The sequence below is a fragment of the Rothia nasimurium genome (assembly GCF_042660305.1).
GTDB classification, from domain to species: Bacteria; Actinomycetota; Actinomycetes; order Actinomycetales; family Micrococcaceae; genus Rothia; species Rothia nasimurium.
The window spans coordinates 115,343-171,452 of record NZ_JBHSTW010000010.1; the positions used below are offsets into that span (position 1 = coordinate 115,343).

Consider the following 56,110-nt stretch of genomic DNA (forward strand, 5'->3'; position numbering starts at 1 on the left):
CAGGGGCGGGAAGATGAGGGCGAAGATTTTTCCGCCGCGGGCCGCCAAATCTTGCAGGTCGCGGCCGGTGACGGCGAGCGCGATAACGGCCAAGATGGGCATGAGGACGCCGGTCACCAGGAAGCCTGTGATGGCAGGGGTGAAGTTTTCACCGGCTTCTGCACCGAGCATGGCGGGGAAGATGAGGTTGCCTGCTCCGAAGAACATGGAGAACAGCATGAGGGCTGTGACCACGATGCTGATGAGCGGTGATGATTTGGTGGGTGCTGAGTTCATAAGTGTGGGGGTAGTTCTCTATTCGTACGAAAGGGTTTAGTTTACTCCTCTTTATTGGGCAGGTTGCGGGCGCGCGGGGCCCACGGGTGGCGGTGGGTCGGTAGACTGGTAAGGATATTCGCGCGTTTTGAACCTGAGGCGAAAGGGGGTCACGTTGCGCATTTCACGTATTTATAACAACAATGTGGCTCTGGCTCAGGCCTATACGGGCGAGCAGATGGTGGTTATCGGTCGCGGCTTAGCGTTTGGTAAGCGTAAGGGCGACATGGTTGACCCCACCCTCATTGAGCAGACCTTCGTGCCGGAGCACGGCACCCCCGATGAGCATTTGGCGGGGTCGCTGGCGAAGATTCCGTCTGAGATTCTGGGCTTGGCGACCGAGCTTGAGTTTCTGGTCAAGGCCGAGGGTATTACCATTTCTCATTCCTTTATTGTGCCGGTGGCGGACCATATTAGTTATGCGGTGGTTCGGGCCCGCGAGGGGCTGGCGGTGGATTATCCGCTGGCTCTTGAGGTATCTCAGCTCTACCCGCAGGAGGTTCGGTTTGGCCACCGGGCCCTGGAGCTGGTCAAGGAGCGGCTGGGGGTTGAGCTGCCTGAGATTGAGGCGATCCCCCTGGCTATGCACCTGGTGAATTCGCAGTTTGCCTCGGAAGATATGGGCGGTACCTACCGCATGACCGAGGTTTTTGCCCAGATTTTTGAGGTGATTGGGGCCGGCTTTGGCGGCCCGGTAGACCGGTCACTGATGAGCGCTGCCCGTTTCGTCACGCACCTGCGCTATCTCTTTGTGCGCGCGGGCGCTGCCCAGACCGCGGACGCGGGCACGAGCGTCCCTCTACTCCTTGAGAGTTTGAAGGACGCCCACCCCCGCGCCTTTGTGGCGGCGGTGAAGGTGAAGCTGGTGCTTGAGATGCACCTGGAGCAGAACCTGACGGACGACGAGCTGACCTACCTGACCATTCATATTGCCCGCCTGGCCCGCGACCAGTACGGCATCTCCTAGCGCCGTCCACCCTATTCTTTTTCTCTTCACCCCGAGATAATCTCTAGGGTCATGAGAGAAAGAATAGGGTCATTGGCTGGCTATCCGGACGCCAAGGTGACGCAACCTTGAGATCAACAGTTCCGGGCGCTGCGCCAGATCACCCCAGGTGGCGCGAATAACCGTCCACCCCGCCAGTTCTAGTTCCCGCTGCCTCAGCGCATCATTGCGTAACTGCTCATCGGTTGCCCGGTAGGCTCCGTAATACTTATGCAGACCATCCACCTCAAGAAGCAGCTTGAGGTGAGGCCAGGCAAAATCAGCACGGTACAGGCGCCCGGATGGGGTAATAATTTCAAACTGCTGAACAGGCTGTTCGACACCTCCCTGATAGAGGCGAAGTCTGGCAAAAGATTCAAGAGGTGATTCGCTCAGCGGGCTCATCAGGGCAGCCACAACACGTAATTTCTGGGAACCTCGTCCCGTAATCTGTTCAATCTCTTCCCGTGCAGTATCGAGTTCAAGATTCCCGTGTTTTAAAAAGAAATCTGCTATAGCTAGCGACTCTTGCAGGGGCATAGTTTTTCCGCAGTCTACGACGGTCGTTAGCGGATCCGTGACTTTGACTCCACCTAAATCAGTGGCCAGGGAACATTCTTTTACCTTATGGCTATGCAAGATTGTTTGCGGGTGCCCCGACTTATTGATACCCAAGAGGGAGAGGTGCACTTTGGAAGGTAGGGTCATCAGCGGCGCACCCCACAGCAGAGCGGCTGACTGGTGACTTACTACGGCTGTGGGGCGGGTTTTCTGCAGGGCTACCGTCACAGCTTTAGCTCGATCGCTATCTGTGCAGTGTCGTGCGATATCGCCTTTGAGATAGACCCCGCGCGTCAGACGTATAAGCTCACCTCTACGGTGTTTTGCGCTGATGAGATTATTGCTCATGCCTGAGTCTTTGAGATCGCGGTGAGTGTGCATCGCTGAACAGATGTGTGAGAGGGTGAGTTCCATGCCGCTACTGTGGCAAAAAGGCGCGGGCGCTTCAAGTGACCCTATTTGCGCCTGTGGATAACCCTTATTTTCGCTCGTCAGATGCCTGTGGACAAGAAGACACGAGACGGCCTCTGCGTCGTCACAAAGAACGCCCTAGTCTTTCTCTCTTCACCCCGAGATAACCTCTAGGGTCAAGAGAGAAAGACTAGGGCACTCAGTACTGGTCAGATTAGAGTTCGGTAGCCTGCTCCCCATCGCGGGCGTATAGAGCCACCCCGTCTAGGGGCAGGGAGCCTGCGCGGTAGCGGACGGCGTCCGCCCCAGCTCCCGTTGCGCGGACGGCGGTGGCAGCAAAAGCCTTGACGGAGCCGGCAGACTCAATGGCAGGTACATTGTCGCCGCTGGTTGAGATTTCACCGCCGACCTCGATGGAGTCGAGCTCGCCGCCGTCCTTGATGGACAGGGCGATGGCCTGCAGGGTGACCTGGACGCCGCGTACCAGGCTCAAACCCTCGCCGCCGACGGTGGTGAGGTCGCGCTTGACGGTCAATGACGGTAGGGGCTTAGAGACCTGAATGCCGATGGATCCGTCGCCGGTGGTAGCGATGGAGTCGAAAATTGCTTGCTTGAGATAACCGTCGTAGAGGTTGAAGCCGCGAGCGCCCTTGCCTGTGGTAAGGATGGGCTGGCGGATATCGAGGGTGTCGATACCACCGAAGTTGACGAAGCCGATGCCGGAAGGCCCATGGGAGGTGACTCGTCCCTCCGAGATCCATTCGGTGGCTTGGCCCCAGTTATCGAGCACCATGTCGTTCTGCCCGTAGGTGGTGGTGGAACCCCGATTGACGACCTTCTCAGCGATACCGCCGTAGATGAGGAAGACACCACCAGAGATCAGGTCGGGGGTGCCGGGGGCGATGCCGCCGTCGGTGTAGATGTCACCGGTGGTCAGCTCTGAGATAACGAGGGTGCCTCCTGCCGGGGTGCCGTCCTCGGTGCCTTGACCACCTGCAAACACGCCGGAACCGCGGACGGGGGTATCTTCGGTTCCCGCGGAGATGTTCAGCAGTTCTGCGGTGATAACGACATCCTCGTCCTTTTGCAGGTTCCAGGCGGTGAAGCCGCCCTGTAGGGCATCGACGCCGTAGGCATGGGGGCGCAGGGTGCGTCCGCGCAGGTCAGCGGCGATGATGTGCACGCCGTCAGCTTCGAAGCGGCCTGCCCGGTTAGAGCCAGCGGCGGTGAGGAAGACCTGCCCTACCGTGCTTACATCTTCTAGGCGTAGGGTTCCGAAGTCTTCCACGTCGTCAGAGTTGAAGATGGCGAGTTCTTGAACCGAGGTTGAGATTTTGAGGTGGGAGACGGTGTTGTTAGCGGTGAGTTGAAGCCCCTTGGCACCGAAAGCCAGCTCGGCGTCGTCGGTGACGCCGCGCAGGGTGACTCCCTCGGGAAGTTTAAGGGAGGGCATGCCGGTGATACGGCCGGAGATATTAAGGACGCTGGTGCCGGACGAGAGGGCGTCGGTTAGTTGCTGGGCGGTTGAGATGGTAGCCATGACTAAACCCTTCACATAATTCATTAATGTACTTCTTACACCCCTCACGCTACTCTCTTTTACACAAAATACAAGCCAGAATAATTTATATAGAAAATTTTTTACACCCCCACCCGCGCAACACACCGACCGCAAGTTACTTTACAAGGAAAGTTTTTAGGGGTAGATTAAAACCATCAAAACAACACATCACCTCGAAAGGTAACCACCATGCAGTTCGGTATTTTCTCCGTCGGCGATGTCACCATGGACCCCACCACCGGCAAGACCCCCAGCGAATACGAGCACCAAAAGGCCATCGTTGAAATCGCCAAGAAGGCTGACGAGGTTGGCCTGGATGTCTTTGCCGTCGGCCAGCACCACAACCCGCCCTTTATTGCGTCCTCACCGACCACCACCCTGGCCTACATCGCAGCTCAGACCAAGAACATCCTGCTCTCCACTTCCACCACCCTGATCACCACTACCGACCCCGTGCGCATCGCCGAAGACTACGGCACCCTGCAGCACCTGACCGACGGCCGTATGGACCTCATGCTGGGCCGCGGCAACACCGGCCCCGTCTACCCCTGGTTCGGTAAGGACATCCGCCAGGGTGTCAACCTTGCCATCGAAAACTACGCTCTGCTGCGTAAGCTCTGGAGCGAACAGGTGGTCAACTGGTCCGGCAACTTCCGCACCCCGCTCAACTCCTTCACCGTCACCCCGCAGCCCCTAGACGGCACCGCACCCTTCGTCTGGCACGGCTCTATCCGCACCCCCGAAATCGCAGAGCAGGCAGCCTACTACGGGGACGGCTTCTTCCACAACAACATCTTCTGGAACAAGGAGCACACCCAGCAGATGATCAACCTCTACCGTGAGCGCTACGAGCACTACGGCCACGGCACCGCCGAGCAGGCCATCGTGGGCCTGGGCGGGCAGGTCTTTATGAGCAAGAATTCCCAGGATGCCGTTGCTAAGTTCCGCCCCTACTTCGATAACGCCCCGGTCTACGGCGGCGGCCCTTCTCTGGAAGATTTTGCTGACCAGACCCCGCTGACCGTGGGTTCACCCCAGCAGGTCATTGAGAAGACCCTGTCCTTCCGCGACTACGCTGGTGACTACCAGCGTCAGCTCTTCCTGGTGGACCATGCAGGCCTGCCCCTCAAGGAAGTTCTGAACCAGATTGATATGCTGGGTGAGCAGGTTGTGCCCGTGTTGCGCGAGGAGTTCGCTAAGCTGCGCCCTGCCGGTGTACCCGAGGCCCCCGTCCACCCCCGCTACGCTGCCCACCTGGCTGAGCAGGGCAAGTAGGGAGTAAGACCCATGAGCACTCCTTCTATCGTTGTTGTCACGGCGGGTTTGGGCGAGCCGTCCACCACTGCCCTGCTGGGTGAGAACCTGAGCGAGGCCACCGGGCAAGCCCTGGGTCGAGCCGGAGTTGAGGCGAACTTCACCCATATCTCCCTGCGCTCTTTAGCCAAGGACATCACCAACCACTACCTCACCGGCTTCCCCCTGGGGGCACTGGCTACCGCCCTGGATCAGGTGCGCGATGCCGATGCCCTGATTGTGGTCACCCCGGTCTTCAAGGCCAGCTATTCGGGGCTCTTCAAGAGCTTCTGGGACCTCGTCGAGGACGGCTCCCTGGCAGGTAAGCCCGTGCTGATTGCCGCCATCGGCGGCACCGCCCGCCACTCCCTCATGCTGGAGACGGCCATGCGTCCGCTCTTTAGCTACCTCAAGGCAACAGTCGCCCCCTCGGGCGTCTTTGCCGCTACCGACGATTTTGGCTCCGATGCCAACCTGGCTCCGCGAGTTGCCAAGGCAGCAGCCGAGTTCGCCCAGCTGGTCCTCTGGACGCTCGGGGCAGCACCTGCCGGGCAGGGTTCGCAGCTGGCGCCCCAGCAGGCCCTCGAAAGCGGGGCAGACGAGGCCAAGCAGCAGGCAGTTCAGGACGCCAACGCCGGCTCCTTCTTCGGGATTCTTGAGGAAGAGCGGGGCGGGAAGGCACCTGCGCCAGCCTACAAGGCCCCTGGCTTAGAGGCTTTAACCGTGACCCCTTTCGAGGAATTACTTAAAAGGAATATGCCGGGTTCCTAGGCCTAGCTATAGGTACACCGAACGGGCGGGAGGACACACGCCCTCCCGCCCGTTCTTTAAGATGTCTAAATTGTCACCCTCTTTGCCGCGCAATCAAAAGGGAGTCCTACCTGGTGAATGCCAACAAACCCGTTAACCCGTCTTAATATTTCCCACATATATTCCATACAGGTGACACTGCGCGTTAGGCTAGCACCGAATAGAGATTTTCTGAGTAAAGTCTCCTGAACCACACCTACCCACCCGGCAGAGAGGAGAGGAGGTTCTATGGGAACAGCCCCCACCCCGGCTCGCTTCACCAAAGAACAGGAAAATCTGTGGAAGATCTATACCAACACATTAGAAACCCTCAACCTGCATCTCGATAGATGCCTCAAAGAAGAGGTGAAGATTAAGCTGGCAGACTACAGGATTCTGGCAGCAATTTTAGATTCCCCACAGACAGATTCCACCAACAAAGATTGCGTAGTGCGCATGCGCGATTTAGCTCGCGCCACCAATGTCTCACCCTCGCGGCTGACCTACCAAATTGACGTGTTAGAGAAACACGGCTGGGTCACCAAGGTCTCCGTGCCCAATGACAAGAGAGGCAAGGGCGTGCGAATCACCCCGCAGGGGCAGCGGGTCTATATAGAGGCCACCCCGGTTTACGCCCGCGAAGTCCAGCGCACGGTCTTTGAGGGCCTAGACCCCGACATCGCACGGGCTCTAGCCCACTTTTCGCGCGGGGTTCTCGGCAAGGTTACCCACCCCGAACGCAAGCGCGTGAGAGCCTAGATAGCATACAAGAGGGGCGGACGTTTATCAGCGTCCGCCCCTTCTTGCGTACTCTGCTGGCAAGCAGAGAAAAAGTTTTAGATTTTTACTGCTAGTCGGCCGAACCCTGCTTTTTAGCCTTGGGAATAACCCCAACCCGCTGGGCCTTGTAGAGCTGCTCGCGGTTAGCCAGCACCACCAGAGCCAGGGCGTTGAGAGCCAGGCCGATAATGAAAATAATCCAGCCAATCACCATCAGGGCTGTGCCGCTGAGGATTGCACCAACAATCAGGGCAGCAACCGACACCAGATAAGCGGGAGAAAGAAGAAAACGGGTATCCATGGGGGCCTCTTCTGTGGTTCTAGCGGACGTGCGGGCGCGGGGTGCGGGAGCGGAAGATACGATCATCGCTAGCGACATCACCGGTACTAGCAGCGGGCGCTGCGGCAGCTACCAGGGGCTGGGACTCGGTAATGGCCTCGGGCTCATAGAGGTAGGTATCGCCGGGCACCTCTTCTTCCTCATACTCTACCTGGGCATCTGTGTCCGCACCGGCAATCATAGCGGGCAGAGGCCCACCTTTGAGGCGCTGTATCATCACCAGGGTGGCAAAGATGTTCAGGCCTAGACCCGTCAGCAGTACGACCCAGCCCAGCACCGAAACCCAGGTGGAACTCGCACCCACCATTAAAGCGCCTGCAAAAAGGGCTGCCAGGGAGGTGAAGTATGCCGGGGAGAGGTCTTTGGTGTCCATTGATCCTGATTCTGTGAGAAAAATTTATATTCTTTATTGAGAATATATTGCCGAGTGTTGTGCCCTTCTTTTTGCCCTCCATCACCAGGGCATTAAGCCAGAGGCCCTATAGGCCTACAGCGGAATAAGCACTTACCCATAGTAGGTGATGATTCTGCAAATTTCTTGAGTATCACCTAGTCGGTGCCCGGAATCACTCCCGCTCGCAGACGTCCGCACCCTCAACGACAGGCAGCTGACGGGTCGCCACCCGCAGGGCTTCATCGTCCAGCTCCTTTTGGGCCGAGATAATGCGCATCTCGGTAGTCTTGAACATCTGCTCTGCCTTCTCGCGATCCAGCTTGTGCTCGCCGTTGATGAAGGACTTAGGCAGTGACATGGTGAGCGCCCCGGGGCCCTGGTCCATGGCATCCTGGGCCTGCACCTGCACGTCAATCTGGTAGAGCACGTTGCTCACCACTTCGTAGTCGTACTTGTTACGCACATCGAGCACCGCAGCCTGGGCGGCCAGCACCGATTTTTGCCGCACCAGGTTCATAAACTCGCGCTGACGCTGGCGTTCAGCCCAGCGCTCCTGGAAGTCACCGGTCTTCTGGCCCTCCTCGATGCGGTCCATCATGCTGGTGACCACGTGCTTGAGCTGCTCGAAGGACTGCAGATCCCCGCTCTCAGCAACGGTTTTATACATAGACTTCCACATAGCCTTCTGGGCGATCTGCAAGAGCTCCTGCTCCTCGTGGTCGTCCTTTTCAGCCGTGGCGCTCACGCCCAGCACCCGCACCAGCCAGGGCAGGGTCAGACCGGGGAAGACCATGGTGAAGAAGAGGACGGTCAGCACGATAAAGACAGCCTCGGTGCGCAGGCCGTCGGCCATCTCGGGCAGGCTCAGCGCCAGGGCGAGGGTAACCAGGCCGCGCATACCGGCCCAGGTCATCACCAGTACCTCGGCAAAGGAGCGCGGGGTGGTGCGGCGGGAGCCCCGCCAGCGGCCCCACAGCCACATACCGGTCAGCCAGGCCAGGCGCGTACCGATAGCAACGGCCGAAATGAGCACACCGTGCCAAATCATGGTCAGCACGTTGCTGTCTGCACTGTAGAGCAGCTCACCGGCCTGCAGGCCGATCAGGCCAAAGGCTAGGCCGGTCGCAAGCATTTCAAGCACGTTCCAGAAGGCGGTGTTAGCCAGGCGCTCTTCGGCGGTGAGGTCGGCGCTGTAGCTGGCCATCTGAATTGCCGCAATCACCACGGCGACCACACCCGAGGCATGCAGCTCCTCGGCGATGATGTAAACACCGAAAGGAATGACCAGGGTTAGCGCACTGCGGGCCACGGTGTCGGAAAGGTTGCGGCGCAGCAGGCTACCGCCCCAGCCCAGGGCTAGCCCCAGGGCCACAGCAACGAGAGCACTATAGGCGAAACTGCCGAGGGCAGACAGGGGCTGGGGATCGGTGCCAGCCGTCAGGGCAGCGAGGGCGATTTGAAAGAGCACCAGAGATACGGCGTCATTGAAGATACCCTCGGTCTGCAGATTCGAGATGACGCGGCGGGGAATGCCTACCGGCTCAGCCACAGCTTCTACTGCCACGGGGTCGGGCGGGGCGACGGCCGCGCCGATAGCCAGCGCCAAGGCGATGCTGATACCGGGCACAATCATCCAGGTAGCCCACCCCACCACCAGGGCAGAGACAGCGGTCAGGGCAATGGAGTAAATCAGGACGCTGCGCCAGCTTCTGCGCAGCATGCCCCACGAGACGCGCTGGCCAATAGCCCACAGCAGGGGCGGCAGGAAGATGGGCAGAATAATCTCGGGCTCAATGTGCAGGCTGGGCATCTGCGGAATCACGATGACCACGGCGGTCACCAGCGTCAGCAGCACAGGCCAGGGCAGATTCAGCCTATCCCCCACACTTACCAGCACCACCGTTGCCAGCAACAGCACCACAATCACAATGAGGACTTCCACGCCCACCCCTTCGTCACCGACCTGATGTACCAGCTTTTAACTCTAGTACCTCAATCTAGGGGGACCCTGTGCCTCATGTGTGGTTTTGAGATGCCCTTTCCCCGGGGCTAGAAGTTGGGGGCGGTGTCCGTCCCTACTCCGCGGCGGCGGATTTCGGGTATAAGAACATCAGGAGCCCCCTGGTCAGCGGGGCGGACGGCCGTGCCCATCTCTTCTGCTGGCGCGTGAGTCCCGCAGGCCCCAGAACTACACCCACCGCAACCACCGGACGCCCCGCAGGGCGCGGGCGCGACAGCAGTTTCTTGGGCGAGGTCTACACCGTGGGCGCGCAGGTAGTCTTCGTGTTCGGCGACCAGGTCACGGTCTTCGGCGCCGAGGACGACAAACCCGCCATCCCGAATCATCTTAAGGTCCTCAAGGGCTGACTGGCCGGTCGAGGTCAGGTAGTCACCCAGGAAGAGGGAGTTAACCACGTGCAGGGCTAGGGGTTGCAGGGTGCGCAGGTGCATTTCGCGTCCGCCCGCCATGCGGAGCTCCTTATCAGGGGCTACCAGGCGCACGGTTGCCAGGATACGCAGGCAGCGCATGGGGGTGAGCTCCCAGGTTCCTGCCAGCGGGGTGCCTTCAAAGGGCATGAGGAAGTTGACGGGAATGGAGTCGCCACCCAGGTCGCGCAGGGCAAAGATTGCATCGACTAGCTGCTCGTCGGTTTCCTTCATACCCACAATCAGGCCGGAGCAGGCTGAGAGCCCGGCACTCTGGGCCTTATCGACGGTAGCGAGGCGGTCGGCGTAGGTGTGGGTGGTGCAGATCTCGGCGTAGTGGTCTTCGCTGGTGTTGAGGTTGTGGTTGTAGGCGTCCACCCCGGCCTGCTTGAGACGGTCGGCTTGGCCGTCCTTGAGAATGCCCAGGCAGGCGCAGACTTCCACCTGGGGGTGCTCTTCTTTAAGCCCCTCGACCATGGTGGCAACGCGCTCGACGTCGCGGTCGGTAGGCCCCTTGCCAGAAGCAACCATGCAGACACGGGAGGCCCCGCCCGCGATACCGTAGCCGGACTGTTTGACGGCCTCGTCGGTCTTGATCCAGGAGTATTTGAGCACTTCAGCTTCGGATCCGAGGCGCTGGGAACAGTAGGTGCAGTCTTCGGGGCAGAGGCCGGATTTGAGGTTGACCAGGTAGTTTACCTTGACGGTGTTTCCGAAGTAGTGGCGGCGCAGGCAGGAGGCGGCGTCGACGAGGGCGAAGGTTTCGGCGTCACTGGCGGTCAGGGCGGCAAGCGCTTCGTCGCGGCTTGCGGGCTGCCCGGCCAGGGCGCGGTCGGCGATGGCAGAGAAGTCAATCATGGAACCAGTCAACACCGATTTTGAACAGTGTTCAAATTGTCTAGTTTTATGACATCAACTAGGTACCATCTAAATCAGAAAAACCCACCTAGTTCGTGGGTTTTTCTGATTTAGATGGTACCTTTCGGCAAAACTGGCTAGGCGCCGCAGCCCCCAGAGCCACAGGCACAGTTTCCACCGCAGCCGCCGCCGGACGCCGCACCCTCCAGCGCGACCTGGGCGTAGGCGTCCGCATCCTCCACCCCGGCAGCACGCAGGTGCTCTACATACTCAGCTACCAGGTCGCGGTCACCCGCATCGACAATGGTCAGGCCAGCACCCACGATGAGCTTGAGGTCCTCAAAAATCAGGCGGGGCTGGGCGGGGTCTACGGTCAGCACCAGTGAATCCAGGGCACCCACGGCCAGAGGTTGCAGGGAGCGCAAGGTCATTTCGCGGCTCTCCCCCAGGTGCAGACTCTTGGCCGGTGCGGCCAGACGGGCAGCAGCCAGCACGCGCAGGGCCTCCATGGGGGCGAGCGCTGGGCTGCCCACATAGTCCACGTCAATGCGCTCAATGGAAGGGTCATCCGCCAGGTCTGCCAGGTTGGCGGCCAGGGCGTCGGCATCGAGCGGGGCGGTCACTTCCAGGCGGACGGACGCCACCTGCGGCGCGGGTGCACCCAGCAGGTTGGTGGCGGTGACGGTTGAACCGTGGTGGGCGACGCGGAGTTCTGTGGCCAGATCCATGAGGGCGAAGGTGGCGGCAGGGCTAGCGGTGAGCACGTCGTGAAGGTCAGCCGGTGAGGCTGTTTCTCCGGCTCGCAGGCGGGCGGCAAGATCTGAAAAGTTGAGGGTCATGGGTTCAAATCTACTCCTCTTCTTACCTACCCCGCCTGCTCTCAGCTGTTGCCGGGAGCGAAAGTAGGTCACAATGAGGGGGTGGCTTTATCCCGCGAGAAGATTCTTGACACCGCTTTTGATGTGCTGCGCCAGTTTGGCTTGGCCGACCTTTCGATGCGTCGGCTGGCTACCGAACTGGGTGTGGCTCCCGGCGCTCTCTACTATCACGTGAAGAATAAGCAGGAACTCCTAGCCTCTCTCGCCTCCCGCATGCTGGCCACTGTGGAGCATCCCGGCACACCGGCAGACCGCAGTAGCCTGGTCACCACCGGGGAAAATACCTACCGGCAACTTATTCCAGTTAAGGAATGTTCCGAAGTCATCCGCCTTGCCCTAGCTCTTCACCCCGCCACCCTCACCCCCGACCGGCTCATCTTAATGGATGCCCTGGAAACTGATTTTGCCCTGGCCACCGGCACTCCGCAACCGGCTCTGGCTGCTGAAATCTTCATGCATACCTGCCTGAGCCTCATTGAGCAGGAGCAGACCCGAGCCCTACTCGCAGGCAGCACCCCGCCAGCTGAACCATCGGCGTCCTACACCGCCGCACTCACAGCCCTTATTAAGGGCTTTACCGCCTAAGCCCCCCCCGACATCCAACCGACCGAAAAGAAGAAAAACCGTGACCCTCCGCGTTGAGCCCGCCTGGGCTACCCTGCCAGACCACCGCGCCGAAGTTGAGGCAGCCCGCGCTGCTTTTGTTGAAAAGTACGGGGTGGAGCCCGACGGGGTGTGGTCAGCGCCCGGGCGTCTCAACCTGCTGGGTGAGTACATCGACTTTCTCGGTGGCTCCTGCATGCCCATGCCCCTGCCCTACCGCACCTATGTAGCGGGTAGGTTGCGTACCGACGGGGTGCTGCGGGCGGCGTCCTTGCAGATGCCGGGGGACGACCGCACAGTCGTAATTCGCGAGATCACCCCGGGCACCTTTAAGGGCTGGTTCACCTATGTAGCGGGCGTAGCCTGGGCCATGAACCGGGAGGGCGGCAAAGATATCGCCCTACCCCATAATTTTGGGGCTGACCTGCTGATTACCTCCCAGGTGCCGGTGGGCGGGGGCCTGTCGTCCTCTGCTGCCCTGGAGTGCTCCACAGCCCTGGCCCTGCTGGATCTTTCCTGCCCTCTGCGCCAGGGGTGCGACTGCACTGAGGCTCTACCCTCTGACCTCTCCCCCGCTAACGACGCCCTGCGTGCCCGCCTGGCCCAGGTCTGTATTCGCGCCGAGAACGAGGTGGCTGGGGCTCGGACCGGCGGTCTTGATCAGACCGCTGCGCTGCGCTCGTCACCGGGCAAGGCTCTGGTGGTGGACTTCCGCGATTTTTCTATCAACCCGCTAACCGTTGATGTGGCCAGCGCTGATTTGGGCTGGCTGGTCATCAATACGAATACCCCGCACGAGCTGGCAGGGGGTGAGTTTGCGGCACGGCGTGAGGCCAATGAGGCGGTTACTGAGGCCATGGGTCTGGACTACCTGCGCAATGCCCTGCCCGAGGATCTTACCTGCGCTGGCATGAGCGGGCGTGAGGCCAAGCAGTGCCGCCTAGATTTGGTGGATCAGACCGTCAACCGCGCCTTAAACGCCCTGGAGGAAAGCGGCCAGCCCCGCACCTTTCCGCGTGGCTGGGTGCGCCATACCCTGCACGATATGACTCTGGTGGAGCGGGCTGCCTATCTTCTGGGCCGTAAGGACGCCGGTGGGCAGGTTGACTGGGAGGAGCTGGGCAGGCTCTTTACCGAGAGCTTCGTGTCGATGCGCGATGAACTGCGCGTTTCCCGTCCCGAAATTAATCTGGCGGTTGATACCTGCCTGGCAGCTGGCGCTTTGGGAGCCCGTATTGTGGGTGGCGGTTTTGGCGGGGCTGTGATGGCTCTGTTGCCGCTGCACCTGGTGGAATCGGCGGCCGAGCAGGTGGCCCTGGCCTATACCCAGCACGGTTATGCCGACCCCGAGTTCCTGCCAATGGTAGCTGGTTTCCCAGCAGATCGGGATATCTAGACTTATCTTTCTCTTCTGGCTAGTTCAGGGCTAGTCGTCAGAATTTTCTCAGCTTACTGGGTTCCCTTTTATAGGACTAGTGCGTAAACTTATCAATAAGGGAAGTCTACGAACTATCCCTGTATTCCAGGCTCGCACAGGCGAGAGATGAAAGGAGCCACCATGGCTGCAGAAGACAAGATTGAAAACGGCCTCGACAACCTGGCTGGCAAGGCCAAGGAAGCCGGCGGCAAGCTGACCGGCGACGACCGCCTCGAAGCTGAGGGCAAGGCCGACCAGGTTCAGGCCCAGGCTAAGGACAAGGTCGATGAGGCTAAGCAGACCATCTCAGACGGTGTCGACAAGGCCAAGGACGCCATCAGCGGCATCAAGGATTCCCTGAAGAAGGACTAGCCCCACCCCATTGAGGCACTACATCGCCGGGTTCTCACGATAATCGTGGGGCCCGGCGATACTTGTATCTAGGCCAGGGCGTGAGCGCCCCGCCCAAGTAGCCACAGCGGGAATATCTGCCCTTGTAGTGCGTTATATCGGGCACTAGGCCATATTTTTTAAAAAGGAGCATTGCATGCCGAGCACATCTTCCACCCACGCTGCCGCCGAAACCTTTGTCGCCGAAGGCGGTGTCGCAATCTATTGGCGCCCTGGTTGCCCTTTCTGCCAGCGCCTGGACGCTGGTCTTGGCGAGGTGGGCGAGCGAGCCCTCTGGGTGAATATTTGGGAGGACGCGGACGCCGAGGCCTATGTAAAGAGCGTCAATGACGGTAACGCTGTGGTGCCGACCGTCCGCACCGCGGAGCGGTCTTTTGTTGCTTCAGCGGCAAGTGCCCCGCAGACCGTAGCTGAGCTGATTGAGGCTTCAGGCAAGTAGCGGCTTAAGCCTCGTTTAATCTTGGTTTCATGTGGGCCTGAAAGAATGAGCGCATGATGTTTTCTATGAAAAAGACTGTTTTTACTTCTTCAGCGGCAGTAGTGGCACTGGCACTTACGGCCTGTGGGTCAGCAGGGAGCGCCGAGACCAGCGCCCCGAGAATCTCTACATCAACCGCCGATGCAGCTACCTCAAGTAGCCATGCAGCTACGTCCGCCAGCCCCTCCCCTACCATTGAGGGCCCTGCCGAAACGGGGGCCCTGCTCGCCGCCATTGAGCAGGGCTTAGCTGCCCGCCCGGGTGGCACCGTGGTGCAGGTGGATGAAGAGGATGAAACCCAAGATAGTTTCGACCTTGCTATAGTGGTTGACGGAATCAAGCATGAGTTCACCCTCTTTGCAGATGGGTCTGTTGCTGATGAGAAAACCAGCGAGGATGCCGAGGATGTAGCGCGTGCTGCTACTGCCCAGGTTCTGGCGGCGGACGCCGTCCGCACCGCCGCTGAGGGGCGCGGCGGGCAGGTTGCCACCGACCTTGATCTTGATGACCAGAACGGTGCCCTGGTGTGGGAGGTTGATTTTGAGGACGCCCGCGGCAACGACCTGGGGTCGGTCAAAGTCGATGCCCTCACGGGTGACGTAGTGCCTGCCGAGTAATTTTTTGGAATTACAGGTTTTCTACACCCTGCGGATAGGAGTTATCCACAGGTGGGGATAAAACTGGGGAAATCTCTTACACCGGTGTAATTACAGGCGGCAGTTAAAGCTTTTTGGTGCTGTACACAGGTTTTTAACATCTGTGGAATTACACCCCTGTAGTTATTAACAGCTGTGGATAAGTCCTGTGGACAAAGAGTGAGGGCCCACCGTAATGGTGGACCCTCACTCTTTTTGTGCTGTTTTTACGGCCTACGCGGGTGACTCGGCAGCCGGTCAAGAACAGCAGCGACCAGGGCACCGGTCACCAAGCCACCGAGGTGAGCTTCCCAGGAGATACCCGGCATGAGGAAGCCGAAAGCGAAGTTGATCGCCACCAGGATCACGATACTACTAGTGCTCTGCTGGCGGGCCCGGGAGAGGGCGAAGAAGGCTCCAAAGAGGCCAAAGACGCCGCCGGAGGCCCCCAGGGTGCTCACGCCCATACCGCCCAGCACCGAGGCCAGCAGGTGCACGGCCGCTGACCCGCCAATGATTGAGAGCAGGTAGGTTGCGAGGAACTTCCCCTTCCCCATCAAGGGTTCTAGGGCCTGGCCGAAGAGGTAGAGGGTGAACATGTTGAGCAGCAGGTGGCTGATGTTATCGGGGGAATGCAAGAAGCCCGAGGTCAGCATGCGGTACCACTGCCCCGTGTACTCAACGTAGAGGGGGTTATAGATACCGAATACTGTGACCTGCGGGAAGATAAACTGCAGAATCCACACCACAACATTTATACCGATAAGGGCATATGTAATAGTGGGGCGGGTTTTAGCGTAGCGAATCCGCGGGGCTGAACGCTGCGCTTCTGCCAAGCAGTCCACGCACATCATTCCTACCTCAAGCGGTACCTGGCACTGCCCGCAGGCTAGCCGCCCGCAGCGTCCGCACCGCATATAGGTCACCTGGTCAGGGTGGCGGGGGCACACCGGAGTCTCATCACTGGAATAGCCGTACCTGCCGACCTGCTCGCTCACGCGCTCGTCCTTTCAACTGCGGAGTTAGCCGCTCAAAAAAAATTTTCTAGGGTAGAGCAAAGGCCCACCCAGGAAAGGGCGGGCCTTGCACTAACCTGTGGAAGGTTTAGAGTTCTTCGATGTCGATGGATGAGATAACGACGTCCTCGACGGGGCGGTCCATAGCGCCGGTTGCTACACCTTCAATGGCGTCAACGACCTTCTTGGAGTCCTCATCTACAACCTCACCGAAGATGGTGTGGCGGCCGTTGAGCCAGGGGGTCTCAACGGTGGTGATGAAGAACTGAGAGCCGTTGGTACCGGGGCCTGCGTTGGCCATAGCCAGCAGGTAGGGCTTGTTGAAGCTCAGTTCGGGGTGGATTTCGTCCTTGAACTGGTAGCCGGGGCCGCCGATACCCTGACCGAGGGGGTCGCCACCCTGGATCATGAAGTCGCGGATGATGCGGTGGAAGATGACGTCCTCGTAGAGGGGGCCTTCCTGTACTTCACCGGTGCGGGGGTGGCGCCATTCCTGGGTGCCATCAGACAGACCGATGAAGTTCTTGACGGTCAGCGGTGCGTGGTTACCGAAGAGGTTAACGACGATGTCACCGTGGTTGGTGTGAATAGTTGCTTTTGCAGTTGCAGTCATGCCCCTATTCTCGCACGGGCAGGTGGGCAGCCGCTAGATATGACCTGAGCTTTTGCGGTGAGTGAAAGGGGCGGACGCCGGCGGGCGGCCTATACCTGCTCCGCCTGTCTCAGCACGAAGTCCTGCATTCCCGGCACCGTAAAGGCCAGCTGGCCTACACCCGGCGAGTACACCAGCCCTTTTTCGATGAGGGATTTACGCACCACGCTGGTTCCGTTAGCTGTCTTACCCAGGGTCTCTGCGATTTCTCCGGTGCGGGCGGCCTGACCTTTCATCACGCGGGCCATAGCAACCAGGTAGTCCTGTTCTGCATCGGTAGTCCGCTGCCAGCGGGTGAGGTAAAAACCGCTATCTAGTTCGCTTCGCCCTACGGCAAGGCCAGCAAGCACATCGTCGTCGGTGATGGTCTGTTGGGCGGCAGAGTTCCAGATAGCCTGCCCGTACTGCTGAATGAAGTAGGGGTAGCCCTGCGAGGCTACGGTTGCTTTTTCGAGGGCGCTTGCTACGATGTGGCCGCCGGGCTTGCGGATGGGTTCGATGAAAGCCCGCCGGGTCGCATCCGGGGTAAGAGCACCTATTTCGCGGTAGCTGAAGAGGCGTTCAGCGCAGGTTTTGATTTCCCCTAGACGGGTGGGCACTGAGGGTAGACCAGCCCCGATGATGTAAAAAGGTAGTTCCCGTTGTCCCGCCTCATGCTGGGTTGTCAGAAGCATATCGAGCAGTTCGCTGTCGAGGTCTTGGATTTCGTCAATGAAAAAACCGATAGCTTTAGGCTGGGGAAGTTCTTTGAGGGCTTCTGCCAGGTTCAAGATTGCTTCGGGGAAGTCTATATCGAGGACGCCGGTGGTGAAGGCAGGTTCGTCAGTCTTAGGTTTGAGCACTAGGCGGGCTTGGGCAAAGCCCAGCGTCAGTGATAGTTCGGCAATAGAGGCGATTGCTCGCTGTATTGCACTTCCAGTGTGCCCTTGGGTGGCTACCCTGGTCTGCTGTGCAAGATCTCGTGCGAGTTTGATACGAAGCTGTTTTTGGGCAGAGGAAGTAAGGCTCCCTTCGAGTCTGAGGGTGAGCCAGCCGGAGCGTTCTGCGTGGGTTTCTAGTCTGCGAAGCAGGACGGTTTTACCGACTCCGCGTAAACCGTAGAGCATAAGCCCTCTATCGGTCAGGCGCATTTTACTGCGGGCTACGAGCCTGTCGAAGTCGATGATTTCTTGGTCTCGACCTGTGAGTTCAGGCGGTGTGAGCCCTGCTCCGGGGGTGAAGGGATTGAGGTCTTGATTCATCGTTCGCTGCTTTCTAAATCTTTCTAAGGCATTCTAAAAAATATTTTAGAACGCCTTAGAAAGATTTAGAACAGGGTAGCCCTACAGCCATAGCCTTCTAGCTAGGTCGGCCGCGAAACAGCGCTTATCCCACATTCAGCTCACGTAATATCTTGTATGCCATATTTCCGCTGGCTACTATCAAAACATGCTTTCCTCCGACGAAAACCATTGGACTAAGTACAATCAGGCGCAAGCAGGCCGTCCTGTCCGCCCTCTCCTTATACAGGCGCTGAGCTACTGCCATTCACCAGGCAAGGGTAGGGCTCTAGATCTGGGTGCTGGCGCAGGAGTAGAAACTGCCAAACTTCTCTCTCACGGATTTGAGGTTCATTCTGTAGAGCCTGACGCGCACAGTGAGAACCTCATTCAGAGCACCATCATGCAGGCAGACCCCGACTATCTAAAACGCTGGTCGCATTCTGTAGCAACTGCCCAAGATTTTGTCTTTGATAAGCACAGCTTTGATCTCATTTACTCCGGTTTCGCACTTCCCTTTTGCCCACCAGAGCATTTTCCTGCTGCGTGGTCACGCATACTCAATGCTGTAGCTCCCGGCGGTATCCTCGCAGTCGACCTTCTTGGTCCGCGTGATTCGTGGGCCGAGCAACCGCTTATCTCCACGGTAGAGCGTAGCTGGGTTGAGGACTCATTAGAAGATTTCACCGTGTTGCATTTCGATGAAAAAGCCCACCATGGAAAAACTTTCACTGGTGAGAAGTTTTGGCATATCTTTACTCTTATCGCACAACGTTAGCCCTAAAGACGAAGCCCGCTCGGGAATTCACGTCGCATTCGCGCAGGCACGCACCAGCGTCCGCCCACCCTTCAGGAACCCTTAACTTTAGCGGGCAGAGAAACACGAGGGTTTTTGCGCCGCCGCAAAACACTTTTAAGGTTTTAGAAAGTAAGCTGATACTAAATGTAAGTTGCTGGCCACCGCGCTCTACTCAAACTCACGAGTTAGATTAGGGGGCAGCCCCACACATGGAGGAAACAACCATGGCACTGTGCAAGAAGAGCAAGGCTAAGAAAGCTCAGAAGCAGGCAGAGAAGTTCTTCTCAAAGGCCGCTAAGAACACCGGCAAGAAGGCTGACAAGCTGACCGCCCTGGCCGAGAAGAAGGCCGCTCGCGCCGAGAAGCTCACCGGCAAGAAGGTTTCAGCCCTGCAGAAGGCCGCTGAGAAGCAGGGTAAGAGCATCTCCAAGGCAACCCAGGCTGCCGCTAAGGACAGCTCCAAGAAGCTGGAGAAGGTTCAGTCCACCCTGGCCGATAAGATTCAGCACACCATCGACGACGTCACCCCCGCCGTTGAAAACGCTGTAGCTACCGCCCGCGTCAAGGCTGCCGACGTTGCAAGCACCGTTGCAGACAAGCTCTCTGACGCTGAGGTTCCCACCCAGGTTGAGACCGTTGCCGCTAAGGTTACCGGCGACAAGAAGGCCCTGAAGAAGGCTCAGAAGGCCGCCGTTAAGGCTGCTAAGGGCTACGCCAAGGAGCAGAAGAAGGCCGCTAAGGGCGGCAACAAGGGCCTGCTGGTCTTCGGTCTACTCGTTGCTGGCGCTGTCGCTGGGGCGGCTGCTTTCAAGGCTTCTCGCCCCGTTGAGGACCCCTGGAAGACCCCCGCCGCCTAGTCCTCACAAACCGCTAGCCCGCGTCCTTAGCTCGCTCACCGCGAGCGCGGACGCCCGGCCCCGGCTCCCCCTTCAGGGAGGCCGGGGCCTTTGCTGTATAGGGGCTCATTCTGAGGTTCCTGATGCGTAGACGCCCCACCGGCCCTCGAAGTAGTAGGCCGAGGTGGTGGCGTCCATCAGGTCAAGGGTAAAGGCGCTGCCAATCGCCGTTCCCTGCACGCCCTCGACCATGGCCTGGCGGGCGGCGTCCGTATCTCCCGTGTAGCTCTCAAAGCGGGCGGTCACAAAGTAGTCGGTGGAGTCCCGGTATTTGTTGATGCTCACGACTTCTAGACCCTCGGTGTGCGCCGCGAATGCCTGGGCAATTGGGGCAGCAGAGTGTGACCAGACCTGCGTCTCGCTCAACGGGCCGAAGACGAAAACCTGTATCGTCTCGGTATCAATCTGGGTTTCCTCCACGTACGAGACGCTCTCAAGGTCTGGCCAGTTCAGGGGCTCCCAGCTGGCCATATCTGCAAGGAGGGCCTGCTGGTCTGAGCCCTTATCCCCGTAGAGGTAGTATGTGACCTCGACCCAAGGCGCCTCGGTTTCGTATTCGTCAGCCCCGCGTGCGGAAACGCGCACCGACCCCATACGCTCGTCGGACGCCCGCGTGAGGATTTCCTGCCAGGTCTCGGCTGAGAGGGTGATGGGGATTTCCTCGTGGCTGTCGATACTGATAGAGCCACCGCTCGGCAGGTGAATATAGGTGGAGTGGGTGGATTCCCGCTGGAAGATTCCGCTGGTGCCGCCGAGCTGCGGCACTACCTGGGTGAGGTGCTCGGCGAGCGCCCCCGACTCTATGCTGCCGGTATCGGCAACGCTGAGCCAGGTGGCGTCTGAGTTTGATGAGCCGTCATCGGTCAGCAGCGACGAGTCCCAGATGCTCCCGCCTCCCAGCGTCATGTGGCTGCGGGATCCCGCGAAATAGGCCACGAGCGCCAGAACCAGCACCGTAGGAACAGCCAGCACGCCCAGCAGAATCAGAATATTACGCCGGGTGTAGGACCTGTTGTCGATTTCGAGGTTGCGAGCACCGGGCACTGTGGCAGGCACGGCTTCAGACGGCGGAGGCGGGGCGGACGCGGTTTCCCCAGGTGGGGTGCTCAAAGGCTGTTCTGGGCATGGGTGGGTCATGATGGTTTCAGCCTAGCAGAGCCTTAGTGAGCAGTCAGGGCGAGGTGTAGAGTCAGAAACTGAAAGGTAAACCCGATCAAGGAGGATTCAGTGAACACCATCGATACCCACGCCCATCTCTACCCAGCCCGCTACCTTGATTTCTTAGAGGAGCACGGGGTAGCCCCCTCCACCACCCAGATTGCCCGGAACATGCGGGCTAGCGATGAGCCCGAAGAGATGGCTGCCCGTCTGAAGCAGATGGATGATGCCGGAGTCGCCGAGCAGATTCTCTCGGTGACTCCGCAGGTTCCCATGCTTGCAGATGCGAAGGACGCGCTGGCGGCAGCCCGTCTGGTCAATGACATCTACGAAGAGACCATGCAGAGCTACCCGGGACGGTTCCGCTCCTACCTGGCACTCCCCGTCCCCCACGTGGCGGAGTCCCTGACCATACTCGATGAATACTTTGACCGCGAGGGCTTCATCGGAGTCGGCCTTCCCACCGTCATTCAGGGTACGCTATCCATCGCTGACGACTCGCTACTCCCCCTCTATGAACGTCTCAACGAGTTAGGCGCTAGGGTCTACATCCATGCCACCGGCGGCGGAGTCAGCTCTGACCTTCTGACCGAGCACGGCCTGGTCTGGGTCAACGGTGCACCCGTTGAGGACGCGGTGGCGGTGCTCCACCTGCTCAAAGCAGATATCCCGGCCCGCTTCCCAAAGATTCGTTTCCACATCGCCCACCTAGCGGGCGACCTGCCCTTCTTGGCTCAGCGCATCGAAGATAACTACACCGACTGGGATGCCTTCAACCACTCCCCAGCTAAGACGCTGCGCAGCATGTGGTTCGATACCGCGAACTTCCACGGCCCATCCCTGCTACTGGCAGCCGATGCCTACGGAGTGAGCCAGCTGATGATGGGCTCGGACTACCCCTACTTCCAAGACACCCAATACACTCGCGCGGTGGAATACGTGCAGGGCGCTAGCCTACACCTGGGAGATCGGGCTATAGCCCTCTCCCCCGAAGACACTGACGCCGTCCTCACCACCAACGCCCAAAAGTTCTTCTCCTAAAGGACGCCCGCCCCACCGCCGCCTACCCCAGCGGGGCCAGGCGGGCGGGGCACCCGGGCCGCGCCTAAGCGTCCTTAGCCTTGACCTGCTGCATCTGCTGGGTGTGGCGCTCGCGGTCCTTCATCTCTTTGGGGCGCAGGAAGATGAGTCCCACCGCGATGGAGATAATGAAGATGGCGAGCATGACGAAGAAGAGGGGCCAGATCCCGGTCAGATAAATGACGGGGACGGCCAGGGCGGTCACCAGGCCACCGCCGAAGAAGGGTTCGAAGACCAGCTGCTTGTAGCCGAAGGCTTCGAAGGCCGGGGATTCACCCTTGGGGTCAACCACGCGCATCAGGATCAGGCCGGTGGCGGTGACGCCCATAGACTGGCCAAAGTCGCCGATGCCGCGTTCGAACCAGTAGCGGCCGATCAGGCGCGGGGCCAGCCAGAGGAACATAGCCACGTTGAAGCCGATACCGGCCACCGCCAAAATGGCGAAGACAGCAAGGTTCTCGCCCACAGCCTGTAGGGACAGGTTGGCGATTGCGGCGACGATGAGGAAGTCCAGGGCCCAGCCCTGAATACGCAGCATCATCTGGTGGTCGATGATAGAAGCAGCTCCTACCGCCTTAGCTGCCATCTGTACGATGACGCCGCCCAGCAGGGCCATGGGGAAGAGCGGCACATAGGCGAAGATTTCAAGCGGGGTGTTCTCGTCCAGCATGATAGAGGCGTAGGTCTGCTGCTCAATCCAGCGCAGGCCCTCCAGAATCAGCCAGCCCACCAGCACCGCCAGCGCCATAATGGCCATGTGCAGGGAGAGCGGTTCAACGGACGCCGGGCGGGAGGTCATTGTGCCGGCCGAGTAGTGCTCGTCCTCGCGGAAGAGACCTTTCTGCTCGGCAATCGACATCTTGGCGTCACCCTTGAGAATTTCGGTCTTGCCGGTGCGCACGCCCCAGTTGATGAGGGCAATACCGATGACGATACCGCCCACGATACCGACGGTTGCCAGACCAACTGCCAGGTCGGCACCTTCACTGAAGCCCAGGTCTTCCATGACGCCGCGCATACCGGCAGCGGTACCGTGCCCACCTTCAAAGGCAATTTCGATCAGGGCACCGGTCATGGGGGATGCTGCGAACATCGGCACGAGCACCAGGGCCGCAAGCAGCAGACCCACCACATACTGGCCAGAGCCCAGCGCTACGCCCAGGGAGAGCTGGGGCCCGGCCAGTTGCACTGCTCGCTTGGGGGTGGGCAGTTCCTGGCCCAGGAACATGGTGGCAAAAATGACGCTAATCAGCAGCCCGGGGAGGGCTCCCCAGGTGGTGAGCATAGCGTCGGTGAAGAGGCCGTTTTCACCCCAGGGGCCGGAGAAGCGGCCAAGAACCTGCGGGCCGAGCAGGAGTAGCAGGACGCCCGCCACGATAGAGCTGGGCAAAAAGAGGGTTTGCACCCAGCCCACTTTGACTCGAATAATCTTGCCGATGAGAAGGGCTACGCCGAGGATGAGGAGGGCGAAGCCAACTGCTTGTGGTGACATGGTTTTGCCTTTGTTCTCGCTGGTGCGTCCTTGCACCTGCAATCACAGAGATTGCAACACTACTTACTTTTGAAGTGTTTAGTTTACCTACACAGGGTTGCCTCTGGCTATTTATGACAGAGACGGGCGGACGCGAGCGGTGGGCGGACGCGAGCGTGCGCCATATCGCTGAGCGTGCACCCGCCCTGCGCACGCTCAGCGATATCATGCACGCTCGCCAAAAGAACTGCGCATACAAAAAGGAACCCCAGTCTTTCGACTGGGGTTCCTTACCAAATTTAATTCGGCGATGACCTACTCTCCCACACCGTCGCCAGTGCAGTACCATCGGCGCTAAGAGCCTTAACTTCCGGGTTCGGGATGGGACCGGGTGTTTCCCTCTTGCTATAATCACCGAAGAGTGGAGGCGAGGGGACTCGAACCCCTAACCCCCTGCTTGCAAAGCAGGTGCGCTACCAATTGCGCCACGCCCCCGTGGTGTTATGCTTCTACCTTACTACAGGTTTTTTGCACGCGCAAACCAATTCTACCAAATATGCGGTTAGCTCCGCCACAGGTTGAGGGTGAAAGTCTGAAAAATAGGCGATATACCCCGGTTTATCCAAGGTGGTGCAGGTACATGTCGGGGTCATCGAGCATATTGCGCCAGTGGGTGGTCATATCGAGCTCAGCCCAGGCCAGTTTCTGGATCCCCCACTCCCCTATTTCCCACACCAGTTCATTGCGGCGTGCAGCGAGCGCAGCAAGGAGCGGGCTGTGGGTGCAGAGCACTACTTGCCCGCCTCGCTCAAGAAAGGCAAGGACGCGGGCGCACAGTTCAAGCTGCCCCGAGAAAGATAGGCCTGATTCGGGTTCATCAAGGATCCAGAGGCCGTAATCATCGAAGGATTCTTCAAGTAAACACTGGGTACCCTCCCCATGGGAGAGGCGCAGAATATCGACTGCCTGCTGTGATTTGAGGCTGGCCATATGTTCCAGATGAGCCAGCATTCCCTCAGCTCGCAGGAAGAGCCCTGCCCGGCGTCCGGCGACCCCGCGTATAACCTGTAGGTCAGCGCCGAAGGCGGAGGCTTGCTCATAGGTAGGCCGGGCAACCCGGTTATCCCCGCCCCCGAGAGGCAGGCCGTAGGCTTCTGCGATGGATTCCACGAGGGAGGATTTACCGGCCCCGTTTTCTCCCACAATGATGGTGAGTTGCCCAAAGGTGAGCCCTGCGAGCGCCGCCCGGGTGACCGCAAGATTATAGGGCCAGGTATGGGCGCGGACACCGGTGAGCGGCTCGAAATCGCTACGGGCGGTGATACTGCGTAAGGGAAGGTCGTTGAGCACCATACTTCGCACCCTACCTGCGCCTCCCCTCACAAAACAAGACACCAGCCCACCGGCGTCCGCCCCTTAAAACCAGCGGGGGCTGGTGGTTACAAACCACCAGCCCCCGCCGTCTATATACAGAACCCTTTTAGCCTGCAGCTCCCAGGAAGTTGAAGCCGGTGTAGGCGTAGATGAAGTCCTTGGCGATCCAGAGAATACCGCTCACAACAGCCAGAGCCAGCACCGCAAACAGCACGTAGGCGGCAGCGCGGGCCACAGGGGCAGGCTCAGTGTAGACAGTGCCCTCAGGGGCCTCTACAGCGGTGCCGCTCATCAGGCGCACACCCAGGGCGTAGAGAATCGGCAGGCCAGCACCAAAGCCCAGACCGGCCAGGAAGACGGGGTAAATCTTGTGGAAGATATCAACAATCAACATTTAGGAACCAGCCTTCACGGTGGGAATCGACTCGGTGTGCACCTCACGGGCGGTGACAGCCTCACCCGAGTGCATATCGATGTGGCTGACGGCGCTCTTGCGGGAGTGGGCCCACATCCAGAAGCAGAAGCCAACCAGAATGAGGAAGACGGTTGCCTCGCCCATCCAGGCGCTACCGGTCATAGAGTTGATGCCGTTACCCACGAACCAGGTCAGCGCACCGACGGAGCCAGCGGCGGGCAGGGTGATAATCCATGCGATGACCATACGGCGGGCGGTTGACCAGCTCACCTTGGCGCGACGGCCGACGCCGGAGCCGATGATGGAGCCGGTTGCCACGTGAGTGGTAGACAGGGCCATACCGAAGTGAGAGGAGGTCAGGATGATAGCTGCCGAGGAGCCGTCCGCTGCGAAGCCCTGGGGGCCTTCAATATCGACGATACCCTTACCCATGGTCTTGATGATGCGCCAGCCACCCAGGTAGGTACCCAGGGCAATAGCCAGGGCGCAGACCAGGCGAACCCAGAAGGGGATATCTGCTTCGGGGTTGATTTCGTTGGCAGCAACCAGGGCCAGGAAGATAACGCCCATGGTCTTCTGCGCATCGTTCGTGCCGTGCGCCAGGGACATCAGGGAAGCAGCAGAAATCTGACCGAAGCGGAAGTTCTTCTTTTTCTGGTCGCCGGGCACGCTCTTGGTCAGCGCGTAGATGATGGCAGCGCCGATGCCGGCAACAACGCCCGCGATGAGCGGGGCCATCAGGGCGGGGACGATGATCTTCATCAGCACACCGTTCCAGAGCACACCGCTTGTGCCCAGCGATGCCAGGGTTGCACCGATCAGGCCGCCAAAGAGGGCGTGAGAGGAGCTGGAGGGCAGGCCCAGCAGCCAGGTGAAGACGTTCCAGAGGATTGCGCCTACCAGGCCGGTAAAGACAATCAGCATGAGGCTGGGGCCACCGCCGGCAGTTTCAAGGTCAATGAGGCCGGAGCCAACGGTCTTAGCTACCTCAATGGAGAGGAATGCGCCGATGAGATTAAGGACGGCTGAGAGAGCGACAGCCGCCTTGGGCTTGAGGGCGCCGGTGGCGATAGATGAGGCCATGGCGTTGGCGGTGTCGTGGAAGCCGTTGGTGAAGTCGAAGGCTAGTGCGGTCAGCACTACGATCACCAGAATGATGAGTTCTGTAGTCACGGTTTCTATTCTTGTGGGCAAGGCAGGTTTTGGGAAACATCAGGCAACTGAGGGGTTAGATAGGGGTGAAATGTTGCTTAAGTTTCACAAAACCCACAAGAGGCATATTTTTGGCAAGGACGCTCGCCGCGGCAAGGGTAGAAATACTTTCGTTTTACCTGGTTAGGGGGCATTCCCTGCGAGGCTCCCCCTTAAAAGAATGTGGTTTTATATGGCTTTCCCCGAGTGGGCAGGGCCTCTCGTCACGAGAATCCCACACGCGGGGCGATGTTGTTTACCATTTGTTCATCTTAAGACCCCGTGGGGTTGCTCATAAACTGCCATAAAAGTTCAAGGTTTACTTGAACCCTATTTTCACACCCCCCACCCGCCCCAGAGCGGAGGCACCTACACAAAAAAGGAACCCCAGTCTTTCGACTGGGGTTCCTTACCAAATTTAATTCGGCGATGACCTACTCTCCCACACCGTCGCCAGTGCAGTACCATCGGCGCTAAGAGCCTTAACTTCCGGGTTCGGGATGGGACCGGGTGTTTCCCTCTTGCTATAATCACCGAAGAGTGGAGGCGAGGGGACTCGAACCCCTAACCCCCTGCTTGCAAAGCAGGTGCGCTACCAATTGCGCCACGCCCCCATCGGGTGCTACCTATGAAATTTTATCTGTAGCTTCTTCCCAAGTTTTTTTATTCTCCTGAGAATCCTTGGCTTTCTTTGCCGCTATCGCCGTTGCTAATGCAGCGAGCGTGATTGCCATAAATTTCTTCATGTCAACCTTTCAACCAAGGTGAGTGGGCGTACCAGGAATTGAACCTGGGACCTCTACATTATCAGTGTAGCGCTCTAACCGTCTGAGCTATACGCCCTTGGTGTTCATCAGAACGAGATATAACTTTACACAGGTTTTAGCACCTTGCCAAATCGAAAGAGAGTGTTCTGAGACACAATACTTCGAAGGGGTTCAAAAAGCCCCGTGGCTCCCTGAAAAACAGGGTGCCACGGGGCTAGATGAGAGTTTTACTCGGTGTTTATTCGTCGGTGAGGGTCACACCCACGCCGCCGACTAGCTTGGCTGCCACGTTGTAGAGCATGGCTGCAAGAGTGCCGAGCAGGGTAAAGAGCACGACGTTCACTACGGAGATGATGGTGCTGTAGAGAGCTACCTGGCCCAGTGAGAGGTACTGGGAGATGTCTACGGCGTCACCGGTGGTACCGAGCAGGGTCAGCAGGTCATTGAGGCTCTGGAAGGCACCGGTGGCCTGCATGACGAGCCAGAGAATAACGGCTGCAACCACGGTAGCGATACCGATGGCGACCGAGAGCAGGAAGACGAGTTTGGCGACCGAGAAGGTATCTACCTTGGCAACGACCAGGCGAGCGCGACGGATCTTGGAGCGGGGGGCGGGGCGCACCAGCGGCTTGCGCTGGGCACCTGCGGACGCCGCACTCTGGGGGCGTGCCTTACCTTGGGCAGCGCGCGGGGTGCCGGCTCGCGGCGCTGGCCGCGGTGCGGTTCCGGTGCTTTTAGTGCTCACTCTTACCTCCAAGTGCGTCTGCGGTGTCGGCTACTGCCGGGGTGGTGTTGTTTTCTAAAGGTACTTCATCTGCCGGCTTTTCGGGGCTTTCGGCGCCGTTTTCGTCGGTGTCGTCTGCCTCATCGATGTTGCGCTCGTAGTTGCGGGCAACTTCGAGAATCTCGTCATTCTTGCCGGGCTTGGCGAAAATGACGCCCATGGTGTCGCGGCCCTTGGCCGGTACTTCTGAGACCGAGGTACGCACGACCTTGCCGGACTGCATGACGACCATGACCTCGTCCTCTTCGCCCACAATCAGGCCACCGACGAGCTCGCCGCGGTCTTCTGCCAGCTTGGCGACCTTGATGCCAAGACCGCCTCGACCCTGTACGCGGTACTGGTCGACCTGGGTGCGCTTGGCGTAGCCGCCAGCGGTGACCACGAAGACGAAGGAGTCGTCGGTGACGACGTTGGCTGAGAGCAGTTCGTCGCCGTCGCGGAACTTCATGCCGGTCACGCCGGAGGTTGCGCGGCCCATGGGGCGCAGGGCCTCGTCAGAGGCGGTGAAGCGCAGGGACTGGCCCTGGCGGGAGATCAGCAGCAGGTCGTCCTCGGCGCTGGCCAGCTGAGCTGAGACCAGCTCGTCGCCGTCACGCAGGTTGATGGCGATGACGCCGGCGGCACGGTTGGTGTCGTAGTCCGACAGGGCGGTTTTCTTCACCAGACCGTTCTTGGTGGCCAGAATCAGGTAGGGGGCGTCCTCGTAGGACTTGAGCTCCATAACCTTGGCGATGGTCTCATCGGGCTGGAAGGCCAGCAGGTTAGCTACATGCTGCCCCTTGGCGTCGCGGCCGGCTTCCATGAGCTCGTAGGCCTTGGTGCGGTAGACGCGGCCCAGGTTGGTGAAGAAGAGAATCCAGGAGTGAGTTGAAGTGACGAAGAAGTGCTGAACCACGTCGTCCCCGCGCAGTGAGGCACCCTTGATGCCCTTGCCACCGCGGTGCTGGGAGCGGTACTGGTCGCTGCGGGTGCGCTTGACGTAGCCGCCGCGGGTGATGGTGACGACCATTTCTTCCTCGGGGATGAGGTCTTCCATGGACATGTCACCGTCGTAGCCCATGAGGATCTTGGTGCGGCGCTCATCGCCGAAGCGGGCGACGATTTCGGCCAGCTCTTCAGAGATGATGGCGCGCTGGCGGTCCTCAGAGGCAATAATCGCGTTGTACTCGTCGATCATGCGCATGAGTTCGTCGTGACGGTCCTGAATCTTCTGGCGCTCCAGGGCGGCCAGGCGACGCAGCTGCATGTTCAGAATCGCCTGGGCCTGGGCCTCGTCGATGTCGAGGAAGTCCATCAGGCCGGTGCGGGCGTCATCGGCAGTGGGGGAGCGGCGAATCAGGGCGATGACCTCATCGAGGGCATCGAGGGCCTTGAGCAGGCCGCGCAGGATATGCGCTTCTTCTTCGGCCTGACGCAGACGGTAACGGGTGCGGCGCACGATAACTTCGAGCTGGTGGTTGACCCAGTGACGGATGAAGGCATCCAGGGAGAGGGTGCGGGGTACACCGTCCACAATCGCCAGCATGTTAGCTGAGAAGTTTTCCTGCAGCTGGGTGTGCTTGTAGAGGTTGTTCAGCACAACCTTGGGCACGGCGTCGCGTTTGAGGACGATGACCAGGCGCTGGCCGGTACGGCCGGAGGTTTCGTCGCGCAGATCAGCGATGCCGGTGATCTTGCCGTCCTTGACCAGTTCGGCAATCTTGATGGCCAGGTTATCGGGGTTGGCCTGGTAGGGCAGTTCGGTGACGACCAGGCAGGTGCGGCCCTGGATTTCTTCGACGTTGACCACAGCGCGCATGGTGATGGAGCCGCGGCCGGTGCGGTAGGCCTGCTCGATTCCCTTGTGGCCCAGGATGGTAGCACCGGTGGGGAAGTCGGGGCCCTTGATGCGGGCAATGAGGGCTTCGAGCAGCTCTTCATTGGAGGCTTCGGGGTTCTGCAGGAACCACTGCACACCGTCGGCTACCTCGCGCAGGTTGTGCGGCGGGATGTTGGTGGCCATACCGACCGCGATGCCCGATGAGCCGTTGACCAGCAGGTTGGGGATGCGGGAGGGCAGGACGACCGGCTCCTGGTTTTTGCCGTCGTAGTTGGGCTGGAAGTCGACGGCGTCCTCGGTGATATCTCGTACCATTTCGAGGGCCAGGGGGGCCATCTTGGTTTCGGTGTAACGGGGAGCTGCTGCACCGTCGTTACCGGGGGAGCCGAAGTTACCCTGACCGAGCGCCAGGGGGTAGCGCATGACCCAGTCCTGAATCAGGCGCACCAGGGTGTCGTAGATAGCGGCGTCGCCGTGGGGGTGGTACTGACCCATGACTTCACCAACCACGCGGGCGCACTTGTTGAAGGAGCGCTCGGGGCGGTAGCCGCCGTCGTACATGGCGTAGATGACGCGGCGGTGCACGGGCTTGAGTCCGTCACGCACATCGGGCAGGGCACGGCCGATAATGACGGCCATAGCGTAGTCCAGGTAGGAGCGCTCCATCTCGGAGCGCAGGTCTACAACCTCAACGTTGCCGGCGGCAGGTGCCGGGGTTGCGTCGGTTGCAACGATATCGCCCTCGACGGGCTGGGGTGAGCTGGTGGTGTTCTCGTCGCTCATAAGTTCCTCGTTTTTCGTCCTTGATTTTTATATTCCGTATTGGCTATATAGCGCTTAATTCACACTAAAAAGCCCTAGATATCAAGGAAGCGGATATCCTTTGCATTCTGCTGGATGAATTCTCGGCGGGCCTCGACGTCCTCACCCATCAGCACGGAGAAAATCTGGTCAGCCGCTGCGGCGTCTTCCATCTTGACCTGTAGCAGGGTACGGCGCTCGGGGTCCATGGTGGTATCCCAGAGCTCGGTGTAGTCCATCTCGCCCAGACCCTTGTAGCGCTGGATGCCGTTGTCCTTGGGGATGCGCTGGTTCTTGGCGTAGCCGGCTTCCAGGGCAGCGTCGCGCTCGGCGTCTGAGAAGACGTAGTCGTGCGGGGCGTTGGACCACTTGATGCGGTAGAGCGGGGGCTGGGCTAGGTAGACGTAGCCGGCTTCGATAAGCGGACGCATGTAGCGGAAGAGCAGGGTCAGCAGCAGGGTGGTGATGTGCTGGCCGTCCACGTCCGCGTCCGCCATCAGGACGACCTTGTGGTAGCGGGCCTTCTCGATGTCGAAGTCCTCACCGATACCGGTACCGAAGGCGGTAATCAGTGACTGGATTTCAGCGTTAGACAGGGCGCGGTCGAGGCGAGCGCGCTCGACGTTCAGCACCTTACCGCGCAGGGGCAGAATCGCCTGGGTTTCGGGGTTGCGGCCGCGCACGGCTGAACCGCCCGCGGAGTCACCCTCCACCAGGTAAATCTCTGAAATTGAGGGGTCCTTGGAGGAGCAGTCCTTGAGCTTGCCCGGCATGGAGCCGGTTTCAAGCAGACCCTTGCGGCGGGTGGTTTCGCGGGCCTTGCGGGCAGCCAGGCGGGCCTGGGCTGCGGTGATAGCGCGGCGGACGATTTCCTTACCGGTACCGGGGTTACGTTCCAGCCAGTCGCCCAGCTGGTCCATGGTCTCGCGCTGAACGAAAGCCTTGGCTTCGGAGTTACCCAGCTTGGTCTTGGTCTGACCCTCGAACTGGGGCTCAGAGATCTTGACAGAGACCACGGCGGTCAGACCTTCGCGGACATCCTCACCGGTGAGGTTGTCGTCCTTCTCGCGCAGCAGCTTGTTGTCGCGGGCGAAGCGGTTGATCAGGGTGGTTAGAGCAGTACGGAAGCCCTCTTCGTGGGTGCCGCCCTCGTGGGTGTTGATGGTGTTGGCGTAGGTATGCACCGATTCCTTGTAGGCGGTGGTCCACTGCATGGCCACTTCCAGGCTCATCATGCGGTCGGTATCTTCGCTTTCGAAGGCGATGATGTCATCGTGCACGGTGGTGAGCTTCTTGGAGGTATTCAGGAAGTTCACGTAGTCGAAGAGGCCGTCCTTGTACATGTAGGTGACGGTCTTGTAGCCGTTGGCATCGGCACCCACCTGGTTGAGGGGCAGCTTCTCGGGCTTCTCTTCGCCGGTGACTTCATCCCCCTCGTGCAGCTCGCGTTCGTCGGTGAGCTGGATGGTCAGGCCCTTGTTCAGGAAGGCCATCTGCTGGAAACGGGCGCGCAGGGTCTCGAAATCGAATTCGACGGTTTCGAAGATTTCGGGGTCGGGGTAGAAGGTCTGGGTGGTGCCGGTTTCGTCGGTGGCCTCCCCGCGGGTGAGGGGCTTGACGGTATGGCCGCCGTTGGCGTAGCTGATGTGCCACTTGTAGCCCTGGCGGCGCACCTCGGTTTCGACCTTAGTCGAAAGCGCGTTAACAACGGAGATACCCACACCGTGCAGGCCGCCGGAGACCGCGTAGCCGCCGCCGCCGAACTTACCACCGGCGTGCAGGATGGTCATGACGACCTCGACGGTGGGCTTCTTTTCGGTGGGGTGCTCATCGACGGGAATGCCTCGCCCGTTGTCGGCAACTCGCACTGCGCCGTCCTTCTGAATGACGACCTCGATCAGGTCGGCGTGCCCTGCCAGGGCCTCATCGACGGAGTTATCAACGACTTCGTAGACCAGGTGGTGCAGGCCGCGTTCGCCGGTTGAACCGATGTACATACCGGGGCGCTTGCGCACGGCTTCAAGGCCTTCGAGGACCGTGATGTCGGCGGCGCCGTATTCGTGGGAGGTTTCTTCAGTTGCCACAGGTAGTTAGGCTCCTTGCATGGTCGGTCTCGCACCGGCGGCCGTTCAGCGCGGACGCCCGCGCTCAAGGCGGCGGGGTGGGGCTACTGTACGGGCGGGCAGGCGCGCGTATTCTGCTCTCAATTCTACCGCACAGGGCTATTTTTGAACCTGTTTTGTGATGTTTTAGAGGGGTACTTAGGGCCAGAAGAGCCCTAGCTCGCTGCTAGAGCGACCGGAACCCCGATGCTGTGGGTTCTCACAGGGTCAGGGGGTCAGGGGCGCAGAAACGATTTTTGTAATTTGCACCCTTGGGTTTTCTACCCGTAGGTATCGCGGGGGCCGCGCCCGCCGGGGGCAACCCGCCGTCCTTTTTTCCACGAGGGGGCTGCTGGCCCAAAGGCGCGCACGTCTTTGACGACGTCGTCCCCCAGCTCCCCGTTGAAGCGGCGCATGATGTCGTATTTCATCTGGCGAATCTGCACGGCCCAGGCGGTTGATTCGCAGCGGACGGTCATCACCCCGTCCTCAAAACTCTCGGGGGTAGCTTTCGAGGCGATTTGGGGGCCGACCAGTTTATCCCAGCGGGCCATGACCGAGGAAACCGCTAGGGGAGTGGTCCAGCCCCGCTCCATAATGACGCGGTCGAGCAGGCCACCGAGGCTCTGCGGGTCGCGGGCGCTGGGGCCAGCTCCGGTATAGCCACCGAGCTGGCCGGTTGATTCTGTTGAGGCATAGCGACGCACTTTGGTGCCGGGCTCAGCGTTCATGACGCGGCCGAAGTCCTTGATAATTTTCCGACCGGCAGCGCCCTGCACCCGGTGTTCACCGCGGGCTTCTTTGGCAGCCCGGATGCGGCTGAGCAGGGCGTGGGGGGCGTCTACAGCCTCCGCACCGTATTCCGTTTGAGCTATATCATCCCGCACAGTAATCTATTCCTTTTCTGGAATATTACCTAGTGGTGAAGGCTCTACCCAAGCTTGCCCGGGTTCCACCCGTACCAGGGTGATTTGGCCCAGTTCCTCAGGAATATCGCTGGCGACAGCGCAGGTCACCAGCACCTGTTCAGCACCGGCAACAATAGCGCCCAGCTTATGGCGGCGGCCGGTATCGAGCTCGGCAAAGACGTCATCAAGAATCAAGATGGGGGAGGCACCGGGGGCATCGTTATCTGCCAGGTGCACATACCAGGAGGCCAGCTTCAGAGCCAGGGCATACGACCAGCTTTCCCCGTGGGAGGCAAAGCCCTTGACCGGGATGCCACCGAGTTCCAGGGCAAGATCATCGCGGTGGGGTCCCACCAGGGTCACACCGCGCTCCAGCTCTTCCCGCTGCTTATCGGCAAAACCGCGCAGCATAGCCGCCCGCAGATCATCTACTCCCATCAGGGCTGCGGTCGGCAGAAGGTTAGCTGAAATCGGCGGGAAAACAGTGGAGTCGTACACCAGGCTCACACTCTTGGAGCCGTCCGTGAGCTCGGCATAGGCCCTCTGTAGTTGCGGCAGGAGCAGGGCCAGGGTGCGCAACCGGGCCTGCAGAAGGTGGGCACCGGCGTCCGCTAGCTGCTTATTCCAGACCTCCAGGGTGTAGGAGTCCTCAGCCCCGGTGCTGCGCCGCGAGCGCATGGATTTGAGCAGGGAATTCCGCTGGCGCAAAACCCGCTCGTAGTCCGCCCGGTAGGCGGCAACAGAGGGGCGCAGGGATACCGCCAAATCATCAAGGAAACGGCGTCGCCCGGCGGGGTCCCCCTTCACCAGCTGCAAATCCTCGGGTGAGAAGAGCACGGTGCGGGTGACGCCTAGGGCTTCACGGGCGCGGACGGGCGCCGCCCGGTTGATGCGTACCCGGTTGCTTTTGCCGGGGGCTAGTTCAAACTCAAGGACGGTCTGCTGGTTGCCGCGGACCGTGCGGGTGCGGATGTAGGCGCGGTCAGCGCCCACACGTACCAGCGGGGCGTCCTGACTAACCCGGTGAGAAGCCAGCTGCGCGGTGTAGTCGATGGCTTCAACGATATTGGTTTTGCCCACCCCGTTTGACCCGAGAAAGACGGTGACGCCGGGGGTGAGGGGAAGAGTCAGGAGCTGGTAGGTGCGGTAGTCCATCAACGAAAGGTGGTCGATGTACAGCGCGCCCTCCTTGAGATAGCGGTTTGACCTGCGGCTTTACTGGTTCTGCAGGCGGATAGGCATGAGCAGGTAGCGGTAGTTTTTCTCGTCCTCAGCCTGCCAGTCGTCCTGTTCCGAGAGCACCACGGGCTTGCGGGGGTCGGTGAAGGAGAAGCGCACGAACTTGTTGGCTGCGAAGGTGTGCAGACCTTCGGAGAGGTAGCTGGGGTTGAAGGCTACGGTGATGTCGTCGCCGTGCAGGTGGGCCTGCAGCACCTCGGTTGCCTGGGCGTCCTCGCCGGTACCGGCGTCCAGGGTGACCTGGCCCTGGCTGAAGGCCAGGCGGACGGGGGTGTTGCGCTCAGCGACCAGGGAGACACGGCGGACGGCTTCCATCAGGTCTGAGGTGCGGACGATCGCGTGCACGGGGGTGACTTCGGGGAAGAGGGAGCGAATCTTGGGGTATTCACCGTCGACCAGCAGGCTGGTGGTGCGGCGGGAGTCAGATTCAAAGCCGATGAGCTCATGGGCATCTGACAGGGCGATGGACAGTTCCCCTGCACCACCCAGGGTCTTGGCGACCTCAGAAAGAGTCTTAGCCTTGACCAGCGCAGCGGTTGAGATAGAAGCGTCTGCGGGGTTCCAGGTCAGCTCGCGCATGGCCAGACGGTAGCGGTCGGTTGCGAGCAGGGTGATCTGGTCACCCTCGATTTCCATGCGTACACCGGTCAGAATCGGCAGGGTGTCGTCCTTCGACGCTGCTACCGACACCTGGGTAACAGCCTTGGCGAACTCAGAGCCCTCAACGGTACCTGATACCGCGGGGAGGGCAGGTAGCTCGGGGTAGTCAGCTACAGGCATGGACGACAGGTTGAAGTTAGAAGAACCGCAGGAGAGGTGAACCTTGCCCTCACGCAGTTCAAAGAGCACGTCAGACTTGGGCAGCGAACGGCAGATATCGGCAAGCAGACGGCCAGATACTAGGGCTTCGCCTTCTTCAGCGATATCGGCTGCGATGTTGAGTTTGGCTGAGGTCTCGTAGTCGAAGCTGGCGATAGACACTTCATCGGCTGTTGCCTTGATGAGCAGGCCAGAGAGTACCGGTACAGGCGGACGGGGGGAGAGGGAGCGGGCAGTCCAGCTGACGGCCTCGGCCAAAGTATCGCGTTCGACAGTAAATTTCACTGGAGCACCTTCCAAAGCTTTAAACATGAGAAGCCCTTAAACGGGCACAGTTCAGGTGTCCAGTCTACCGGACTACCGTGGCACTAAAGCTGTTTTTCTGTAATTACAAGCCGTGACCCTTAACCAAAGAGCCCTCACGAAAATCTGTAATTACAAGAGCCCAACCCCGCCCGGCAGCACGAGCACAGATTTTTTGTTATTTGACGTTTTTTCTTTAAGAATCGTAGTGTTAATAACCCTTGTGAAAACTGTGGAAAACCCCGTTTGAGCCCGGAATCTCAACCAAGTGCTTGTGGGGTGCCTGTGCAGAAAACCCGCCTCCACTGTGAATGAATAGTGGATGGATATTTATGCAATCATCGAACTGCACAGGCTTTGCATATTCATGCACTTAACATCCACATTAAAACCCCTTAAGTCTCAAAGTTATCCACAGCCCTATGACTAGGCCTTTTAGGGTTAGGATGCGTCGCGAGACCCCTGCTTAATACGGTTGGTAAGCTCTGTGACCTGGTTAAAGATAGGTCGACGCTCCGCCATGAGGTTACGAATCTTGCGATCTGCGTACATCACGGTGGTATGGTCACGGTCGCCCAGCTCCTGCCCGATACGGGGCAGCGACATATCGGTGAGCTCTCGCAAGAGATACATGGCAATCTGACGCGCGTTCACCAGAGTACGGCTACGGGACTTCGACCGCAGATCATCAATCGTCACGTCAAAGTACTCTGCCGTCGCCTGCAACACCTGCGATGCCGTAATCTCCTGGGCACCGTCGTCCAGCAACAGATCCTTGAGCACCTGCTCCGCCAGCTGCATGTCCACCGGCTGCCCCTGCAAGGAGGCAAAAGCGGTCACACGAATCAGTGCGCCCTCCAGCTCACGAATGTTGGTGGAGATGTGCGAGGCAATATATTCCATCACGTCATCGGGCACATCAAGACCCTCGTTCTGGGCCTTCTTACTCAGAATCGCGATACGGGTTTCGAGCTCCGGCGGCTGAACATCGGTAATCAAGCCCCACTCAAAGCGCGAGCGCATACGCTCTGCAAAACCGGTCAGCTGCTTGGGCGGTAGGTCAGAGGTAATGACCACCTGCTTCTGGTGATTGTGCAGGGCGTTGAAGGTATGGAAGAACTCTTCCTGGGTGCTATCTTTCCCAGCCAAGAACTGAATATCGTCGATCAGGAGCATGTCGACATTGCGGTAAATCTGCTTAAAGGTAATACCGTTGTTGTCGCGAATGGAGTTGATGAAGTCGTTGGTGAACTCCTCAGAGTTCACATAGCGCACCCGCAAACCGGGGTAGAGGCTCTTGGCATAGTGGCCGATGGCGTGCAGCAGGTGGGTTTTGCCCAGACCCGAGCCGCCATAGATAAAGAGGGGGTTGTAGGCAGACGCCGGGGTTTCGGACACCGCGAAGGCAGCCGCATGGGCAAAACGGTTGGACTGGCCAATCACAAAGCTATCGAAGGTGTACTTGGGGTTCAGGCGCGCGGTGGAGTCCCAGGTCTTTACATCCCCCGGCTCTGCGGGGGTCTCGACCAGCTCGCCTGCCTCAACAGGCTCTTCAAGGGGCTCTACCTCGTGGTTGACCTGGGCAAACTCGGGAGCCACCGGGGCCTGCCCAAAGGCGGGGGCGGCGTCCGGACGCTGGTGGGCAGCGTCGTCAAAACCGGCACGGGAAGCCTGCTCCCGCTCAGCGGGCGCAGGGAAAGACGGAGCAGCAGGACGCTCGGTTGCAGGCAGCGCCACCTTCTCGGGAGAATTCTCGAGGCTGGTATCAATAATGAAAGCCTCGGTCACCCCCTGGCCAAAGGTCGCGGTAATAGCCTCCTGCAGGGTCTCCTTCAGCTCGTGCTGAAAAATATCGCGGGTAAACTCGCTCGGCACCGCAATCAGCAGCACATTGCCCATAAAAGCGTGAGGCTGAGCTAGGCCAATATGCGCGCGGTGACGCTGAGCCACCGAGGTATCTGCCCGCAACAGGGTTACCAGGTGCATCCACTTCTTCTGAAGCTCCGGGTCCATATAATCGCCCACTGGCTCTCCTTTAATCTCAGGTCACGCAAAAAACTTACCCACAGCTTAGCCGCAGGGCCCACCGATTTATCACCATGTTATCCACAGGGTGGAAAACTTGTGATTTAACGAGGGGAGTACCTGTTTACAGTATGTGATTAAACCGCGCACCGCTAGCTCAAAGCCGCAGTTTTTGTAACTTACAACTTTCCCCGGTGTGCCTGTGGATAACTCTCGCTAGGGCGAGCGCGCTCGCAAGCTATCCACAGGTGTGGGCAAACTCTCCCACCTACCTGTGATTAAAGACCTACCCCTAGCGGGCTTGACCTTATATCGCAACCTCTTCTAGAGTTGTTTAGTCAAAGTGTGCTAGGACTATGCCTATATCTAAGGCCTGATATCCGCCCCTTACGCGGCGGAGCTAACACACAAGCAAGAAGCGTCAACCTGTTCGAAGAACTGTTGAAAGGTTGGCCCCCGTACCAACCATTTTTGGAGTAACCAAATGAGCAAGCGGACTTTCCAGCCGAATAACCGCCGCCGCGCCAAGAAGCACGGCTTCCGTCTTCGCATGCGCACCCGTGCAGGCCGCGCCATCCTCGCGAACCGTCGTTCAAAGGGCCGCGCAAGCCTCTCAGCATAAGGCTTCACATCTCCTCGCCTCGGCCTAGCCCCTTGTGTAGGCCAGCGTGACCACGCAGCCCGCCGAGAGACGACCGAAAAGACAAAGGAGACTACGTGCTGGCACAACAGCACCGGATGCGAGCTTCGGCTCAATTCTCAGCAACTACACGTTCCGGCGCCCGCTCAGGGCGTCGGAACTTAGTTCTATATACAGCCAAAACAGGCGAAGAACCAACCATCATCGGTTTCATCGTCTCCAAGGCCGTCGGTAACGCCGTTACCCGCAATAAAACCAAGCGACGCCTCCGCGACATCATCGCTCCCTTCGTCGCCGAAAACCCCACCGGCTACCGGGTGGTTGTGCGCGCCCTGCCGCCGGCAGCGTCCGCCACCTACACCGACCTCGAAACAGACCTGACCAGCGCGCTGGCCACCACCCTCAAAAAACTCGGTGCCACCGCCCGAGAGGAGCTCTAACCTATGAGCACCTCCCACCAGCACCCCGCCGGGGCGCCCACGGACGAAGACGTCCTGCTCGATAACGCCCCCCACGAGTTCGTCATCCCCACCACCATCGTTCAGGCAGCTATCACCCTGCCCCAGAACGTCCTCATCGCTTTCATCAAGGTCTACCGCGCCATCGTCTCGCCGCTCTACGGCAACGTCTGCCGGTACTATCCGAGCTGCTCAGCCTACGGGCTCGAAGCACTCACCACCCACGGCGCCATACGCGGCCTCTCACTAACCGTCCGCCGCCTACTGCGCTGCCACCCCTGGGCCACCGGAGGCCTCGACCCGGTTCCATCCGGGCGGCGCACCTTCGCCCCCGGCACCGAACCCAAAATAATACTTCTAAACCACCCGCACCAGCACCTGAACCACTAACAGGTACTGGCTGCAGTCCACCACAACCGGCTCACACACCCGAGCCAGGGAGAGAACTATGTTCGACATCATTCTCTGGCCCTTCAAATGGATCGTCTCGGCGATTCTCTGGGCATTCCACGAACTCTTCACCGCCATCGGTATGGACCCCGCGTCCGGCGTCACCTGGGTACTGGCCATCATCGGCCTGACCCTGGTCATGCGAACCCTCACCATCCCGCTCTTCATGAAGCAGATCAAGGCCATGCGCGGCATGCAGGAACTGCAGCCCGAACTGGCCAAGCTCCAGGCTAAGTACAAGGGCAAGACCGACCAGCTCTCCCGCCAGGCCATGGCCCAGGAGCAGATGGAACTCTACCGCAAGACCGGCTCCAACCCGCTGGCCTCCTGCATGCCTATCCTGGTGCAGATGCCCATCTTCTTCGGCCTCTTCCAGGTGCTCAACGGCGTACCCACCGCAGCGGCTAACAACACCGGCATTCTGGTGCTCGACAACGCCAAGATTGAGCAGTTCAACGACGCCTACATCTTCGGCGCCCCCCTCTTCTCCACCATGATGCGCCCCGGCGACGGTAACCACGCAGCGACCATCATCATCGCCGCCATCATGGTCGTGCTCATGAGCGCCACCCAGTTCTACATCACCAAACAGCTCTCGGCGAAGAACATGTCGGATGCCGCCAAGCAGTCCTCCATATACCGCCAGCAGCAGATTATGCTCTACGTGCTGCCCCTGGTCTTCGCTATCTCGGGTATCAACTTCCCCCTGGGTGTGCTCGTCTACTGGACCGTCTCCAACTTCTGGTCACTGGGCCAGCAGTACTGGGTCATCAAGAACAACCCCACCCCCGGTTCTCAGGCCGAGCGCGAGCTCAACGAGCGCCGCGCCGCCAAGGGGCTGCCCCCCGTTGGTAAGACCAAGGAAGAGCACGAAGCTGAGCTCGAAGCCCAGCGTGAGCGTGCCAACCGCGGCCAGCGTGCCCAGCCTATGAGCAAGAAGCGCCAAAAGCAGCAGAACAAGAAGAAATAGCGGCAGCTACAGGAGGAACCCATGACTGAAGCCTACGAAGAAACCGCCGCAGACAGCGTCCTTGAAGACGCCGTAGAGCAGGGCTTTGAGGACGAAGGCGACATCGCCGCCGACTACCTCGAAGAACTTCTCGACATCGCAGATATCGACGGCGACATCGACATCGAGGTGCGCAACGGCCGCACCTACCTCTCGGTCGTTACCGAGGACGGCAACAACACCGAGCTCACCGCCCTCGTGGGCGAGGACGGCGAAGTGCTGGACGCCCTGCAGGAGCTCGTGCGCCTCTCGGTGCTCGCTGCCACCGGCCAGCGCACCCGCCTGATTCTGGACATCGCTGAGCACCGTGCCGGCCGCCAGAAGGCCCTCGTTGACATGGCAGAGACCGCCATTGCCCGCGTCAAAGAAACCGGCGACGAGGTACACCTGGAGCCCCTGGGCTCCTACGAGCGTAAGCTCGTGCACGACATCGTGGCAGCCCACGGCCTCCACTCCGAGTCAGAAGGCGCTGGCCCCGACCGCCATATCGTCATCATGCCGGCGGAGGACTAAACCATGAGCGAAGAAACCACCGACCTTCCCGAGCTGGCAGGCCCCACCCTGGTGGCTGCCGACCAGATCTTCGGCGACCGCCTGCCTCTGGCTGAGCGCTACGTTGAGCACCTGGCTACCAGCGGTATCGAACGCGGCCTCATTGGCCCCCGTGAGGTGCCCCGCCTCTGGGAGCGCCACGTACTCAACTGCGCCGTCGTTGAAGAATTCATCGAGGACGGCGCTCGCGTGGCTGACGTGGGCTCCGGTGCGGGCCTGCCCGGCCTCTGCCTGGCTATTGCCCGCCCCGACCTGCAGCTGACCCTCATTGAGCCCCTGGAGCGCCGCGTCATCTGGCTAACCGAGGTTGTGGACGACCTCGGGCTGGATAACGTCGAAATCCTCCGCTCGCGCGCCGAGCAGGCCGTGGGGCAGGTCGAGGCTGACTACGTGACCGCCCGTGCCGTCTCAGCCCTCGTTGGCCTGCTGGACATCACCCTGCCGATTCTGCGCGGCACTGGCCAGCTGCTAGCCCTCAAGGGTCGCAGCGCGGCGGACGAGATTACCAAGGCTCAGAAGAAGCTCAACAAGTACGGCGCTCGCGAGACCGAAATTTTGGTTGCCGGTGAGACCCTGCTCGAAGAGCCCACCACCGTGGTGCGAGTTAGCCTCTAGGCTTTAGACCAGGACGGCACAGCCCGGCTTCCCTGTACAGGGAAGCCGGGCTTTTTGTTTGGGACCTATCGGGGGTCTCTTCTGAAAATGAACTCGTAGTCTTGAGTAGAGCCAACCGTGAAGTAGTAGTCACCAACGCGCGCAAAGCCGTAGCGCTGGTAGAGGCGCTGGGCGCCGTAGTTTTCAGACCAGACCCCCAGCCAGAGGGAGCGGTGGGGGTACTCGCCCTCCAGCCACTCCAGGGCTGTCTCTAGCAGTCTAGCGCCCAGCCCTGAGCCCTGCTGATCCGCTAAGACGTAGAGGCGTTTGAGTTCACCGTCCTGGTCGCTGCAATCAGGGTGGGGCAGGCCAGCAGGGCCTGCCATGACGTAGCCCAGTGGGGTGCCGGCGTCCGTATCTTCTGCCAGCCAGATAGCGGTACGGGGGTCTGTGAGATAAGCGAGGTAGTTTTCGGCGGTGTAGGTGGTGGAGAGGTAGTGCTCTAGGTCTTCGGGTGGGTAGTAGTTGAAGGTCTGCGCATATGTGGTGGCAGACAGGGCTGCTAGGGTCTGGGCGTCGTGGGGGAGGGCTCTGCGAATGGTGATCATGGTCAGTGATTATAGGGGTGTGCAAAGTGTTTCACGTGAAACACGGGTTTTTATCTGTAAAACAACTTGATGATGGTGTTTATTTTTCGATGTTTCGAGAGGTGAGGGAGAGCGGGTAACCTTAGATAAGCGAGACCACCACACCTACCGAGGGAGCATAGCCGGTGTCTACCATTTCCAATATCCCCGATTTTGGGCTGCCACCTGAACCCCAGGACGCCCTGGCCAAACCTGACCGAGGCTCACATGTTTCACGTGAAACACGCGAAAAGTTGGAGCGCACTGATGCCGCGGCCGCTCAGAATAACCCCATCACCCAGCAGGCTCGCTCAGCCAAGCAGCAGTTCGAAGAGCTGTCCAGTGAAACCCTCAGCCGCCCCCGAGAAACCCGCATCTTCACCATCTCTAACCAGAAGGGCGGGGTGGGTAAAACATCAACCACAGTGAACCTTGCCGCGGCGCTCGCCCTCAAGGGCATGAACGTGCTGGTCATTGACAACGACCCCCAGGGTAATGCCTCGACCGCATTGGGCATAGAACACGGGGTGGAGGTTTCCTCTACCTACGATGTGCTGATTGACGACAAGCCCCTGGCAGATATTGTGCAGCCCTGCCCCGATATCGAAAACCTCTGGTGCGCTCCAGCCAATATCGATCTTGCGGGAGCCGAGATCGAACTGGTTTCTATGGTGGCTCGAGAGACCCGTTTGAAGACCGCTGTCTCTGATTATGCTGCCGCGCGAGAAGCTGCCGGACTGCCGCGTCTGGACTACATCTTTATCGACTGCCTGCCCTCCCTGGGGCTGCTCACCATCAATGCCTTCTGTGCTGCCCGGGAGGTGCTCATTCCCATTCAGTGTGAATACTACGCCCTAGAGGGTCTGAGCCAGCTGCTCAAAAATATCGGCATGATTCAAAAACACCTCAACTCTGAGCTGCACATCAGCACTATCTTGCTCACCATGTACGACGGCCGCACCAACCTCTCATCCCAGGTGGCTGACGAAGTACGTGAACATTTCCCTGAGCAGGTGCTTGAAACCGCTATCCCCCGCTCTGTGCGCATCTCTGAAGCTCCCAGCTACCAGCAAACAGTGATGAGCTATGACCCCGCGTCACCCGGTGCTGTGGCCTACCTGAAGGCTGCTATGGAGATGGCAAAAAGAGCGTAAACACCTTTTCTACGATGTTTTAATAAATATCTAAAGAAAGGCAAGGCAGGGTCGGCAGCGAGCGTGAGCCTGCGTAGCCTTTCGAAAAAGCTCAGTAAGAATGACGGCGCCTTGTGTTTGAACAGGGCGCCGTTGGTCTATACGGGGGAGCTGACTCCACTAGACTTGGGTGAGGAAAACTTTTGAGTACGGAGGTTAACGTGGCAGAGAAGAAACGCGGTCTAGGTCGTGGCTTAGGAGCTCTCATTCCAGAGAGCGCTAAGCCCCCGGTGGAGCAGAAAAACACCGAGTCAGTAGAGAGTGAACAGCTAGATTTGGATCTAGGTGTAGAGGCCCCTGCTCCCGTCCAGAAGAGCGTTTCACGTGAAACATCAAAGAAGAAGCGGGCAGACATGGGAGCTGCCCTTCGCACCGCAACCGGTTCCCGGCGTCCTGTCGATTTCTTCTTTGGCGATGAGACTGCCGCCGCAGGCGATGGTTTGGTACCTGTGCCCGGTGCTGATTTCGCTACCCTCAACGTCACCGATATTCACCCTAACCGTAAGCAGCCCCGTACCGACTTTGACGAGCACGATATGCAGGAGCTGGTGCATTCCATCAAGGAAATCGGCGTACTGCAGCCGATTGTCGTGCGCCCCAGCCGGGAGAGTGGCGCTGAAAAGTACGAGCTTATTATGGGTGAGCGTCGCTGGCGCGCTACCCAGCGCGCGGGCCTGACCACTATTCCGGCAATTATTCGTGAGACCCAGGACGAAGATCTGCTGCGGGACGCCCTGCTAGAGAACCTGCACCGGTCGCAGCTTAATCCCATTGAAGAAGCTGCCGCCTACCAGCAGCTTTTGGAAGAGTTTGGAACCACCCAGGAGCAGCTGGCCCAGCGTATCGGCCGTTCTCGCCCGCAGATTTCAAATACTATCCGCCTGCTGAAGCTGCCTGCCCTGGTTCAGCGTCGGGTTGCTGCCGGTACCATTTCTTCGGGCCATGCCCGTGCCCTGCTGGGGTTGAAAAAGGCCGCTGATATTGAGACTCTAGCCCAGAAAATCGTCAATGAGGGTCTGTCTGTGCGTGCCGTTGAAGAGCTCGTAGCTGCAGGATCTTCGGCTGAGCCCGAACGAACCAAGAAGGGTGCCAAGGTTCAGGATCACTCTGAACGACTGGACTATCTGGCAGATGCCCTCGCAGACAAGCTGGATACCAACGTCAAAATTAATCTGGGAGCCCGTAAGGGCAAGATGACCATTGAGTTCGCCTCGGTGGATGACCTCAACCGAATTCTTGACATCATTGATCCCAAGCTCAAGAAAAAATAGGGGAGCGGTCAGCCTGAGCTGGCTGGCCTGCCCGTGAGGCCTGGAAGCGGTACCTGTTCGAAGCGCAGGTACCGCTTCTTTATGTTTCACGTGAAACATGACGTATATGGGTGCCCCTGAGCGGAAATCTAGGTTTTTTGGGCTTGTGGGGAGGTGAAAAAGCGCTGTACGGCCGCCTGAGGGCCTTAAAGAGGGTGTAACTTACTTGGATGCCGGTTAAGTCGCATTAGGCGCTGAGAGTGGCTTCTAGAGCTCCAATTTTTTGCGGTAGGGACCAAAATTCTCCCGATTTCCTTGATGTGTACGCATACAAGCGGGGCCAATCTGGTCCCTTCTCGTGGGGAGACTCTGATTTCTCTAACTCGCAGTAAATATTGAGGCTTATTCATAAGGGGTTCCACAGGCTCGCACCTTCTCAAGCTCAGGTGATTCCGTTCGCTCTTGAGTGCTGACGCACCCGCTTCACTTCATCTGCCGACCCTCTCGCATGGTTCGCTAGCTGGCTCGCAAGCTCGCCAGATTCGCACCGAGATTTATTTTCCTCGCGCGCTCGGAATCTCGGTGCTCATCACTAGCGATTCACGCCCCGCCTAACGGCGGATTCCGTTCGCTCATGTGTGCTGCCGCACCCGCTCACTTCATCCGAGCCAGCAGCTTCGCTGCGAGCCTGCTCCACCTGCCCTAATGAATAAGCCTCATTGTGTGAGGTTTGGGTGAGGGGCTGTTCTATACTGGGGATATCACGAGGAGGTGATAATGGTGAATTTTTTCTATGAATTTATTTCCTGGTTTGGTGTTTTCATTATTTATGGTTTGATGTTCCTTGCCTTTATTGTCATTGTGCGTCGTGTGATTATTAAAGAAAATCCTAAAGCTGGAAAATCTAAAAATAAACCTGCCGCTAGTAAGGGTGATATATCATCCGGTAGTAAATCGACGTTGGGTGATAGTTTAGCCCAGCCTATGGAATTATATGGTTCTTCTTTTGCTCCCGGGCGGTCGGCCAGATTTGAAGCGCCCCAGAAAAGCGGCAGGGATAGCTCGTCAATTCATGACCCTGGCAAAGACCCTCTAGAATCTTAAAAGCACCTCTCCAGGGTTGAATTATTGTAAATTCTGAGATTTTTGCCGTTTCACGTGAAACATTACCCGATTTTTAAGGCACCCTTTGCTGAATATATATCGTGTGTGGAGGTTGATGATATGTCTAAAAAATTATTTTTTATAGCCCTCTCCCTGTGGGTGTTCGTTGCATTTATTGAAGTATTTGTATTTTCTCGTATGTTTACTTCGTGCCCAACAAATCTAGATTCAATCTATGGAGATGCCGGAGTTTCTCTTATTCCGCTGGGATATACCTGCACTTGGGATTCTTTTCCCCAGGGTGTAGTGGTGAAAAGTTACCCGCCTCTATCGACCCTGTTGACACCGTTGGTGCTTTTATTATGGGGATTTAGTCTTCTTGAAAAGAAAAAGAAGTGAGATTCTTGTAAACGAAGGGATTAATGTTTCAAAATATCTGTTGCGTGCATGCACCATCTGTTGCACGTATGCAACAGATGTTTTAGGTGGGGCATGTGGATATACCTGAACTCATCCGTGAAGTAGCCAAACAGTCTACCCCACCCTGCCAGAAAACCTGCCTCAAACTCGTCCTGAAGTAGCCCAGTGGTTAGCTCGCTATGAACGGTGGGGAACTACACCTACCACCCCAGAAGATCCCCTCCGCGCCGCATACGTTGGGGCAACGACGAGGAGCAAATTTTTGCCTACTTTTGCTCTGCAGTGCAATCTTAGTTCTATTTTGATGGAAACAGCGGTCAATCTGCTGAGTTTCACGTGGAACATTCCGGCCCTCTTCTGCTGTCTCTGGCAGCCTTCTGCGGCCACAAACAAGCCCCTCAGCAGGAAGCTGAAGGGCTTGTCAGGGGTGTCTAGAGAAGCAGCAAAGCCTACTTGAGGAACTCCGCAAACTCCTGCTCCAGGGCAGCCTTGGGCTTAGCGCCGACGGTCTGCTTGGCAACCTCGCCGTCCTTGAAAACGTAGATGGCGGGGATAGAAGTGATGCCGTACTTCATTGCGGTGGCGGGGTTGTTCTCAACATCGAGCTTGAGCACCTTGACCTTATCGCCGTACTCTTCACCGAGCTGGTCGATGATGGGGCCGACCATGCGGCAGGGGCCGCACCATTCAGCCCAGAAATCGACGATGACGGGCTTATCTGACTTCAGAACCTCGTCAGCAAAAGTAGCGTCAGTAACCTGCTGTGCCATGATAAATAACCTTTCGTAGAGGGGCTAGGGGAGGCCTAGAGAGCCTCAAGATAGTGCTGGGCATCCAGGGCCGCAACGCAGCCTGAACCGGCTGCGGTGATGGCCTGGCGGTAGGTGGGGTCGATGACGTCACCCGCGGCAAAGACACCGGGAATAGAGGTGCGTGAAGAGCGGCCCTCTACGGCGATGGTGCCGGCCTCGGTCAGCTCCAGCTGGCCCTGCACCAGGGAGGTGCGGGGGTCTGAGCCGATAGCAACGAAGACGCCCTCAACATCCAGGGTGGTTTCCTCACCGGTCTTTACATTCGACAGGGTCAGGCCAGAAACCTTCTCGTCGCCGTCAATGGTCTTGACAACCGAATCCCAGATAACCTCAATCTTCTCGTGGGCCAGGGCGCGCTGGGCCATGATCTCAGAAGCGCGGAAAGAATCGCGGCGGTGGACCAGGTAGACCTTAGACGCAAAAGCGGTCAGGAACAGGGCTTCTTCGAGGGCGGAGTCGCCGCCACCGATAACAGCCAGTGCCTTCTCCTTGAAGAAGAAACCGTCGCAGGTAGCGCACCAGGAGACGCCGTGGCCGGAGAGCCGGGATTCGCCGTCCACACCCAGCTTGCGGTACTCAGAACCGGTGGAAATAATGACGGTCTTCGCCAGGTGAACTGACCCGTCGGTCAGAATAACCTTCTTAACGTCACCCTCGAGCTCAACCTCGGCGACGTCCTCATAACGAATATCTGCGCCGAAACGCTCTGCCTGGGCGCCGATGTTGGTCATCAGCTCGGGGCCCTGAATGCCGTTGATGAAGCCGGGGAAGTTCTCAACCTCGGTGGTGGTCATCAGGTCGCCGCCGGGGGAGATGGATGAGGCAAAGAGGACGGGCTTGAGGTTGGCGCGGGCGGTGTAGATAGCGGCAGTGTAGCCGGAGGGGCCTGAGCCAACAATGATGACGTTGTGAACGGTCTGGTCGTCGTTCTGGGCGGTGGCGTCGGGGGCGGTAGTGGTGGCTGAGCCTGCCAGGTTGAGGCCGGCAGCGGCGCCGCCGAAGAGGCCGCCGAGTGCGTTGTCGGTCATTGTTCTCCTTGGTGTTGATTTGGTGCGCTATGGGTATGGAACGGCGGGTGGGTGGGGTTTATTCCCAACCCACCCGCCGGCGGTAGATGTGCTGTTACTTGACGGAAATTTCTGCCAGTCGCAGGCCGTAGACGTAGCCCGGTACGATGGGCTGGCTTAGCTGCGGTGCGCTGGTGAACTGGACGATGATGTATTCGGTTTTGCCGTCCTGGGCGTCCTTGTTGAGCTGGACGGTGGTGTCGCCGGTGGCTGCGAAGCTACCGGAGCCGATTTCGGTGGCTCCCTCGATGGAGGCTGAGTCGTTGGCGTAGATGGTGAAAGCGCCGCCTACACCCGATACCTGGTTGATGGTGATGCTGTTGACGGTGGTTGCCTCGTCGAGCTTGGCTGAGAGGTAGAAGGAGTCGGTGAGGCCGCCGAAGTTAGCAGAACCGAAAGCTAGGGAGAGCCAGGTGGTAGAGGCGTTACCGTCGGTCAGGTTGCCCAGCAGGGAGTCACTTTCTGCCATGAGGGTGGGAGCGGACGGCACCGTGCGGGTGAAGGTGCCCTCAATCTTGGGGGTGGGCAGGGCAGTTTCACTGGGGGTTGCTGAGGCGGACGCGCTCGCTGAGGCGCTTGCCGAGGCACTGGCTGACGCGGTGGCTACGGCGGTACCGTTAGCGTCGAGTACCTGCTTTGAGGTGTCGGAATCCACCATGTTGCCGAGACTTGCGAAGACGGCTCCTGCGCCGATAACCAGCAACAGGACAGCAGCGATGCCGACTACCCACATGCCACCGTTACCTTCGGTGGATTCTTCGCTCTCGTAGTAGCCCTCTTCTTCGGCGTCGTATTCTTCGAACTCGTCGGCGGGCTCTTCTTCAACGGTGGAGAGATTGCGGGTGGCTGAGATGGAGGTGGCACCCGCTGCCGCTACTGCACCTACCGCGGCGGTGGCGTCCTGACCCTGCCCGGAGGGCTTGCCCTTTGCCACCACGTAGGTGTTGGGGGCAGCCATGGAACCGGTATCACCAAAGATCTCTTCGCCGAACTCTTCGGCAGAGTTGCTCTCGCCCTCGGTCAGTAGTACATCGAGTAGGATGTCGGGGCGGGAATGAGAGGTGACCAGGTAGGTGCGCTCGCTGTGGTTGCCTAAATCGAGTACCTGCACCGCAGAACGGGAAAGTGCGCTTGAGTTGCGGGCGTTGGTGACCAGAAGACGGCTGTGGTCGGGGGCGGCCACAACAATGGAGACCTTGCGGCCGAGGACCGTGTCAAGGCCGTCGAGCACGGCGTCGCCTTTGGCTGTATCAAGCAGGTGTGCGGTGACTTTGTAGCGATCTCCCAGCAGGGTGTTGAGGAGAATCTGCTGTGTCAAGTGGGGCCTCCCGTTGCGAATGGGTGAGTGATTGGTTAGGTTACTGAGTTTACCCTCTGTGGCGGGCAGTGGGGCGACGCATACCAATTTTCGCCATAATCGGGTTAATGAGGGTGTCGATCTCACGTACGCGGAAGAGCATGAGCATGGCGTAGTAGGCCAGGCCCATGACGATTCCGCCGACGAGGACGGTGATGAAGGCGCTGCCACGTGAGGCCCAGGCGAAGCCGTCGAAGGTGTAGCCACCTAGCAGATAGAGGGCGGCGGCACCTGCTAGACCTGCGCCGATGGAGGCAAAGGAGACGCGGGCGTGGGTTGAGACGAGTTCACGCACCCCGTAGTTGCCCAGGCGGCGGGCCAGGACGCGGTGGCTCAGGTAGACCGCCAGGACGTTCTGCAGGGCGTAGGTAAGGGCCAGGCCGTAGATAATGTGCTGGGGTGCTAGGCGGGAGGCGATGAAGCCCATGGCCACGATAACCACAGCCGAGAAGAGCTGGATGTAGAAGGGGGTTTTGGCGTCTTCTTGGGAGTAGAAGACGCGGCCCATCATAAAGGCGATGGTGAGGAAGGGCCCGCCCAGGGCGATAAGGGCAATGGTCTGGCCGATGACTGCCCCTGCCTGCTGGGAGCCGCCACCGAAAATCATGCCGATGGGGCCGGCGAAGACAATGAGGGCTACTGCGCAGAAGATGGTGGCGATGGAGGCAGTGCGCAGACCGGACGAGAGCGCGGTTGCTACCGAGGTATGGTCGTCGTCTTGGGAGGCGGCAGACATGCGGTTGAAGAGCACTGTGGCGATGGAGAGGCCGATGACGCCGTGGGGCAGGGAGTAGAGCATGGAGGAGTAGTTCAGGGCCTGCACACCGGGAATCTGCACGCCCATGGCCAGGAAGTCTTCGCGGGCGCCGACCACACCGGCTGCAACCTTAGCCAGGTAGAGGAAGGCCAGGTTGGAGATCACACCGGTGGCCAGCGTCCACCCCGCCAGGTTAGCTGCGGTGCCCAGGCCGATGCCACGCCAGCCAAAAAGGGGCTTGAGCTTAAGCCCCACCTTACGCAGGGGGATAAAGAGAATGAGGGCCTGCAGGGCTACACCCAGGGTCGCTGAACCTGCCAGTACTAGGGTCTGGGCAGACGTCCAGCTCTCTAGGTTATGGAAGGGCGGGTTGGTGGTGACGTCCTGGGGACCGAAGGCAACGATGAAGACAACCAGGGCGGCAATAGCTACCACATTGTTGAGGACGGGAGCCCACATGTACCAACCGAAGGCACCGCGGGCGTTGAGCACCTGGCCTAGGACCGTGTAGAGGCCGTAGAAGAAAATCTGGGGCAGGCACCAGAGGGCGAAAATCCAGCCCAAATGCTGTTGCTCGGGCGTCCACTTGCTGCCCATCACCGCAATAATGGGCCGGGAGAAGAGCAGGACGACCGCGGTTACTGCCGCGATACCGCTGACCGCCAACGTCACCAGACGCGAGACGTAGCCAGAGCCGCCGTCATCGTGCTTGGCAGCCTTAATGATCTGCGGCACCAGGACGGCGTTAAAAATACCGCCAGCTACCAGCACATAAATCAGGTTGGGCAGGGTGTTAGCGGTTTCAAAAATATCGCCCACGGTAGTGGTGGCACCGAGAGCAACAGTAATCAGGAAGGTTTTGACGAAGCCCAGAACCCTCGAAACGAGCGTACCAGCGGCCATAATTGCGCTGGATAAAGCACCGGAACGTGCCACGGGAATCCTTATCTACTCAGTCAGCTAGGAGAGCTGGTGAATGATGTACTCACGGGCAATCTCAGCGATGCGCCGCTCATTGGGGAAGGAGAGTTTACGCCCCAAATCATCGATGTTGACCCAGGCGACATCAACCGCCTCATGGTCGGGGTCGTTCTCGGTGGTTAGCTGGCCACCGGTTGCAGAGAACAAGAAATGGTGAACCGTCTTGTGCACGCGGTGCCCTGAAACGTTGAACCAGTAGTCAATGGACCCCAGTGAGGTAATCACATCGCCAGAGATGCCGGTTTCTTCTTCAATTTCGCGGGCCGCAGCTGCCGCCTTGGACTCGTCCCCCTCGGGGTGACCCTTGGGCAGACACCATTCCAGACGCCCGCCACGGTTGATGCGGGCGATGATGGCAACGGGCAGGTTGCGGTCGTCAAAGTTGACGATGACGCCGCCTGCAGAGACCTCCTCAACCGTGGGCATGGCAGCAACGGGCGTGAAAGCCCGCTTCTTTGGTGCCCGGGGAATGGGAAAAGTCATGTCTCTACCTTAACCGATAGAGAGGGGTGATGTTTTAAAAGTTGAGGGTGTAAGTGGTAACTTATGCGGTTTGCTGGCACGATTGAAGGGTTATGGCGCATGTTTTTGATACTTCCCTCATTCACCCGGTAGCACTTGAGGCGGGCGAGTTGTTTGCCCGCGCTGGCTTCGAGCTGGCCCTGGTGGGCGGGCCCGTCCGTGACCTGTTTTTGGGGGAAACCTCGGTAGATTTGGACTTCACTACCAACGCCACACCCGATGAAACCCTGGCTGTGGTGGACGGCTGGGCCGACGCTACCTGGGAGATCGGCAAGGAGTACGGCACCATCGGCATCCGCAAGGGCAATGAGATGGTTGAAATCACCACCTACCGTGCTGAAAAGTACGACCCTGATTCCCGTAAGCCGGTTGTTGCCTTCGGTACAGACTTGAAGGAAGACCTCTTCCGCCGCGACTTCACCATCAACTCTATGGCCCTGCGTCTGCCCTCCCTTGAACTGGTTGACCCCTTTGGGGGGCAGGAGGACCTGCAGAAGGGTATTATTCGCACCCCCGGCACCCCGCAGGCGTCCTTCTCTGACGACCCTCTGCGTATGATGCGTGCCGCCCGCTTCGCCTCCCGCCTGGATATTGACCTGGCCCCCGAGGTTTTTGAGGCCATGGTCGATATGGCCGACCGTATTCAGATTATTTCGGCTGAGCGCGTGCGCGATGAGCTGGTCAAGCTCATCTGCGGTGCCGCCCCCCGCCGCGGCGTTGACCTGCTCGTGGAGTCGGGGCTGGCGTCCTTTGTTCTGCCCGAAATCCCGGCGCTCAAGCTGGAGGTCGACGAGCACCACCGCCACAAGGACGTCTACCAGCACTCCCTGACCGTCATGGAGCAGGCTGCCGCCCTCGAAACCGGTGCGGACGGCGCCGTGCCCGGCCCCGACTTCATCCTGCGCTTTGCCGCCCTCATGCACGATATTGGCAAGCCCGCCACCCGCAAGTTCGAGAGCAACGGGGCTGTGAGCTTCCTGCACCACGACGTGGTGGGGGCTAAGCTCACCAAGAAGCGCATGCGCGAGCTGCGCTTCGACAATGACACCATCAAGGCCGTTGCCCGCCTGGTAGAGCTTCACATGCGCTTCTACGGTTACGGGGACGCCGGCTGGTCGGACTCTGCGGTGCGCCGCTACGTACGCGACGCAGGGGACCTACTGGAGCGCCTGCACCGGCTGACCCGGGCGGACGTCACCACCCGCAACAAGCGCAAGGCCAACCGCATCGCGTCCGCCTACGACGACCTGGAGCGCCGCATTGCAGAGCTGGCTGAACAGGAGGAACTGGACGCCATTCGCCCCGATTTGGACGGCGAAGAAATCATGGCGATTCTGGGTATCAAACCCGGCCCTCAGGTAGGGCAGGCATACAAGTTCCTGCTCAACCTGCGCCTGGACGAAGGCGCCCTGGGCAAGGAAGAAGCAACGGCCCGCCTGCTGGAGTGGAGCAAAAAGTAAGACCAGAAACTTGGGCATAAGCATATAGCCTTATATATGAATATATAAGGCTATATGCTTATCTTATGTTTGTTTTGACTGTTGACCAGGTGGGCTCATCCGGTGATAAGGATCGAATCCCAGACCTCTTTACCCTTGTCGATGGGCTAGAGAGCGGTGGTGCCCCAGTCCGTCCATTCCAGCGCACCGCAGGCGACGAAGCCCAAGCGGTGTTCGACGACCCAGCTGCTGCGCTTGTAACCGCTCTTGCTCTGGTGCGTACCGGTCACTGGTACGTGGGTATAGGGGAGGGCCCGGTAAACGTCCCGCTACCTGCAGAAACTCGGGCAGGGGCAGGGCCCGCCTTTGAGTACGCCCGTAGGGCGGTTGAGCGGGCTAAAAAAACAAAAGGACGCTGCTGCTTCGCTGGGTCTGTAGCGTCAGCTCAGCTGGTTGATAGAGCCCTGAGCCTGCTCGCCCGTCTTGAAATAGACCGGCAAGAAACCCGCCAACAGGCAGGAGAAATGGCTCGTCAGGGGTTGTCTCAGAAGCAGATAGCTGAAAAACTTGGGATAAGTCAGTCTGCCGTGAGCCAGCGGCTCAGTGAGGGCTACTGGTCTGAAACACGAGCCCTGATAGACGAACTGGTAGAGATCCTGCGGTAGTGAAACTCAACGATGAGGGAGCTGTATGAGCGTCTTTTTAGCCTGTGCCTTAGCGGCCGTGGGTCTAGCGGGTATTCTGCCTAGCTTGCGACCTGCTCTCAAAAGAATGCCAGGAGCGGGCTTCCTGCTTATTCTTCAAACAGCACTCATGGTCACCGTACTCGTGGTAAGCCTCTATGGGTATATAAATTCTTATCAGGAAATTGGGGTGCTGACCGTGTGCGCTGTTTGGGCCGCAGCTTGTGGCGGAAGTCTTCCTCTAGCAACTTTGCTAAACCGTATCGCACACCGTGAACCTGAACTCTCCACTGGCTCTGGCGATTCGAAACAACTGCATGGGGCGATAACAACACCGGAAGGTGAACAGCTGCAGATTGAAGGAACGCTGAGTTCACCGAAAACACATGAGAGTGCTCTGTTAGCCGGTGGGCACTGGATTGGAATCTTTGAGCGCTTAACCATCGCCGTGCTGCTCGTCTTTGCACAGCCAGCACTTTTAGCAGCGGTGGTAGCAGTTAAGGGGCTGGCTCGTTACCCTGAGATTCGCGCAAAGAGCAGTCTCGCTGAAAAGTTCATTGTAGGAACTTTTGCATCGGCGCTCTGGGCAGGCCTATGCATCTTGCCCATACATCTGCTCCATTCATAAGGTGCATGAAGAACTCACCCCGCAGACTGATGTTTTCTTCAGCCTGACCCCCTAGTGTTAAAAGTGATACCGTCACACACAACAAGGGGAGACCCATGCTCGAGGTCAGAAACCTCACCAAAACCTACGGCCCTAAAACGGCCGTCAACGACATCAGCTTCACCGTGCCCAACGGACGAGTCACCGGCTTCCTCGGCCCCAACGGCGCCGGCAAATCCACCACCATGCGCATGCTGGTAGGGCTAGAAAAGCCCTCCAAGGGCAGCGCCCTGGTCGACGGCCAGCCCTACCGCTCCCTCAAAAGCCCGCTCACCTCTGTCGGCGCCCTCCTCGATGCCAAGGCCATGCACCCCGGGCGTAACGGTGCAGCCCACCTGCGCTCGCTGGCGCTGACGCACGGCATCCCGAAATCCCGCGTTGACGAGGTTATTGAGATGACCGGCCTGGCCGCTGTCTCAAAGAAGAAGGTCAAGGGCTTCTCCCTGGGTATGGGCCAGCGCATGGGTATCGCCGCCGCCCTGCTGGGTGATCCCCAGAACGTCATCCTCGATGAACCCGTCAACGGCCTTGACCCCGAAGGTGTTATCTGGGTGCGTAACCTTGCCCGCCACCTGGCTTCTGAAGGCCGGGCCGTGCTGATTTCTTCCCACTTGATGAGTGAGATGTCCCAGACTGCTGACGACCTTATCGTGATTGGCCGCGGCCGTCTGCTGGCCAACTGCTCCATGGAAGACTTCCTGAAAATCGGCGATGAAAACAAGGTTCTTGTGCGCACCGACGCCCGCGATACCTTCGCTACCGCCCTGAATGAAGCCGGCCACACCTTCACCGCCCTCGAAACGGACGGCCTGATGGTGGAGCAGGCGGACGCCCGCGACCTGGCCCGCCTGGCCCAGGGGGTTGGCGTGCTGCTGCACGAGCTCACCCCGCAGAAGTCCACCCTGGAGCAGGTCTACATGAATATGACCCGCGACGAGGTCGAATACCACTCAGCCGAGTTCACCCCCTCCACCGGCCAGGAGAACGCCGCCGCCCCGGTACTCGCAGGCCCTGCAGATGGCCCTGCGGCCCCCTGGAACCAGACTTCAACCGACGCTAAGGAGAACTAACCATGACTGCTACCCTTTCTGCTCCTGCGTCTGCCTCCCAGTTCGCTGGGCGAAAGCTCTCTTTCGTGGGGGTTGTGCGGTCTGAGGCCCTGAAGTTCCGTACCCTCACCACTAACTGGGTGATGACCCTGGTGCTGGCTGTGGTGATGGTGGGTATGGCCCCCCTCTATTCCCTGGTTCTGAACTCTATGATGGACAGCCCGGAGCTGATGACCCAGGCTGAGCAGGGTATGGCTTCGACGAATGCCGGTGTTGAAACTATTGCCAACATGGCATATACACTAGGTGCTTCAGGTATTGATATGGCAAATATGCTGATTGCCTCCATTGCTGCGGTCTTTATTGGGTCTGAATATGCCACCCGGTCTATTCATACGTCTATGACTGTTGTGCCTCGCCGTACCACCCTCTACCTGGCAAAAATCCTGGTTATTTCCCTCTATGC

Annotated in this window: 57 protein-coding genes, 3 tRNA genes and 2 rRNA genes (2 of these 62 cut by a window edge); 27 read left to right on the plus strand and 35 right to left on the minus strand. The window is 59.2% G+C overall.

Features of this window, described 5'->3' with window-relative positions; genetic code table 11:
* Positions 1–276 carry the beginning of a branched-chain amino acid transport system II carrier protein gene (gene brnQ / locus ACFP6B_RS04250; protein ID WP_377127248.1) on the minus strand. 1,062 nt of this gene lie to the left of the window's left edge, so only the first 276 of its 1,338 coding nucleotides appear in the window; its start codon is at positions 274–276; its stop codon lies beyond the left edge, outside the window.
* 154 nt (positions 277–430) lie between these two features.
* On the opposite strand from brnQ, the gene ACFP6B_RS04255 reads away from it, so the two are divergent.
* Complete coding sequence (locus ACFP6B_RS04255; RefSeq protein WP_377127251.1) at positions 431–1,282, plus strand: PRD domain-containing protein; 852 nt, start codon at positions 431–433, stop codon at positions 1,280–1,282.
* Between the two features lie 69 nt (positions 1,283–1,351).
* Here ACFP6B_RS04255 and ACFP6B_RS04260 read toward each other — a convergent pair whose 3' ends face one another.
* Positions 1,352–2,275, minus strand: a complete 924-nt coding sequence (locus ACFP6B_RS04260; protein ID WP_377127254.1) for a hypothetical protein — start codon at positions 2,273–2,275, stop codon at positions 1,352–1,354.
* A gap of 211 nt (positions 2,276–2,486) precedes the next feature.
* Positions 2,487–3,812, minus strand: coding sequence for a hypothetical protein (locus tag ACFP6B_RS04265; RefSeq protein ID WP_377127257.1), 1,326 nt, complete (start codon positions 3,810–3,812; stop codon positions 2,487–2,489).
* 210 nt (positions 3,813–4,022) lie between these two features.
* On the opposite strand from ACFP6B_RS04265, the gene ACFP6B_RS04270 reads away from it, so the two are divergent.
* The 3 genes from ACFP6B_RS04270 to ACFP6B_RS04280 all read left to right on the plus strand — a co-directional run bounded on the left by ACFP6B_RS04270 (position 4,023) and on the right by ACFP6B_RS04280 (position 6,674).
* Positions 4,023–5,108 (plus strand): LLM class flavin-dependent oxidoreductase, encoded by a 1,086-nt coding sequence (locus tag ACFP6B_RS04270; RefSeq protein ID WP_377127260.1) that lies wholly within the window; start codon positions 4,023–4,025, stop codon positions 5,106–5,108.
* A gap of 12 nt (positions 5,109–5,120) precedes the next feature.
* Positions 5,121–5,897, plus strand: a complete 777-nt coding sequence (locus ACFP6B_RS04275) for a CE1759 family FMN reductase (protein ID WP_377127263.1) — start codon at positions 5,121–5,123, stop codon at positions 5,895–5,897.
* Between the two features lie 267 nt (positions 5,898–6,164).
* Positions 6,165–6,674: a MarR family winged helix-turn-helix transcriptional regulator gene (locus ACFP6B_RS04280; RefSeq protein ID WP_377127266.1), complete on the plus strand. Its 510-nt coding sequence runs from the start codon at positions 6,165–6,167 to the stop codon at positions 6,672–6,674.
* A gap of 91 nt (positions 6,675–6,765) precedes the next feature.
* On the opposite strand, the gene ACFP6B_RS04285 is transcribed toward ACFP6B_RS04280, so the two are convergent.
* The 5 genes from ACFP6B_RS04285 to ACFP6B_RS04305 all read right to left on the minus strand — a co-directional run bounded on the left by ACFP6B_RS04285 (position 6,766) and on the right by ACFP6B_RS04305 (position 11,553).
* The gene (locus ACFP6B_RS04285) at positions 6,766–6,996 is read right to left on the minus strand and encodes a hypothetical protein (protein WP_377127269.1); all 231 of its coding nucleotides are present in this window, start codon (positions 6,994–6,996) and stop codon (positions 6,766–6,768) included.
* A gap of 19 nt (positions 6,997–7,015) precedes the next feature.
* Positions 7,016–7,408 carry a hypothetical protein gene (locus ACFP6B_RS04290; RefSeq protein ID WP_377127272.1) on the minus strand — a complete coding sequence of 131 codons (393 nt, stop codon included), beginning with the start codon at positions 7,406–7,408 and terminating at the stop codon, positions 7,016–7,018.
* Between the two features lie 193 nt (positions 7,409–7,601).
* Entirely contained in the window at positions 7,602–9,371 is a 1,770-nt protein-coding gene (locus ACFP6B_RS04295) for a cation:proton antiporter (protein ID WP_377127275.1), read from the minus strand.
* A 107-nt stretch (positions 9,372–9,478) separates the two neighbouring features.
* Positions 9,479–10,714 carry a biotin synthase BioB gene (bioB, locus tag ACFP6B_RS04300; protein ID WP_377127278.1) on the minus strand — a complete coding sequence of 412 codons (1,236 nt, stop codon included), beginning with the start codon at positions 10,712–10,714 and terminating at the stop codon, positions 9,479–9,481.
* A gap of 137 nt (positions 10,715–10,851) precedes the next feature.
* Complete coding sequence (locus ACFP6B_RS04305) at positions 10,852–11,553, minus strand: hypothetical protein (protein WP_377127281.1); 702 nt, start codon at positions 11,551–11,553, stop codon at positions 10,852–10,854.
* Positions 11,554–11,634: 81 nt separating this feature from the next.
* On the opposite strand from ACFP6B_RS04305, the gene ACFP6B_RS04310 reads away from it, so the two are divergent.
* The 5 genes from ACFP6B_RS04310 to ACFP6B_RS04330 all read left to right on the plus strand — a co-directional run bounded on the left by ACFP6B_RS04310 (position 11,635) and on the right by ACFP6B_RS04330 (position 15,118).
* Complete coding sequence (locus ACFP6B_RS04310; RefSeq protein ID WP_377127284.1) at positions 11,635–12,177, plus strand: TetR/AcrR family transcriptional regulator; 543 nt, start codon at positions 11,635–11,637, stop codon at positions 12,175–12,177.
* A 40-nt stretch (positions 12,178–12,217) separates the two neighbouring features.
* Positions 12,218–13,591: a galactokinase gene (locus tag ACFP6B_RS04315; RefSeq protein WP_377127287.1), complete on the plus strand. Its 1,374-nt coding sequence runs from the start codon at positions 12,218–12,220 to the stop codon at positions 13,589–13,591.
* Positions 13,592–13,753: 162 nt separating this feature from the next.
* Positions 13,754–13,984 carry a CsbD family protein gene (locus tag ACFP6B_RS04320; protein WP_185173786.1) on the plus strand — a complete coding sequence of 77 codons (231 nt, stop codon included), beginning with the start codon at positions 13,754–13,756 and terminating at the stop codon, positions 13,982–13,984.
* A gap of 175 nt (positions 13,985–14,159) precedes the next feature.
* The gene (locus tag ACFP6B_RS04325; protein ID WP_377127291.1) at positions 14,160–14,462 is read left to right on the plus strand and encodes a glutaredoxin domain-containing protein; all 303 of its coding nucleotides are present in this window, start codon (positions 14,160–14,162) and stop codon (positions 14,460–14,462) included.
* Between the two features lie 53 nt (positions 14,463–14,515).
* On the plus strand, positions 14,516–15,118 hold the full coding sequence (locus ACFP6B_RS04330) for a PepSY domain-containing protein (protein WP_377127294.1): 603 nt from the start codon (positions 14,516–14,518) through the stop codon (positions 15,116–15,118).
* Between the two features lie 245 nt (positions 15,119–15,363).
* Here the strand turns inward: ACFP6B_RS04330 and ACFP6B_RS04335 are convergent, their stop codons facing one another.
* The 3 genes from ACFP6B_RS04335 to ACFP6B_RS04345 all read right to left on the minus strand — a co-directional run bounded on the left by ACFP6B_RS04335 (position 15,364) and on the right by ACFP6B_RS04345 (position 18,045).
* Positions 15,364–16,134, minus strand: coding sequence for a rhomboid family intramembrane serine protease (locus tag ACFP6B_RS04335; protein WP_377127297.1), 771 nt, complete (start codon positions 16,132–16,134; stop codon positions 15,364–15,366).
* Positions 16,135–16,240: 106 nt separating this feature from the next.
* Positions 16,241–16,765, minus strand: a complete 525-nt coding sequence (locus ACFP6B_RS04340) for a peptidylprolyl isomerase (protein WP_377127300.1) — start codon at positions 16,763–16,765, stop codon at positions 16,241–16,243.
* Positions 16,766–16,854: 89 nt separating this feature from the next.
* Complete coding sequence (locus ACFP6B_RS04345; protein ID WP_377127303.1) at positions 16,855–18,045, minus strand: AAA family ATPase; 1,191 nt, start codon at positions 18,043–18,045, stop codon at positions 16,855–16,857.
* Between the two features lie 187 nt (positions 18,046–18,232).
* Here ACFP6B_RS04345 and ACFP6B_RS04350 point away from each other — a divergent pair, with 187 nt between their 5' ends.
* Positions 18,233–18,841, plus strand: a complete 609-nt coding sequence (locus ACFP6B_RS04350; RefSeq protein WP_237221988.1) for a class I SAM-dependent methyltransferase — start codon at positions 18,233–18,235, stop codon at positions 18,839–18,841.
* A gap of 245 nt (positions 18,842–19,086) precedes the next feature.
* Positions 19,087–19,719, plus strand: a complete 633-nt coding sequence (locus tag ACFP6B_RS04355) for a hypothetical protein (RefSeq protein ID WP_377127307.1) — start codon at positions 19,087–19,089, stop codon at positions 19,717–19,719.
* A 105-nt stretch (positions 19,720–19,824) separates the two neighbouring features.
* Here the strand turns inward: ACFP6B_RS04355 and ACFP6B_RS04360 are convergent, their stop codons facing one another.
* Entirely contained in the window at positions 19,825–20,868 is a 1,044-nt protein-coding gene (locus tag ACFP6B_RS04360) for a hypothetical protein (RefSeq protein WP_377127310.1), read from the minus strand.
* A 117-nt stretch (positions 20,869–20,985) separates the two neighbouring features.
* On the opposite strand from ACFP6B_RS04360, the gene ACFP6B_RS04365 reads away from it, so the two are divergent.
* A complete protein-coding gene (locus ACFP6B_RS04365; RefSeq protein ID WP_377127313.1) occupies positions 20,986–21,957 on the plus strand; it encodes an amidohydrolase family protein in 972 nt (323 codons plus the stop codon).
* A 64-nt stretch (positions 21,958–22,021) separates the two neighbouring features.
* Here the strand turns inward: ACFP6B_RS04365 and ACFP6B_RS04370 are convergent, their stop codons facing one another.
* The 17 genes from ACFP6B_RS04370 to dnaA form a co-directional block, all read right to left on the minus strand.
* A complete protein-coding gene (locus ACFP6B_RS04370) occupies positions 22,022–23,488 on the minus strand; it encodes a sodium/glutamate symporter (protein WP_377127316.1) in 1,467 nt (488 codons plus the stop codon).
* Positions 23,489–23,769: 281 nt separating this feature from the next.
* Positions 23,770–23,886, minus strand: a 5S ribosomal RNA gene (gene rrf / locus ACFP6B_RS04375).
* Positions 23,887–23,889: 3 nt separating this feature from the next.
* Positions 23,890–23,962, minus strand: a tRNA-Ala gene (locus ACFP6B_RS04380).
* Positions 23,963–24,085: 123 nt separating this feature from the next.
* On the minus strand, positions 24,086–24,820 hold the full coding sequence (locus tag ACFP6B_RS04385; RefSeq protein ID WP_377127319.1) for an ATP-binding cassette domain-containing protein: 735 nt from the start codon (positions 24,818–24,820) through the stop codon (positions 24,086–24,088).
* A 127-nt stretch (positions 24,821–24,947) separates the two neighbouring features.
* Complete coding sequence (locus ACFP6B_RS04390; RefSeq protein WP_377127322.1) at positions 24,948–25,235, minus strand: hypothetical protein; 288 nt, start codon at positions 25,233–25,235, stop codon at positions 24,948–24,950.
* Positions 25,236–26,429, minus strand: coding sequence for an inorganic phosphate transporter (locus ACFP6B_RS04395; protein ID WP_377127325.1), 1,194 nt, complete (start codon positions 26,427–26,429; stop codon positions 25,236–25,238).
* A gap of 439 nt (positions 26,430–26,868) precedes the next feature.
* Positions 26,869–26,985, minus strand: a 5S ribosomal RNA gene (gene rrf, locus ACFP6B_RS04400).
* A gap of 3 nt (positions 26,986–26,988) precedes the next feature.
* Positions 26,989–27,061: transfer RNA gene (locus ACFP6B_RS04405), tRNA-Ala, on the minus strand.
* A gap of 12 nt (positions 27,062–27,073) precedes the next feature.
* Positions 27,074–27,193, minus strand: a complete 120-nt coding sequence (locus ACFP6B_RS04410; RefSeq protein WP_237205123.1) for a DLW-39 family protein — start codon at positions 27,191–27,193, stop codon at positions 27,074–27,076.
* Between the two features lie 23 nt (positions 27,194–27,216).
* A tRNA-Ile gene (locus ACFP6B_RS04415) sits at positions 27,217–27,290 on the minus strand.
* A gap of 162 nt (positions 27,291–27,452) precedes the next feature.
* Positions 27,453–27,959 (minus strand): DUF3566 domain-containing protein, encoded by a 507-nt coding sequence (locus ACFP6B_RS04420; protein WP_237187036.1) that lies wholly within the window; start codon positions 27,957–27,959, stop codon positions 27,453–27,455.
* Positions 27,949–30,600, minus strand: a complete 2,652-nt coding sequence (gene gyrA / locus ACFP6B_RS04425) for a DNA gyrase subunit A (protein WP_377127330.1) — start codon at positions 30,598–30,600, stop codon at positions 27,949–27,951. The genes ACFP6B_RS04420 and gyrA overlap by 11 nt, the downstream gene beginning before the upstream one ends.
* Positions 30,601–30,674: 74 nt before the next feature.
* A complete protein-coding gene (gyrB, locus tag ACFP6B_RS04430; RefSeq protein WP_237187034.1) occupies positions 30,675–32,702 on the minus strand; it encodes a DNA topoisomerase (ATP-hydrolyzing) subunit B in 2,028 nt (675 codons plus the stop codon).
* Positions 32,703–33,001: 299 nt separating this feature from the next.
* Positions 33,002–33,607 (minus strand): DUF721 domain-containing protein, encoded by a 606-nt coding sequence (locus ACFP6B_RS04435; RefSeq protein WP_237210074.1) that lies wholly within the window; start codon positions 33,605–33,607, stop codon positions 33,002–33,004.
* A gap of 6 nt (positions 33,608–33,613) precedes the next feature.
* Positions 33,614–34,807 (minus strand): DNA replication/repair protein RecF, encoded by a 1,194-nt coding sequence (gene recF, locus ACFP6B_RS04440; RefSeq protein WP_377127453.1) that lies wholly within the window; start codon positions 34,805–34,807, stop codon positions 33,614–33,616.
* A gap of 36 nt (positions 34,808–34,843) precedes the next feature.
* Positions 34,844–35,971: a DNA polymerase III subunit beta gene (gene dnaN, locus ACFP6B_RS04445; protein ID WP_377127334.1), complete on the minus strand. Its 1,128-nt coding sequence runs from the start codon at positions 35,969–35,971 to the stop codon at positions 34,844–34,846.
* Positions 35,972–36,430: 459 nt separating this feature from the next.
* On the minus strand, positions 36,431–38,002 hold the full coding sequence (gene dnaA, locus ACFP6B_RS04450; protein ID WP_377127456.1) for a chromosomal replication initiator protein DnaA: 1,572 nt from the start codon (positions 38,000–38,002) through the stop codon (positions 36,431–36,433).
* 496 nt (positions 38,003–38,498) lie between these two features.
* On the opposite strand from dnaA, the gene rpmH reads away from it, so the two are divergent.
* The 6 genes from rpmH to rsmG all read left to right on the plus strand — a co-directional run bounded on the left by rpmH (position 38,499) and on the right by rsmG (position 41,738).
* A complete protein-coding gene (gene rpmH, locus ACFP6B_RS04455; protein ID WP_083091541.1) occupies positions 38,499–38,636 on the plus strand; it encodes a 50S ribosomal protein L34 in 138 nt (45 codons plus the stop codon).
* Positions 38,637–38,731: 95 nt separating this feature from the next.
* Positions 38,732–39,094 carry a ribonuclease P protein component gene (gene rnpA / locus ACFP6B_RS04460; RefSeq protein WP_377127337.1) on the plus strand — a complete coding sequence of 121 codons (363 nt, stop codon included), beginning with the start codon at positions 38,732–38,734 and terminating at the stop codon, positions 39,092–39,094.
* A gap of 3 nt (positions 39,095–39,097) precedes the next feature.
* Positions 39,098–39,502, plus strand: coding sequence for a membrane protein insertion efficiency factor YidD (gene yidD / locus ACFP6B_RS04465; protein ID WP_377127340.1), 405 nt, complete (start codon positions 39,098–39,100; stop codon positions 39,500–39,502).
* Positions 39,503–39,560: 58 nt separating this feature from the next.
* On the plus strand, positions 39,561–40,532 hold the full coding sequence (gene yidC / locus ACFP6B_RS04470) for a membrane protein insertase YidC (protein WP_377127343.1): 972 nt from the start codon (positions 39,561–39,563) through the stop codon (positions 40,530–40,532).
* Positions 40,533–40,553: 21 nt separating this feature from the next.
* On the plus strand, positions 40,554–41,084 hold the full coding sequence (locus ACFP6B_RS04475) for a Jag family protein (RefSeq protein ID WP_377127346.1): 531 nt from the start codon (positions 40,554–40,556) through the stop codon (positions 41,082–41,084).
* 3 nt (positions 41,085–41,087) lie between these two features.
* Positions 41,088–41,738 (plus strand): 16S rRNA (guanine(527)-N(7))-methyltransferase RsmG, encoded by a 651-nt coding sequence (gene rsmG, locus ACFP6B_RS04480; RefSeq protein ID WP_377127349.1) that lies wholly within the window; start codon positions 41,088–41,090, stop codon positions 41,736–41,738.
* Between the two features lie 65 nt (positions 41,739–41,803).
* On the opposite strand, the gene ACFP6B_RS04485 is transcribed toward rsmG, so the two are convergent.
* Positions 41,804–42,325 (minus strand): GNAT family N-acetyltransferase, encoded by a 522-nt coding sequence (locus ACFP6B_RS04485; RefSeq protein ID WP_377127352.1) that lies wholly within the window; start codon positions 42,323–42,325, stop codon positions 41,804–41,806.
* Between the two features lie 353 nt (positions 42,326–42,678).
* Here ACFP6B_RS04485 and ACFP6B_RS04490 point away from each other — a divergent pair, with 353 nt between their 5' ends.
* The 4 genes from ACFP6B_RS04490 to ACFP6B_RS04505 all read left to right on the plus strand — a co-directional run bounded on the left by ACFP6B_RS04490 (position 42,679) and on the right by ACFP6B_RS04505 (position 46,289).
* Entirely contained in the window at positions 42,679–43,497 is an 819-nt protein-coding gene (locus ACFP6B_RS04490; RefSeq protein WP_377127459.1) for a ParA family protein, read from the plus strand.
* Between the two features lie 200 nt (positions 43,498–43,697).
* Positions 43,698–44,807 (plus strand): ParB/RepB/Spo0J family partition protein, encoded by a 1,110-nt coding sequence (locus ACFP6B_RS04495; protein ID WP_377127355.1) that lies wholly within the window; start codon positions 43,698–43,700, stop codon positions 44,805–44,807.
* Between the two features lie 756 nt (positions 44,808–45,563).
* Positions 45,564–45,890, plus strand: coding sequence for a hypothetical protein (locus tag ACFP6B_RS04500; protein ID WP_377127358.1), 327 nt, complete (start codon positions 45,564–45,566; stop codon positions 45,888–45,890).
* Between the two features lie 105 nt (positions 45,891–45,995).
* Positions 45,996–46,289 (plus strand): hypothetical protein, encoded by a 294-nt coding sequence (locus ACFP6B_RS04505; RefSeq protein WP_377127361.1) that lies wholly within the window; start codon positions 45,996–45,998, stop codon positions 46,287–46,289.
* Positions 46,290–46,759: 470 nt separating this feature from the next.
* On the opposite strand, the gene trxA is transcribed toward ACFP6B_RS04505, so the two are convergent.
* From trxA to ACFP6B_RS04530, 5 genes are all read right to left on the minus strand, one after another.
* Positions 46,760–47,080, minus strand: a complete 321-nt coding sequence (gene trxA / locus ACFP6B_RS04510; RefSeq protein WP_185173759.1) for a thioredoxin — start codon at positions 47,078–47,080, stop codon at positions 46,760–46,762.
* A gap of 35 nt (positions 47,081–47,115) precedes the next feature.
* A complete protein-coding gene (gene trxB / locus ACFP6B_RS04515) occupies positions 47,116–48,150 on the minus strand; it encodes a thioredoxin-disulfide reductase (RefSeq protein WP_377127365.1) in 1,035 nt (344 codons plus the stop codon).
* A 94-nt stretch (positions 48,151–48,244) separates the two neighbouring features.
* Positions 48,245–49,507 carry a serine/threonine protein kinase gene (locus ACFP6B_RS04520; protein ID WP_377127368.1) on the minus strand — a complete coding sequence of 421 codons (1,263 nt, stop codon included), beginning with the start codon at positions 49,505–49,507 and terminating at the stop codon, positions 48,245–48,247.
* 49 nt (positions 49,508–49,556) lie between these two features.
* Positions 49,557–51,239, minus strand: a complete 1,683-nt coding sequence (gene murJ, locus ACFP6B_RS04525) for a murein biosynthesis integral membrane protein MurJ (protein ID WP_377127371.1) — start codon at positions 51,237–51,239, stop codon at positions 49,557–49,559.
* Between the two features lie 24 nt (positions 51,240–51,263).
* Positions 51,264–51,767 (minus strand): NUDIX domain-containing protein, encoded by a 504-nt coding sequence (locus ACFP6B_RS04530; RefSeq protein WP_377127374.1) that lies wholly within the window; start codon positions 51,765–51,767, stop codon positions 51,264–51,266.
* A 92-nt stretch (positions 51,768–51,859) separates the two neighbouring features.
* Between ACFP6B_RS04530 and ACFP6B_RS04535 the strand changes: the two genes are divergently transcribed.
* The 5 genes from ACFP6B_RS04535 to ACFP6B_RS04555 form a co-directional block, all read left to right on the plus strand.
* Positions 51,860–53,266 carry a CCA tRNA nucleotidyltransferase gene (locus ACFP6B_RS04535; RefSeq protein WP_237693120.1) on the plus strand — a complete coding sequence of 469 codons (1,407 nt, stop codon included), beginning with the start codon at positions 51,860–51,862 and terminating at the stop codon, positions 53,264–53,266.
* Positions 53,267–53,331: 65 nt separating this feature from the next.
* Positions 53,332–53,910, plus strand: a complete 579-nt coding sequence (locus ACFP6B_RS04540; RefSeq protein ID WP_377127378.1) for a helix-turn-helix domain-containing protein — start codon at positions 53,332–53,334, stop codon at positions 53,908–53,910.
* A gap of 25 nt (positions 53,911–53,935) precedes the next feature.
* Entirely contained in the window at positions 53,936–54,556 is a 621-nt protein-coding gene (locus ACFP6B_RS04545) for a hypothetical protein (RefSeq protein WP_377127381.1), read from the plus strand.
* A 95-nt stretch (positions 54,557–54,651) separates the two neighbouring features.
* Positions 54,652–55,665: an ABC transporter ATP-binding protein gene (locus ACFP6B_RS04550; protein ID WP_377127384.1), complete on the plus strand. Its 1,014-nt coding sequence runs from the start codon at positions 54,652–54,654 to the stop codon at positions 55,663–55,665.
* Between the two features lie 2 nt (positions 55,666–55,667).
* Positions 55,668–56,110: the 5' portion of an ABC-2 transporter permease gene (locus ACFP6B_RS04555; protein WP_377127387.1), read on the plus strand. 442 nt of this gene lie beyond the right edge of the window; the window shows 443 of its 885 coding nt (coding positions 1–443); it begins with the start codon at positions 55,668–55,670; its stop codon lies off the right edge, out of view.

Bases quoted from the DNA above. Each gene is read 5' to 3' on its own strand.
- ACFP6B_RS04260 (WP_377127254.1), bottom strand. From the start codon at position 2,275: ATGGAACTCACCCTCTCACACATCTGTTCAGCGATGCACACTCACCGC.
- ACFP6B_RS04265 (WP_377127257.1), bottom strand. From the start codon at position 3,812: ATGGCTACCATCTCAACCGCCCAGCAACTAACCGACGCCCTCTCGTCC.
- ACFP6B_RS04270 (WP_377127260.1), top strand. From the start codon at position 4,023: ATGCAGTTCGGTATTTTCTCCGTCGGCGATGTCACCATGGACCCCACC.
- ACFP6B_RS04275 (WP_377127263.1), top strand. From the start codon at position 5,121: ATGAGCACTCCTTCTATCGTTGTTGTCACGGCGGGTTTGGGCGAGCCG.
- ACFP6B_RS04280 (WP_377127266.1), top strand. From the start codon at position 6,165: ATGGGAACAGCCCCCACCCCGGCTCGCTTCACCAAAGAACAGGAAAAT.
- ACFP6B_RS04285 (WP_377127269.1), bottom strand. From the start codon at position 6,996: ATGGATACCCGTTTTCTTCTTTCTCCCGCTTATCTGGTGTCGGTTGCT.
- ACFP6B_RS04290 (WP_377127272.1), bottom strand. From the start codon at position 7,408: ATGGACACCAAAGACCTCTCCCCGGCATACTTCACCTCCCTGGCAGCC.
- bioB (WP_377127278.1), bottom strand. From the start codon at position 10,714: ATGATTGACTTCTCTGCCATCGCCGACCGCGCCCTGGCCGGGCAGCCC.
- ACFP6B_RS04305 (WP_377127281.1), bottom strand. From the start codon at position 11,553: ATGACCCTCAACTTTTCAGATCTTGCCGCCCGCCTGCGAGCCGGAGAA.
- ACFP6B_RS04320 (WP_185173786.1), top strand. From the start codon at position 13,754: ATGGCTGCAGAAGACAAGATTGAAAACGGCCTCGACAACCTGGCTGGC.
- ACFP6B_RS04325 (WP_377127291.1), top strand. From the start codon at position 14,160: ATGCCGAGCACATCTTCCACCCACGCTGCCGCCGAAACCTTTGTCGCC.
- ACFP6B_RS04330 (WP_377127294.1), top strand. From the start codon at position 14,516: ATGATGTTTTCTATGAAAAAGACTGTTTTTACTTCTTCAGCGGCAGTA.
- ACFP6B_RS04340 (WP_377127300.1), bottom strand. From the start codon at position 16,765: ATGACTGCAACTGCAAAAGCAACTATTCACACCAACCACGGTGACATC.
- ACFP6B_RS04345 (WP_377127303.1), bottom strand. From the start codon at position 18,045: ATGAATCAAGACCTCAATCCCTTCACCCCCGGAGCAGGGCTCACACCG.
- ACFP6B_RS04350 (WP_237221988.1), top strand. From the start codon at position 18,233: ATGCTTTCCTCCGACGAAAACCATTGGACTAAGTACAATCAGGCGCAA.
- ACFP6B_RS04355 (WP_377127307.1), top strand. From the start codon at position 19,087: ATGGCACTGTGCAAGAAGAGCAAGGCTAAGAAAGCTCAGAAGCAGGCA.
- ACFP6B_RS04370 (WP_377127316.1), bottom strand. From the start codon at position 23,488: ATGTCACCACAAGCAGTTGGCTTCGCCCTCCTCATCCTCGGCGTAGCC.
- ACFP6B_RS04385 (WP_377127319.1), bottom strand. From the start codon at position 24,820: ATGGTGCTCAACGACCTTCCCTTACGCAGTATCACCGCCCGTAGCGAT.
- ACFP6B_RS04390 (WP_377127322.1), bottom strand. From the start codon at position 25,235: ATGTTGATTGTTGATATCTTCCACAAGATTTACCCCGTCTTCCTGGCC.
- ACFP6B_RS04410 (WP_237205123.1), bottom strand. From the start codon at position 27,193: ATGAAGAAATTTATGGCAATCACGCTCGCTGCATTAGCAACGGCGATA.
- gyrA (WP_377127330.1), bottom strand. From the start codon at position 30,600: ATGAGCGACGAGAACACCACCAGCTCACCCCAGCCCGTCGAGGGCGAT.
- dnaA (WP_377127456.1), bottom strand. From the start codon at position 38,002: ATGGACCCGGAGCTTCAGAAGAAGTGGATGCACCTGGTAACCCTGTTG.
- rpmH (WP_083091541.1), top strand. From the start codon at position 38,499: ATGAGCAAGCGGACTTTCCAGCCGAATAACCGCCGCCGCGCCAAGAAG.
- yidD (WP_377127340.1), top strand. From the start codon at position 39,098: ATGAGCACCTCCCACCAGCACCCCGCCGGGGCGCCCACGGACGAAGAC.
- yidC (WP_377127343.1), top strand. From the start codon at position 39,561: ATGTTCGACATCATTCTCTGGCCCTTCAAATGGATCGTCTCGGCGATT.
- ACFP6B_RS04475 (WP_377127346.1), top strand. From the start codon at position 40,554: ATGACTGAAGCCTACGAAGAAACCGCCGCAGACAGCGTCCTTGAAGAC.
- rsmG (WP_377127349.1), top strand. From the start codon at position 41,088: ATGAGCGAAGAAACCACCGACCTTCCCGAGCTGGCAGGCCCCACCCTG.
- ACFP6B_RS04485 (WP_377127352.1), bottom strand. From the start codon at position 42,325: ATGATCACCATTCGCAGAGCCCTCCCCCACGACGCCCAGACCCTAGCA.
- ACFP6B_RS04500 (WP_377127358.1), top strand. From the start codon at position 45,564: ATGGTGAATTTTTTCTATGAATTTATTTCCTGGTTTGGTGTTTTCATT.
- trxA (WP_185173759.1), bottom strand. From the start codon at position 47,080: ATGGCACAGCAGGTTACTGACGCTACTTTTGCTGACGAGGTTCTGAAG.
- trxB (WP_377127365.1), bottom strand. From the start codon at position 48,150: ATGACCGACAACGCACTCGGCGGCCTCTTCGGCGGCGCCGCTGCCGGC.
- ACFP6B_RS04530 (WP_377127374.1), bottom strand. From the start codon at position 51,767: ATGACTTTTCCCATTCCCCGGGCACCAAAGAAGCGGGCTTTCACGCCC.
- ACFP6B_RS04535 (WP_237693120.1), top strand. From the start codon at position 51,860: ATGGCGCATGTTTTTGATACTTCCCTCATTCACCCGGTAGCACTTGAG.
- ACFP6B_RS04540 (WP_377127378.1), top strand. From the start codon at position 53,332: ATGTTTGTTTTGACTGTTGACCAGGTGGGCTCATCCGGTGATAAGGAT.
- ACFP6B_RS04545 (WP_377127381.1), top strand. From the start codon at position 53,936: ATGAGCGTCTTTTTAGCCTGTGCCTTAGCGGCCGTGGGTCTAGCGGGT.
- ACFP6B_RS04550 (WP_377127384.1), top strand. From the start codon at position 54,652: ATGCTCGAGGTCAGAAACCTCACCAAAACCTACGGCCCTAAAACGGCC.